Here is a 50399-nt window from a genome sequence, read left to right on the forward strand (position 1 = left end):
CATCTTGTCGAAGCGAGCTTTCTCTACGTTAAGGATCTTACCCTTCAACGGCAGGATGGCCTGGGTGCGACGGTTACGACCCTGCTTGGCGGAACCGCCAGCAGAGTCACCTTCCACCAGGTACAGTTCGGAGAGGGCAGGGTCTTTTTCCTGGCAGTCAGCCAGTTTGCCCGGCAAGCCGGCGATATCCAACGCGCCTTTACGACGGGTCATCTCGCGAGCCTTACGCGCGGCTTCCCGGGCACGCGCAGCATCGATCATCTTACCGACGACCAGCTTGGCTTCGTTCGGATTCTCCAGCAGGAAGTCCGAGAAGTATTTACCCATTTCCTGTTCAACGGCTGTCTTCACTTCGGAAGACACCAGCTTGTCTTTAGTCTGGGAACTAAACTTAGGATCCGGCACTTTCACCGAGATAATCGCGGTCAAACCTTCACGCGCATCGTCACCGGTGGTGGCAACTTTATGCTTCTTCGCCAGGCCTTCGGCTTCGATGTAGGTGTTCAGGTTACGCGTCAGCGCGGAACGGAAACCCACCAAGTGAGTGCCGCCATCGCGCTGGGGAATGTTGTTGGTGAAGCACAACAGGTTCTCGTTGAAGCTGTCGTTCCACTGCAGGGCGATTTCCACGCCGATGCCGTCATCGCGCTGAATGTTGAAGTGAAACACCTGGTTGACCGCAGTCTTGTTGGTGTTCAGGTATTCAACGAATGCACGCAGACCACCTTCGTACTTGAACAGCTCTTCCTTGCCGCTGCGCTCGTCCTTAAGGACGATACCCACACCGGAGTTGAGGAAGGAGAGTTCGCGAATACGCTTGGCCAGAATGTCCCAGCTGAAGTGGATATTCTTGAATGTTTCATCGGACGGCTTGAAATGAATCTGAGTACCGGTGGTTTCACTGTCGCCAACGATTTTCATCGGCTCCTGTGGAACACCGTGGACGTAGGTCTGTTCCCAGATCTTTCCGCTACGGCGAACGGTCAGGATCAGCTCTTCGGACAGAGCATTCACTACCGACACACCCACACCGTGCAAACCGCCGGATACTTTATAGGAGTTATCGTCGAACTTACCGCCGGCGTGGAGCACGGTCATGATGACCTCTGCTGCCGAAACACCTTCTTCTTTGTGCACATCTACCGGAATGCCACGACCGTTGTCACGCACGGTGATGGATTCGTCCGGGTGGATGATGATGCTGATGTCGTCGCAGTGACCGGCCAAAGCTTCGTCGATGGAGTTGTCGACCACCTCGAACACCATGTGGTGCAGACCGCTACCGTCATCAGTGTCGCCAATGTACATACCGGGACGTTTGCGTACGGCATCCAAACCTTTCAGCACTTTAATGCTGGTCGAGTCGTACGTGTTTTCTTCGCTCATGCCTTCACTCCCGATGGTCGTGGGTCTGGGTGATACGGCCTTGTTCCACGTGGAACAAAGCGACTGGCGTTTCCGTCTGCCAGCCTTCCCTCAATAATTCGTGGTCTACACAGGTGATAAAAACCTGGCAGCGTAATTCTTCCAACAAGCGGCATAACGCACGGCGATGTTGCTCGTCGAGTTCAGACGGCAAGTCATCCACCAGATAAATACACTGACCACGTCGGGCTTGGCTAACCAGATGACCCTGGGCGATACGCAGTGCACACACCACCAACTTCTGCTGGCCACGGGACAAGATGTCCGCAGCATTGTGTGCGCCTAATCTAAGACGCAAATCAGCCCGTTGGGGTCCGGCCTGGGTATGGCCAATTTGCTGATCCCGTTGCAGGGAAGTCGCGAGCACTGCACTCAGCTCACGCTCTTTATCCCAACCACGGTAGTAACTCAGCGTCAGCCCCTCGAGATCCAACAACTCACTCAAGGTCTGCTCAAAGACTGGTTTCAAGGCTTTGATATAGGCGCGGCGGTATTCATCTATTTCATCGCTGGCCAGGCACAATTCCCGGTCCCAGGCCGCTTGCGAAGCGGCGTCAAGTGTACCATGCCGCAGCCATGAGTTCCGCTGCCGCAGGGCCTTCTGCAGGCGCTGCCATGTGGCCATGAATCGTGGTTCCACGTGGAACACTCCCCAATCGAGGAACTGCCTGCGGATTTTCGGCGCACCTTCCAGTAATCGGAAGCTGTCAGGGTTGATCAGTTGCAACGGCAGGATCTCTGCCAGTTGCGCAGCACTGCGAGCGTTTTGCCCGTCGATGCGAATCTGGAACTCACCGCCGCGATCACGCGAAATCCCCAGGCTGCTGTGGCCCCCTTCTGCCAGTTCGACTTGGCCGAAGACCGTGCAGGCCAGTTGTTCGTACTGAATCACCGGCAACAAGCGGGCACTGCGAAAGGAACGGGCAAGCCCTAGTAGGTGGATGGCTTCCAGCACGCTGGTTTTGCCACTACCGTTGGCGCCGTGGAGGATGTTGATGCGGGGGGAGGGGGAGAAGGTCACCGGATGCAAATTGCGCACCGCGGTGACCGAGACGCGACTAAGGGACATCTAGCTTCTGCTGAGCATGATTACAGGCGCATCGGCATAACAACATAAGCCGAGTCGTCGTTGTCGGATTCCTGCACCAGAGCGCTGCTGTTGGAGTCAGACAGGATCAGGCGAACCTGTTCAGTGGTCATCACACCCAACACGTCCAACAAGTAGCTCACGTTGAAGCCGATTTCCAGGGAACCACCGTTGTAGTCAACGCCGACTTCTTCTTCCGCTTCTTCCTGCTCCGGGTTATTGGCCTGAATTTTTAACTGACCGTTGGCCAATTGCAGACGAATACCACGGTACTTTTCGTTGGACAGAATCGCGGTACGGCTGAACGCTTCACGCAGGGCCTGACGGTCACCGATTACCAACTTGTCCCCACCTTTAGGCAGCACACGCTCGTAATCCGGGAATTTGCCGTCGACCAGCTTGGACGTGAACGTGAATTCGCCGGTGGTCGCGCGGATATGGTGCTGACCCAGTACGATGCTGACATTGCCATCCGGCTCGGTGAGCAGGCGTGCCAGTTCGAGAATACCCTTACGCGGAACAATCACCTGGTGACGATCAGGTTGACCGATATCGGCCCGCATTGAGCACATTGCCAGACGGTGACCGTCGGTGGCCACGGCGCGGATGATGCCTTCCGACACTTCCAGCAGCATTCCGTTGAGGTAGTAACGCACGTCCTGCTGGGCCATGGCGAAGCTGGTGCGTTCGATAAGACGGCGCAGTTTACTTTGCTCAAGGCTGCAGGTCAGTGAGCCTGGGCCTTCTTCCACAGTCGGGAAATCATTGGCCGGCAAAGTGGACAGCGTGAAACGACTGCGACCCGCCTTGACCACCAACTTCTGCTCATCAACCTTAATGTCGATCAGCGCGTCGTTCGGCAGGCTCTTGCAGATGTCCATCAGCTTACGCGCTGGCACAGTAATCTCGCCAGGCTCTGCAGGCTCTTCCAGCTGCACGCGGCCAACCAATTCGACTTCCAGGTCGGTACCAGTCAGGGACAACTGCTGGCCCTCGACAACCAGCAATACGTTGGAGAGCACCGGCAAGGTCTGTCGGCGCTCGACGACGCCTGCGACCAGTTGCAGGGGTTTCAACAGGGCTTCGCGTTGAATGGTGAAATGCATGGTCTAGTCCCTTGCCTTAATAAGCTGCGCTGGTGTCATCAAGTGGTCAGTGTACGCAGCAGGTTCTTGTAGTCCTCGCGAATATCCGCGTCGGATTCCTTAAGTTCGTTGATCTTGCGGCATGCGTGCAAGACTGTGGTGTGGTCGCGACCACCAAACACATCGCCGATTTCCGGCAGGCTATGGTTGGTCAACTCCTTGGAGAGGGCCATGGCCACTTGTCGCGGACGAGCCACCGAGCGAGAACGGCGCTTGGACAGCAGGTCGGAAATCTTGATCTTGTAGTACTCGGCCACGGTGCGCTGGATGTTATCCACACTCACCAGTTTGTCCTGCAGTGCCAGCAAGTCTTTCAAGGATTCGCGAATCAGCTCGATGGTGATGTCGCGCCCCATGAAATGCGAGTGTGCGATGACTCGCTTGAGCGCGCCTTCGAGTTCACGCACGTTGGAACGAATGCGCTGTGCGATAAAGAAAGCAGCGTCGTGTGGCAGATCGACTTTTGCCTGATCGGCTTTTTTCATCAGGATCGCAACGCGGGTTTCCAGCTCCGGCGGCTCTACCGCAACGGTGAGGCCCCAGCCAAAGCGCGACTTCAAGCGTTCTTCCAGGCCTTCGATTTCCTTCGGATAACGGTCACTGGTCAAGATGACCTGTTGGCCGCCTTCGAGCAGGGCGTTGAAGGTATGGAAAAACTCTTCCTGTGAACGTTCCTTACGAGCAAAGAACTGAATGTCATCGATCAGCAAGGCGTCAACGGAACGGTAGAACCGCTTGAACTCGTTGATGGCATTGAGCTGCAAGGCCTTAACCATGTCCGCTACGAAGCGCTCCGAGTGCAGGTAAACGACCTTGGCATTCGGGTTCTTCTTTAATAGGTGGTTACCCACAGCGTGCATCAAGTGAGTTTTACCCAAGCCCACGCCACCATAAAGGAAGAGCGGGTTGTAACCATGCTTGGGGTTATCCGCCACTTGCCAGGCCGCGGCGCGAGCCAGCTGGTTAGATTTACCTTCGACGAAATTCTCGAAGGTAAAGGTGCGGTTCAAGTAGCTGGTGTGCTTGAGCGCGCCTTCGACCTGTACGGTGCGCTGTTCGGCGCGAATCGGTGCCTGCTGCGAGCTGGCACCAGCCATGGGGTCAAAGCTGTCGCGAGACGGCTCTTCATTAATAGGTGCGTTTTTCTGTGACGCCGATTTGGAAGGCGTCTGGGCAACGGGAGCAGGCGAGTTATTAACAGGTGCCGCTGCGGCCTGAGCTTGAGAAGCGCTCGCCGCCAATGGCGCATTCGGCGCAGCGCGAGGCGCCGAGCTGCGTTTGCTGCCTATTAATAAGGAGAGCACAGGCGCAAGGCCATTGCCGTGTTCGTCGAGCAATTCGAGAACGCGGCTCAGGTACTTCTCGTTGACCCAGTCGAGAACAAAACGATTAGGTGCGTAGACACGCAACTCGTCGCCTTCGGCTTCGACCTGTAGCGGACGGATCCAGGTGTTGAATTGCTGGGCAGGCAGCTCATCGCGCAAAAGCTCCACGCACTGCTGCCAAAGTTCCACTGACACGGATATCCCCTAAGTTGAAAGCCGGTGAGGCAAAAACAGCCGCCATTGTAGCGGCGAGCCGCCCACTTATCCACATGTAGGTTGCCCACAGGGCACCCAAAATCAATGTCTTATCCCGGAAAAAGCCGACCAGTGGTCTGTGCATAAGGTCTGTGGATAAGCGGCCCTGAGCTCGTTGTACAAGTGGGGGTGAAAGTCTGTGGGTAACTGGGCTGTGGATAACATGCCATTCCACACACAGCTTATCCGACAGCGCAGCACAGGCAGAGCACCGCTTCTCCCCCATGTTGTCATCCTCTGTACATCAAGTTGAATATGGCCTCAAGGCAGTTATCCACAGAGGATGGCCTGCCTAGCTTTTATAAGCTTTATAGAAAAGCTTTAAATAACTTCCTTCTTTATTTTTATATCTATGACATTGCTCATGGAAGCCAGGCGGATAGAAAAGGGGGTTTTACCCGATAGAGATCTAATTGAAGGAAAAGCTGGTTGGAAATTGACCTAGAGGCTTGCTTTCTCTAGAATCGCCGGTCTCTTAAAACGGGGGCCATTCCGGCCCGTTGTGGACGAACCAGGTAACAACGCCATGAAACGTACTTTCCAACCAAGCACCATCAAACGCGCCCGTACTCACGGCTTCCGTGCTCGCATGGCTACCAAGAACGGCCGTGCTGTCCTGTCGCGTCGCCGCGCCAAAGGTCGTGCGCGTCTGGCAGTTTGATAATCCGGTACTGGTGGTGAGTCAGGACTTCAGTCGGGAAAAGCGTCTGCTAACACCCCGGCACTTCAAGGCAGTCTTTGACTCCCCCACCGGCAAGGTTCCGGGGAAAAATCTCCTGCTCCTTGCGCGTAACAACGATCTTGATCACCCCCGTCTCGGGTTGGTGATTGGCAAGAAGAGCGTAAAGCTCTCCGTTGAGCGCAATCGCCTCAAGCGTCTGATGCGCGAATCGTTTCGCCTCCACCAGGACACTCTGGTTGGTTGGGATATTGTTATCGTCGCGCGCAAAGGCTTGGGGGATGTAGAAAACCCCGAATTGATTCAGCATTTCGGCAAGCTCTGGAAACGTCTGGCGCGTACCAACAAACCAGCACCAGCAGTCAGCACCGAAACTGTAGGGGTAGACAGTACCAATGCGTAAACTGGCACTCGTTCCGATCCAGTTTTATCGCTATGCCATTAGTCCTCTGATGGCCAGTCACTGTCGTTTCTACCCCAGTTGTTCCTGCTACGCGTTAGAAGCCATAGAAAATCATGGTCTTCTGCGCGGTGGCTGGCTGACCTTTCGTCGTTTAGGTCGCTGTCATCCGTGGAATCCCGGTGGTTATGACCCGGTTCCACCTATCCCTACCTCCCGTTCTTCTTCGATGGCCGAGTAATCATGGATATTAAACGCACGATCCTGATCGTCGCCCTGGCAATCGTGTCCTACGTCATGGTTCTTAAGTGGAACCAGGATTATGGCCAAGCTGCCCTGCCGACTCAGAATGTTGCTACCAATCAGGCTGCGCCGGCTATTCCGGACACCCCGCTGGGTACCAATGCGTCCGCGAGTGCAGATGTTCCCAGCGCGAATGGCGAGACAAGCGCCCCTTTAGAAACGCCAGTGGTCACCAATAAAGACCTCATCCTCGTGAAAACGGATGTGCTCGACTTGGCTATCGACCCACAAGGTGGTGATATCGCGCAGTTGAAACTGCCGCTGTATCCACGTCGCCAAGACCATCCGGATGTACCGTTCCAACTGTTCGATAACGGTGGTGAACGTACTTATCTGGCGCAAAGCGGTCTGACCGGCACTAATGGTCCGGATGCCCGCGCTACCGGTCGTCCGGTTTATTCGACCGAAAAGAAGGTTTATCAACTGGCGGATGGCCAAAACCAGTTGAACGTCGACCTGAAATTCAGCCTCGACGGCGTCAACTACATCAAGCGTTTCAGCTTCACTCGCGGTTTGTACGACCTGAAGGTCACTTACCTGATCGACAACACCAGCGAAAAACCTTGGAGCGGCAATTTGTTTGCCCAACTCAAGCGTGATGGCAGCTCCGATCCTTCTTCCAGCACCGCTACTGGTACCGCTACCTACTTGGGCGCAGCCCTGTGGACAAGTAACGAGCCGTACAAAAAAGTGTCGATGAAAGATATCGACAAAGGCGCGCTGAAAGAAACCGTCCAAGGCGGCTGGGTTGCCTGGTTGCAACACTATTTCGTGACCGCCTGGATCCCGAACAAGGGTGAAGCCAACCTGGTTCAAACCCGTAAAGACAGCCAAGGTAACTACATCATTGGCTTTACTGGCCCGGCGTTGACCGTCGCTCCAGGTGCCAAGGCTGAAACCAGCGCTACCCTGTACGCCGGCCCGAAAAGCCAGGCCGTGCTGAAAGAGTTGTCCCCAGGTCTGGAACTGACTGTGGATTACGGCATTCTGTGGTTCATTGCCCAGCCTATCTTCTGGCTGCTGCAACATATCCACAGCATTGTGGGTAACTGGGGCTTCTCGATCATATTCCTGACCATGCTGATCAAGGGGATCTTCTTCCCACTGTCGGCTGCCAGCTACAAGTCGATGGCTCGCATGCGTGCCGTAGCTCCGAAACTGGCCGCGTTGAAAGAGCAGCATGGTGATGATCGGCAGAAAATGTCGCAGGCCATGATGGAGCTGTACAAGAAAGAGAAGATCAACCCGTTGGGTGGATGCTTGCCTATTCTGGTGCAGATGCCGGTGTTCCTATCGCTGTACTGGGTACTCCTGGAAAGCGTGGAAATGCGCCAGGCACCGTTCATGCTGTGGATAACTGATCTGTCGATCAAGGACCCATTCTTTATCCTGCCGATCATCATGGGCGCGACCATGTTCATCCAGCAGCGTCTGAACCCAACACCGCCGGATCCGATGCAGGCTAAAGTGATGAAAATGATGCCAATCATCTTCACCTTCTTCTTCCTGTGGTTCCCAGCTGGTCTGGTTCTGTACTGGGTGGTCAACAACGTGTTGTCGATCTCTCAACAGTGGTACATCACACGTAAAATCGAAGCGGCTACCAAAAAAGCCGAGGCGTAATTTACTCTGTGGATAACCACTCAAGACGCCCCCTAGTGGGGCGTTTTGCTTTCCGTCACTTTTGTTCTGGAACCTGCTGATGAGCGCTCCTCGTGAAACCATCGCTGCTGTCGCAACCGCTCAAGGTCGCGGCGGTGTGGGTATCGTTCGAATTTCCGGGCCCCTCGCCGGCATGGCAGCCAAGGCCATCAGCGGCCGGGAATTGAAACCGCGGTATGCCCATTACGGCCCGTTTCTGGATGCAGACCACAGCGTATTGGATGAGGGTCTGGCCCTCTATTTCCCTGGACCTAACTCTTTCACCGGTGAGGATGTCCTGGAACTGCAAGGCCACGGTGGTCCTGTAGTCCTGGATATGCTGCTGCAGCGTTGCCTGCAATTAGGCTGCCGTCTCGCCCGGCCGGGTGAGTTCAGTGAACGCGCGTTTTTGAATGACAAGCTCGATCTGGCCCAGGCCGAAGCTATCGCGGACCTGATCGAAGCGAGTTCCGCACAGGCCGCACGCAATGCGTTGCGTTCGCTGCAGGGGGCATTTTCCCTGCGTGTGCATAACTTGACCGAGCAATTGATCAGCCTGCGCATCTACGTAGAGGCGGCGATTGATTTTCCTGAGGAAGAGATCGACTTCCTCGCCGATGGCCACGTATTGGCAATGTTGGATAAAGTCCGCGAGGAGTTATCCACAGTGCTGCGTGAAGCGGGGCAAGGCGCCTTGCTGCGCGATGGCATGACGGTGGTCATTGCCGGTCGCCCCAACGCGGGTAAGTCCAGCCTTCTAAATGCCTTGGCCGGACGTGAGGCTGCCATCGTCACCGAGATTGCCGGCACCACCCGGGACATCCTGCGCGAACATATCCACATCGACGGCATGCCGCTGCACGTGGTTGACACCGCAGGCTTGCGCGATACCGATGACCAGGTGGAAAAGATCGGCGTAGAGCGCGCCCTCAAAGCCATCAGTGAAGCAGACCGCGTATTACTGGTGGTTGATGCCACTGCGCCTGAGGCTGCGGATCCTTTTGCCCTTTGGCCGGAGTTTCTTGAACAACGACCTGACCCGGCTAACGTCACCTTGATCCGCAACAAGGCTGACCTGACAGGCGAAGCCATCGCCCTTGAAATGGGTGAGGATGGCCACGTCACGATCAGCCTGAGCGCCAAGTCGGCGGGTAATGGCCTGGAATTGCTGCGCGACCATCTCAAGGCCTGCATGGGTTACGAGCAGACCTCAGAAAGCAGCTTCAGTGCGCGTCGCAGGCACCTGGAGGCACTGCGTCATGCCAGTGCGGCCCTTGAGCACGGACGCGCGCAGCTGACCTTGGCGGGGGCAGGGGAGCTGCTGGCCGAGGATCTACGTCAGGCACAGCAGCTGCTGGGGGAAATCACCGGCGCCTTCAGCTCCGATGATTTGTTGGGACGGATCTTTTCCAGCTTCTGCATCGGTAAATAGCAACGTTATCCACAATGGTTTACCAGTTGTAGGACACCGTACCGAGCAAGGTACGGCTGTCACCCCAGTAACAACGCCCTGCATCGTTGCAACCGGATACATATTCCTTGTCGAACAGGTTCTTGGCATTCACATCAACCGACCAGTTTTTGTCGAACTGATAGCCAACGGATGCATCCACCAAGGTGACGCTTCCCGCGTCCAATTTTCCGTACAGCGTGGGCGCGGTGTAGGAAAAGGTACTGTCGAAATAACGCACGCCCGCCCCCAGGGACAACCCCTTGAGCTGACTGTCGAGGAATCGGTATTTGCCCCATACAGACGCCTGATTCCGCGGCACCCCGGTCAGTTGGTGCCCTTCGACCAGAGAAGTAGCGGAGTCCTTAGTGATTCGAGCGTCAGTGTAGGTGTAGGCCGCCGTTAAATTCAGGTTAGGCGTGACGTTGCTGTTGACCTCGACTTCAACGCCCTTGGACCGACTTTCGCCTACTTGGCGGTAGCTGTTAGTGGTGGCGTCGAGGTAGGTATCGTCTTCCTTGCGCAAGTCATACACCGACACAGTCATTGCCGTATCCCAGCCGATCGGTTCGTACTTCACGCCTACTTCGTATTGGCTGCTGGTAATCGGCTTCAAGGGTGAACCGGCGTTGGAAATCTGCTGCACCGGCACGAATGCAGTGGAATAGCTCACATACGGCGTCAGGCCGTTGTCGAACTGGTACATCACCCCGCCCTGATAGGTGAACTTGCGATCTTCAGAGCCGGTATCGCTGGCCTTGTTGACCTTGTCGCGGAAATCACTCTCGACCCAGTCCTGACGGCCACCCAACAGGAATAACCAGCGGTCATACTTGCTCTGCAGCTGTGCATAAACCCCTTTCATCTGCTGTTCGAGCAACGTGTTCTGTACTGCCAGAGGCGTGGTCGGGTCGCGCAAGTAAACAGGGTTATACACATCGATGGTGCCGGCGAACCCGGCATTCCAATCTTGATTGAAAGAAGTGCGGTCGTAGCTGGCGCCGAACAGCAGGGTATTTTCCAGCCCGCCGACCTGAAATTTGCCTTCCAGCTGGTTATCCAAGGAATAAACCATCGACTTGTTGTCGCGATCGTAGGCGTTCATGTTCAGCCGGGTCCCGAAACCGCCGTTGTTCAATTGGCCCGGCCAGGTTTCGTGACGGTTGATACGCGACTGCATGTAGCGCGAGTTCTGGCGGAACTGCCAGTCGTCATTGAAGCTATGAGCGAGCTCATACCCCGTGCTCCAGGCTTCACGTTCGAAGGTGTTCCAGTCTGGATTCCCGAGCATGGTGTGCTTGGACAACTTACCGTTGGGATTCGTCAGTAACGTGCCGGCAGCTGGTAGGCCGAGTTCCAGGTTGGTGTGATCCTTCTGGTAGCTGGCGAGCAGGGTGAGGGTGTTGTAGTCGTCGAAATTCAGGGTCAGGGAGGGAGCAACGTAGAGGCGATCATCCGGCACATGATCAGTCTGGGTATCAGACTTACGCCCCAGCATCACCACGCGTCCAAGGATGTCGCCGCTGTCGTTGAGCGGACCGGAGATATCTACACCCACCTGACGGCGGTTATTCGAACCATAGCCCAGTTGTACCTCGCCTTGCGGCGTGGCGGTTGGATGTTTACTGACCAGGTTTACCAAGCCACCGGGGGCATTTTCACCGTAGAGCAGCGACGAAGGCCCACGGAATATTTCGACCCGCTCCAGGCCATAAGGCTCGCTGGTGGTGTCGTACCGGTTGCCCTGAACACGTAGTCCATCACGCAGCAGGCCGTAGCCATAGTCTGTGGCGTTGAAACCGCGAATGAAGAACAGGTCACCGGCCAGACTATCGCCGGCAGCGAAGGGCGGGGCGAAAATACCCGGCACGTAGCCCAGTACTTCAGTAAGGGACTGGGACTTCTGGTCCTTGATGCGCTGACCGGTGACGACCGATACCGACCGCGGTGTTTCCGACAGTGGCGTGCTGGTTTTGGTCCCAATCCGGCTGTTTTGAGCTTTGTAGCCCACATCCCCGGCGATCTCCTGATTGAAACCGTCCAGTTGAACCGTGCTTACAGTCGTGGGCGCAAGGGTCAGTTCGCCTGTGGGCGCCGTTTGCAATATGTAGCTACCAGGCGCCTGAGCCACAGCCTCTAACGCCGAGTTTTGCAACAGCAGCGCAAAGCCCTGCTCCACCGAATAGTCCCCCTCAAGCCCAGGGGTATTCAAATGAGCGGTCTGCTGGGGCGAAAAGGACAGGATCACATTGGCCCTGGCCGCAAATTGGCTCAAGGCGCTGTCGAGCGGACCTGCGCCAATAGCGAAGTGCTGCACCACGCTGGCTGCAAGGGCGCCTGTTGATAACAACCCGCAGGCAGCGGCGGTAGAGGTAAGCAGCAAACCGTAGGTCAGGCCGTGGCAGGAGAGTCGCTGGCGAAGCTTAGGAGGAAGGCGCATAGGTGGATAAACCCTGAAGGTAGCGTCGTGATTACCTGTAGGGCCGCGTCAGGTAAAAAAAAGATAACCCTGTGGATTATTTTTTTGCTCAGCCGATTCGCTTCACCGAAACCCAGTAACGGGTGAAGTAATTGACCTGGATCGGCAGCGTCGCTTGCAGGTTGGCCAGCACCGCATCGGTGGAATCCAATCGGAATGTGCCGGAAACCCGCAGGCGCGCCGAAGCTGGATCGCATTGCAGGACCCCAGGTCGATAACGACCGAGCTCGTCGATCACATCGCCGAGCCGGGCATCGAGCACGATCAGTTGTCCGTCGACCCAAGCAGCTTCAGCCCCGCTGTAAGGTTGGCTTACCCCTACGCTTTGCCGATTGAATTGCGCACTCTCGCCTGCAATAAGCAGTCGGCTGAGGTCTGGTCGATCAGTGGGTGAAATGCTGACGCGGTCTTCCAGCACTCCGACCCGTGTGAAATCCGGCAGTTGGCGCACAGTAAAGTGTGTCCCCAAAGCCTGGATGCGACCCTGCTGAGTCTCAACATAGAAGGGCATCTGCGCGCCCGACTTGCCAGTGTGGATAAGAACTTCGCCTTCGCGCAGGCGTATCAAGCGCTGGCGTCCGTCGAACAGCACATCAATGGCGGTTTGGGTATTCAGGTCAATCCGGGTGCCGTCGGCCAGTTCGATGCGCCGGCGCTTGCCCAAAGGTGTACGGAAATCGGCCCAAACATTGCCCAGGGACTTATGTTGCTGAACATTCCACCCCAAGTAACCGGTGCTGCCGAGTACCAGCATCCACTTGAGCACCTGGCGACGTTGCTGTGTGGCCGACAAAGCGCGGCGAGTGAAATCCTGGGGCAAGGCACCCAGGCTGCGTTGCAATTGCTCCATCTGATTCCACGCCGCCTGATGGGACGGGTCGATGTTGAGCCATTGCTGCCAGGCATGGCGCTCGGCCGCTGTGGGCGTCTGGGATTGAAACTGCACGTACCAGCCGGCGGCAGCCTCGAAGGTCTTGCGATCAGGCGCTGCCATTACAAGGAGGCCATGATCATTGAACATTCGGTCAACGCGCGAACCATGTGCTTCTTCACGGTCGTCAGTGACACCTGCAGTTGATCGGCGATCTGTTGATAAGTCAGGCCGTCAATCTGCGACAGCATGAAGATCCGCCGCGAGCGTTCGCCCAAGCTGGCGAGAGCTTTATCCACAGCCACCAGGGTTTCGATGATGATCGCCTTATCTTCTTCACTGATGGCAGTGGCATCAGGACGCTCGGCCAGGCTTTGCTTATAAGCCTGTTCAATGGCGTGACGCCTGTAGCGGTCAATTACCAGCCCCCTGGCGATGGTCGCCAGATAATCACGTGGCTCAAGGATCTGCGCCGCATGGCGCCCACCAAGAATGCGCACGAACGTATCGTGTGCGACATCGGCCGCATCGCAGGCGTTATGCAACTTACCTCTGAGCCACCCGTGCAACCAAGAATGGTGCTGTTCGTAAATATGCTGGACGGCAACCGTGTGTGAAGGAGTAGGCATAGGGTGCGAGAGGGCAAGTTAATGATAATCGCTATTATTAACTGCACTGCAGATTTCTCACAATAGATCTCTTTTTACGCTGTTCACTTCCGAGTCGAAGGATTTCGGTGGCTTCACCGTGACCTCGGTATAGCGTGTTTGCTCGATTTCTGTGGATTAAGCCCTGTGAATAACCGCCCCTGTACCCAGTTGATAACAGGGCTTGAAACCTGAGTAAAAACCCCTCTGTGGATAAGTGACTGTTTAATCCACAGGCTTAGCGTACTTATCCAAGGGCCTCATTGGCACATGACCACAGACTTTTGAATCTCTGTACATACCGTAAATAAAGGCCTGCAGATATCTATCCACAGAAATGATGCTCAGTAGAAATAAACATAAAAACAAAGATTTAATAAATTTCTCTCTTTTAATTTCTATTGTCTGTGATTCATCCACAGCTGGTTAAATTTTGTGCAAAGGGTTCTTTAGGAAGGGCTAAGTCCCTATACTTGCCGCCAAAGCTCTAAAACCAGTTCAATCAATCAATTCCTAATTACCTACTTAAGCAGGCACGAGGTGCGTGGTGGATTTCCCTTCCCGTTTTGAAGTGATCGTCATCGGCGGCGGTCATGCCGGTACCGAGGCAGCACTGGCGTCAGCACGCATGGGCGTAAAAACCCTGTTGCTCACGCACAACGTGGAAACCCTCGGTGCAATGAGTTGCAACCCCGCCATTGGTGGTATCGGCAAAAGCCATCTGGTCAAGGAAATCGACGCCCTTGGCGGCGTAATGGCCATGGCAACCGATAAGGGTGGTATTCAATTTCGCGTTCTCAACAGCCGCAAAGGCCCGGCAGTGCGCGCCACTCGGGCACAAGCTGACCGCATTCTGTACAAGGCTGCTGTACGTGAAACCCTGGAAAACCAGCCGAACCTGTGGATATTTCAACAAGCAGCGGATGACCTGATCGTCGAACAAGACGTGGTGAAGGGCGTTGTCACCCAAATGGGTCTGCGCTTCTTCGCAGAATCTGTGGTTTTGACCACCGGAACCTTCCTTGGCGGACTTATCCACATCGGAATGCAGAATTATTCCGGTGGCCGTGCCGGTGATCCTCCGTCGATTGCCTTGGCAAAACGCCTGCGTGAATTGCCGCTGCGTGTCGGTCGCCTGAAAACCGGAACCCCGCCGCGTATCGACGGGCGTTCTGTGGATTTCTCGTTGATGACTGAGCAAGCGGGCGATACGCCGATCCCGGTGATGTCGTTCATGGGTTCCAAGGAGCAACACCCCAAACAGGTGAGTTGCTGGATTACCCACACCAATGCCCGAACTCACGAGATCATTGCCGCGAACCTCGACCGTTCGCCGATGTATTCCGGTGTGATCGAGGGGATTGGCCCGCGCTATTGCCCATCGATCGAAGACAAGATCCACCGCTTTGCCGACAAGGAGAGCCATCAGGTCTTCATCGAACCCGAAGGCCTGACTACTCACGAGCTGTACCCGAACGGGATATCTACTTCCCTGCCGTTCGACGTGCAAATCCAGATCGTGCAATCGATTCGCGGCATGGAAAACGCACATATCGTGCGACCTGGCTATGCCATCGAGTATGACTACTTCGATCCTCGTGATCTGAAGTACAGCCTGGAGACCAAAGTGATCGGCGGGCTGTTCTTCGCCGGCCAAATCAATGGCACAACCGGTTACGAAGAAGCTGGCGCCCAAGGTTTGCTGGCCGGGACCAACGCCGCATTGCGTGCACAAGGCAAAGACAGTTGGTGCCCGCGTCGCGATGAAGCGTACATCGGTGTGTTGGTGGACGACCTGATTACCCTGGGTACCCAGGAACCGTACCGGATGTTCACTTCTCGGGCGGAATACCGTCTGATCCTGCGCGAAGACAACGCCGACCTGCGGCTGACCGAAAAAGGCCGCGAACTGGGGCTGGTCGATGACGTGCGCTGGGAAGCCTTCTGCAAAAAACGTGAAAGCATTGCGTTGGAAGAGCAGCGCCTGAGAGGCACTTGGGTTCGCCCCGGTACCGAACAAGGTGATGCAATTGCCGAGAAATTCGGCACGCCGCTGACTCACGAGTACAACTTGCTGAACCTGCTGTCACGTCCGGAAATCGACTACGCTGGCTTGGTCGAAGTGACGGGCGGCGGCGCAGAAGATCCACAGGTTGCCGAGCAGGTCGAAATCAAGACGAAGTACGCCGGTTACATTGACCGGCAGCAGGACGAGATTGCTCGTCTGCGCGCCAGTGAAGACACCAAGCTGCCTGTGGATATCGACTACACCGGGATTTCCGGGCTTTCGAAAGAAATTCAGAGCAAGCTGGGGATAACTCGACCAGAAACCCTGGGTCAGGCTTCACGTATTCCCGGCGTCACCCCGGCAGCCATTTCGCTGTTGATGATTCATTTGAAAAAACGCGGCGCGGGCCGTCAGTTGGAGCAAAGCGCTTGAGTTCGTTGGTCACCCTGCAACACGCCGAAGAGTTATCCACAGGTGCACGCCAATTGGGCGTCGATCTGACGTCCGCCCAGCATGAGTTGCTGTTGGGCTACCTAGCCCTGTTGATCAAATGGAACAAGGCTTACAACCTCACGGCAGTGCGCAATCCCGATGAGATGGTGTCCCGGCATTTGCTCGACAGCTTGAGCGTGATGCCATTTATTCAAAACGGTCGCTGGTTGGATGTGGGCAGTGGCGGCGGCATGCCAGGTATCCCTTTGGCCATCCTGTTTCCCGAGTCCCAAGTGACCTGCCTGGACAGCAATGGCAAGAAAACCCGCTTCCTGACCCAGGTCAAACTCGAACTCAAGCTGGATAACCTTCACGTTATCCACAGCCGTGTCGAAGAATTCACGCCTGAATTGCCTTTCAACGGAATTGTTTCCCGGGCGTTCAGCAGCATGGAGAACTTCAGCAACTGGACACGCCACCTGGGTGACCGCGATACCCGCTGGCTGGCAATGAAGGGCGTCCATCCGAGTGATGAGCTGTTAGCATTGCCGGCAGACTTCCACCTCGATAGCGAACACGCCTTGGCCGTACCCGGTTGCCAAGGCCAACGCCATCTGCTGATACTGCGCCGCACGGCATGATTGGGAACACAAGCAAGAATGGCTAAGGTATTCGCGATAGCGAACCAGAAAGGTGGCGTGGGCAAAACCACCACCTGCATCAACCTCGCAGCATCCTTGGTCGCTACCAAGCGACGGGTGCTGTTGATCGATCTCGATCCACAGGGCAACGCCACCATGGGTAGCGGTGTGGATAAACACGGTCTGGAAAACTCGGTCTACGACTTGCTGATCGGCGAGTGTGACCTGGCCCAGGCCATGCACTATTCCGAGCATGGCGGTTATCAATTGCTGCCGGCCAACCGCGATCTGACTGCGGCGGAAGTGGTGTTGCTGGAAATGCAGATGAAAGAAAGCCGTCTGCGCAGCGCCTTGGCGCCGATCCGCGAGAACTATGATTACATTTTGATCGATTGCCCACCGTCGCTGTCGATGCTGACGCTCAATGCGTTGGTGGCTGCCGATGGGGTGATTATCCCCATGCAGTGTGAGTACTACGCACTGGAGGGTTTGAGCGACCTCGTGGATAACATCAAGCGTATCGCCGAATTGCTCAACCCAAACCTGCAGATCGAAGGCCTGCTGCGGACCATGTTCGATCCGCGCCTGAGCCTGATGAACGATGTGTCGGCACAGCTCAAGGAACACTTCGGCGAGCAGCTTTACGACACCGTGATTCCGCGCAATATCCGTTTGGCCGAAGCGCCAAGCTATGGCATGCCTGCGTTGGCGTATGACAAATCGTCCCGTGGCGCCATCGCCTACCTGGCTCTGGCTGGCGAGATGGTTCGCCGCCAACGCCGCAACTCCCGCACCGCTGCAGCCCAGCCAACTTAAGGAATCCCCATGGCCGTCAAGAAACGAGGTCTCGGACGTGGACTGGATGCACTGTTGAGTGGTCCGACCGTCACATCGCTTGAAGAACAAGCGGTGCAGGCCGACGAGCGCGAGCTGCAGCACCTGCCTCTGGACTTGATCCAGCGCGGCAAATACCAGCCACGCCGTGACATGGATCCCCAGGCGTTGGAGGAACTGGCCAATTCGATCAAAGCTCAAGGCGTGATGCAGCCGATCGTGGTGCGCCCGATTGGTGGCGGTCGTTTTGAAATCATCGCCGGTGAACGCCGCTGGCGCGCCAGTCAGCAGGCCGGCAAAGAGACCATTCCCGCGATGGTGCGTGATGTGCCTGATGAAACGGCGATCGCCATGGCGTTGATCGAGAATATTCAACGCGAAGACCTCAATCCGATCGAAGAAGCGATCGCCTTGCAGCGCCTGCAGCAAGAATTCCAGCTGACGCAGCAACAAGTGGCCGAAGCGGTGGGTAAGTCCCGCGTCACCGTGTCCAACTTGCTACGCCTGATCGCTTTGCCGGAAGTCATCAAGACCATGTTGTCCCATGGCGATCTGGAAATGGGCCACGCCCGTGCTTTGCTCGGTTTGCCGGAAAATCAACAGGTTGAAGGGGCGCGACACGTTGTCGCACGAGGGCTTACCGTTCGTCAGACTGAGGCCTTGGTTCGCCAGTGGCTCAGCGGCAAACCTGCACCGGTCGAAACGGCCAAACCCGATCCGGATATCGCGCGTCTCGAGCAGCGCCTGGCCGAGCGCCTGGGCTCTGCGGTACAAATTCGCCACGGCAAGAAAGGCAAAGGGCAATTGGTCATCGGATATAACTCCCTTGATGAGCTTCAGGGTGTCCTTGCCCACATCCGCTGAAACATTTGCTTATGTAGCGTGTGATCGGAAATCACTACCCGGCAGTTGAATAGGGGCAGAACCGCCCCTATACTCTGCGCGCATTTTGTCGGCACAAATTATGCCAAGTTATTGATTTCCGGCAGCCGACTATTGAGGAGCAAGAGTGATGGAAACCCGCACGCCAAACACGTTGCCCTTCCATCGCTTGGCTGTTTTTCCGGTTTTATTGGCTCAATTTGTCATTTTGCTAATCGCCGCATTGGCGCTTTGGTACTGGCATGGAGTCGTAGCCGGATATTCGGGACTTTGCGGAGGCCTGATAGCCTTGCTGCCCAATATGTATTTTGCTCACAGGGCCTTTCGGTTTTCCGGCGCCCGAGCAGCCCAGGCTATCGTCCGGTCTTTTTATGCCGGCGAGGCGGGGAAACTGATTTTGACGGCAGTGCTGTTTGCACTGACCTTTGCAGGTGTGAAGCCATTGGCGCCGCTGGCTGTATTCGGCGTCTTCGTGTTGACCCAACTGGTCAGCTGGTTCGCTCCCCTGCTAATGAAAACAAGACTTTCGAAACCTTAGGGCGTTTGAGGCAACCATGGCAGAAACAACCGCTTCGGGCTATATCCAGCACCACTTGCAGAACTTGACCTTCGGTCAGCTTCCCAACGGCGGCTGGGGCTTTGCCCACTCCGCAGCAGAAGCCAAAGAAATGGGCTTCTGGGCTTTCCACCTGGATACTCTGGGCTGGTCGGTCGCTTTGGGTCTGATCTTCGTCCTAATTTTCCGCATGGCGGCGAAGAAGGCGACTTCCGGTCATCCAGGTGCTTTGCAGAACTTCGTTGAAGTATTGGTCGAATTCGTCGATGGCAGCGTGAAAGACAGCTTCCATGGCCGTAGCCCGGTGATTGCACCGTTGGCACTGACCATCTTCGTCTGGGTGTTCCTGATGAACGCCGTCGACTTGATCCCGGTTGACTGGATTCCTCAGTTGGCCATGGCGATTTCCGGCGACCCGCATATTCCATTCCGTGCCGTATCGACCACTGACCCGAACGCTACCCTGGGCATGGCCCTGTCGGTATTCGCGCTGATCATTTTCTACAGCATCAAGATCAAGGGCATCGGCGGCTTCATCGGCGAATTGACCCTGCACCCGTTCGGCAGCAAGAACATCTTTGTTCAAGCCCTGCTGATCCCGGTGAACTTCCTGCTGGAATTCGTGACCCTGATCGCCAAGCCGATCTCCCTGGCCCTGCGACTGTTCGGCAACATGTATGCCGGCGAGCTGGTGTTCATTCTGATCGCTGTGATGTTCGGCAGCGGCCTGCTCTGGCTTAGCGGCCTGGGCATTGTTCTGCAGTGGGCGTGGGCTGTGTTCCACATCCTGATCATCACCCTGCAGGCCTTCATCTTCATGATGCTGACCATCGTCTACCTGTCGATGGCGCACGAAGAGAACCATTAAGACCAGTCTCGACTAGTCTGATGTCCTTCCCGGTGAAACGGGAAGGTGGCCCACCAGGGCTATGAAACGATTTGTTTTACCGCTTTAAAATCTAAAAAACCTAAACCATACGACGTAAAAGTCGGGAGGAAAGATGGAAACTGTAGTTGGTCTAACCGCTATCGCTGTTGCACTGTTGATCGGCCTGGGCGCCCTGGGTACTGCCATTGGTTTCGGCCTGCTGGGCGGCAAATTCCTGGAAGGCGCAGCGCGTCAGCCAGAAATGGTTCCAATGCTGCAAGTTAAAATGTTCATCGTCGCCGGCCTGCTCGACGCCGTGACCATGATCGGTGTTGGTATCGCTCTGTTCTTCACCTTCGCGAACCCTTTCGTTGGTCAACTCGCCGGTTAATCACTCGTCTTTTCGAGTGATTGGTGTGTTGTGCAACGAATGAGCGAGGTATTGGCGTGAACATTAATGCAACCATTATTGGTCAGTCCTTAGCGTTCTTGATTTTTGTCGTTTTCTGCATGAAGTTCGTATGGCCTCCGGTCATCGCAGCTCTGCACGAACGTCAGAAGAAGATCGCGGATGGACTGGACGCTGCAGCACGAGCAGCTCGCGACCTGGAGTTGGCCCAAGATAAAGCGGGTCAACAACTGCGCGAAGCGAAAGCTCAAGCAGCCGAAATCATTGAGCAAGCCAAGAAACGCGGTAACCAGATCGTTGAAGAGGCTGTTGAAAAAGCCCGTATCGACGCTGACCGTGTGAAGGTTCAGGCTCAGGCCGAGATCGAGCAGGAACTGAACGGTGTCAAAGACGCGTTGCGTGCCCAACTGGGTGCTCTGGCCGTCGGCGGTGCTGAGAAGATCCTGGGTGCCACAATCGATCAAAACGCGCACGCGGAGCTGGTTAACAAACTGGCTGCTGAAATTTAAGCGAGGGCGATCATGGCAGAATTGACCACGTTGGCCCGACCTTACGCTAAGGCAGCCTTCGAGCACGCCCAGGCCCACCAGCAGCTGGCCTCTTGGTCAGCCATGCTCGGCCTGGCTGCAGCAGTGTCGCAAGACGACACCATGCAGCGCGTGCTCAAGGCCCCGCGACTGACGAGCGCAGACAAGGCCGCCACTTTTATTGAAGTGTGCGGCGACAAGTTTGATGTGAAAGTGCAGAACTTCTTGCACGTCGTTGCCGAAAACGACCGTCTCCTGCTTCTGCCGGAGATTGCCGCTCTGTTCGACCTGTACAAGGCCGAGCAAGAGAAATCGGTAGACGTTGAAGTCACCAGTGCTTTTGCATTGAACCAAGAACAGCAAGACAAACTCGCCAAGGTTCTCAGTGCACGACTCGACCGGGAAGTGCGCCTGCAAGTTGCGGAGGATGCCACCCTTATTGGTGGTGTCATCATTCGCGCCGGCGACCTGGTTATCGATGGCTCGATTCGCGGCAAACTCGCGAATCTTGCCGAAGCATTGAAATCTTGAGTTTGAAGGGGCAGCAGAGCAATGCAGCAACTCAATCCTTCCGAAATAAGTGAAATTATCAAGGGCCGCATCGACAAGCTCGATGTGACCTCCCAAGCCCGTAACGAAGGCACTGTCGTCAGCGTATCTGACGGCATCGTGCGGATTCACGGTCTGGCCGACGTTATGTACGGCGAGATGATCGAGTTTCCGGGCGGCGTCTACGGTATGGCCCTCAACCTGGAGCAAGACTCCGTAGGTGCCGTTGTATTGGGCGCATACACCAGTCTTGCTGAAGGCATGAGCGCCAAGTGCACAGGCCGCATCCTGGAAGTTCCGGTTGGTAAGGAACTGCTGGGTCGCGTAGTCGACGCACTGGGTAACCCTGTTGACGGTAAAGGTCCACTGGGCAACACCGAGACCGACGCGGTCGAGAAAGTTGCTCCAGGCGTGATCTGGCGTAAGTCGGTAGACCAGCCTGTACAGACTGGCTACAAGGCTGTCGATGCCATGATCCCTGTCGGCCGTGGCCAGCGTGAGCTGATCATCGGTGACCGTCAGATCGGTAAAACCGCTCTGGCAATCGACGCGATCATCAACCAGAAGAACAGCGGCATTTTCTGCGTCTACGTAGCTATTGGTCAGAAGCAATCGACCATCGCCAACGTGGTTCGCAAGCTGGAAGAAAACGGCGCCCTGGCCAACACGATCATCGTGGCTGCCAGTGCTTCGGAATCTCCTGCGCTGCAATTCCTGGCACCGTACTCCGGTTGCACCATGGGTGAATTCTTCCGCGACCGCGGTGAAGACGCGCTGATCGTTTATGACGATCTGTCCAAGCAAGCAGTGGCTTACCGCCAGATTTCCCTGCTGCTGCGCCGTCCACCAGGCCGTGAAGCTTACCCAGGCGACGTGTTCTATCTCCACTCCCGTCTGCTGGAGCGTGCATCCCGCGTTTCCGAAGAGTACGTAGAGAAGTTCACCAACGGCGCAGTGACCGGCAAAACCGGCTCCCTGACCGCTCTGCCGATCATCGAAACCCAGGCTGGCGACGTTTCCGCGTTCGTTCCGACCAACGTGATTTCCATCACCGACGGTCAGATCTTCCTGGAATCGGCCATGTTCAACTCGGGCATCCGCCCTGCAGTGAACGCCGGTGTTTCGGTATCCCGTGTGGGTGGTGCCGCTCAGACCAAGATCATCAAGAAGCTCTCCGGTGGTATCCGTACCGCTCTGGCTCAGTACCGTGAATTGGCGGCATTCGCCCAGTTCGCTTCTGACCTGGACGAAGCGACCCGTAAGCAACTTGAGCATGGTCAGCGCGTTACCGAGCTGATGAAGCAGAAGCAATACGCCCCAATGTCGATCGCTGACATGGCGTTGTCGCTGTATGCCGCTGAGCGTGGGTTCCTGACCGACGTTGAAATCGCCAAGGTCGGCAGCTTTGAACAAGCGCTGATTGCTTACTTCAACCGCGATCACGCCGAATTGATGGCGAAGATCAACGTGAAGGGTGACTTCAATGACGATATCGACGCTGGCATGAAAGCCGGTATCGAGAAGTTCAAGGCCACCCAAACCTGGTAAGCCGCAGCGGGAGCCGCAAGGCTCCCGCTTGCTAACCTGATAGGTGTTACATGGCAGGCGCAAAAGAGATTCGCAGTAAGATTGCGAGCATCAAAAGCACGCAAAAAATTACCAGCGCCATGGAAAAAGTGGCGGTAAGCAAAATGCGCAAGGCACAAATGCGCATGGCTGCTAGCCGTCCTTATGCGGAGCGTATCCGCCAGGTAATTGGGCATCTGGCCAACGCCAACCCGGAATACCGCCACCCGTTCATGATCGACCGCGAAGTTAAGCGTGTGGGTTATGTGGTAGTGAGCAGTGACCGTGGTTTGTGCGGTGGTTTGAATACCAACCTGTTCAAGGCCCTGGTCAAGGACATGGCGGTAAACCGCGAAAACGGCGTCGAGATCGATCTGTGTGTTGTTGGTAGCAAGGGTGCGGCCTTTTTCCGTAACTTCGGCGGTAACGTCGTTGCAGCTATCAGCCACCTGGGTGAAGAGCCGTCGATCAATGATTTGATCGGCAGTGTGAAGGTGATGCTGGATGCGTACCTGGAAGGCCGGATTGACCGCCTCTCCGTGGTATCCAACAAGTTCATCAACACCATGACCCAGCAGCCAACCGTGGAGCAATTGATTCCACTGGTGGCGACTCCGGATCAGGAACTCAAGCACCACTGGGACTACCTCTACGAACCAGACGCCAAAGAGCTGCTTGACGGCTTGATGGTGCGCTACGTGGAGTCGCAGGTGTACCAGGCGGTGGTCGAGAACAACGCAGCTGAACAAGCGGCGCGGATGATCGCGATGAAAAACGCTACCGATAACGCCGGTGATCTGATCAGCGATTTGCAGCTGATCTACAACAAGGCGCGTCAGGCTGCGATCACCCAAGAGATCTCGGAAATCGTCGGCGGCGCTGCCGCGGTTTAACGGTTCAAATATTCAGAGGATCCAGCTATGAGTAGCGGACGTATCGTTCAAATCATCGGCGCCGTTATCGACGTGGAATTTCCACGCGACAGCGTACCGAGCATCTACAACGCGCTGAAAGTACAAGGCGCGGAAACTACTCTGGAAGTTCAGCAGCAGCTGGGCGACGGCGTAGTTCGTACCATTGCGATGGGTTCCACCGAAGGCTTGAAGCGCGGTCTGGACGTAATCGACTCTGGCGCAGCCATCTCCGTACCGGTCGGTAAAGCGACCCTGGGCCGGATCATGGACGTACTGGGCAACCCGATTGACGAAGCTGGTCCGATCGACACCGAAGAGCGCTGGGGCATTCACCGTCCAGCACCTTCGTTCGCGGAACAAGCTGGCGGCAACGACCTGCTGGAAACCGGCATCAAGGTTATCGACCTGGTTTGCCCGTTCGCCAAGGGCGGTAAAGTCGGTCTGTTCGGTGGTGCCGGTGTAGGCAAGACCGTAAACATGATGGAACTGATCCGTAACATCGCCATCGAGCACAGCGGTTATTCCGTGTTCGCCGGTGTGGGTGAGCGTACTCGTGAGGGTAACGACTTCTACCACGAGATGAAGGACTCCAACGTTCTGGACAAAGTGGCACTGGTTTACGGTCAGATGAACGAGCCGCCGGGAAACCGTCTGCGCGTAGCACTGACTGGCCTGACCATGGCCGAGAAGTTCCGTGACGAAGGTAACGACGTTCTGCTGTTCGTCGACAACATCTACCGTTACACCCTGGCCGGTACTGAAGTATCCGCACTGCTGGGCCGTATGCCTTCCGCAGTAGGTTACCAGCCGACCCTGGCTGAAGAGATGGGCGTTCTGCAAGAACGTATCACTTCGACCAAGGAAGGTTCGATCACTTCGATCCAAGCGGTATACGTACCTGCGGATGACTTGACCGACCCATCGCCTGCGACCACTTTCGCCCACTTGGACGCCACCGTCGTTCTGTCCCGTGACATCGCTTCCCTGGGTATCTACCCAGCGGTCGATCCACTCGACTCGACTTCGCGCCAGCTGGACCCGAACGTGATCGGCCAGGAGCACTACGACACCGCTCGCGGCGTTCAGTACGTGCTGCAGCGTTACAAAGAACTGAAGGACATCATTGCGATCCTGGGTATGGACGAGCTGTCGGAAGCCGACAAGCAGTTGGTAAACCGTGCTCGTAAGATCCAGCGCTTCTTGTCGCAGCCGTTCTTCGTGGCTGAAGTCTTCACCGGTGCTTCGGGTAAATACGTTTCCCTGAAAGACACCATTGCTGGCTTCAAAGGCATCCTCAACGGTGACTACGACCACCTGCCAGAACAAGCGTTCTACATGGTCGGCGGCATCGAAGAAGCGATCGAGAAAGCCAAGAAACTGTAATCCAGGCGCCCGGAAACGGGCGCTCATCAGGTTGAGGCAATCAGATGGCTATGACAGTCCATTGCGATATCGTCAGCGCGGAAGGGGAAATCTTCTCCGGTCTGGTAGAAATGGTGATTGCACACGGCGAACTCGGTGACCTGGGTATTGCCATGGGCCACGCGCCGTTGATCACCAGCTTGAAGCCAGGTCCGATCACTCTGACCAAGCAAGGCGGGGAACGTGAGGTGTTTTACATCTCCGGTGGTTTCCTTGAGGTTCAGCCGAACATGGTCAAGGTACTTGCCGACACCGTGCAACGTGCTGGCGATCTGGATGAAGCCTCCGCTCAGGAAGCCGTCAAGGCTGCTGAGAAGGCCCTGAACGAAAAGGGTGCGGACTTCGACTACAGCGCTGCTGCTGTACGTCTGGCCGAGGCTGCAGCTCAGCTGCGCACGCTCCAGCAGATCCGCAAGAAGTAAGCGGCTACGCCGTGATGCTTATGCGCGATTGATTAAAAAGGGTAGCCTCGGCTACCCTTTTTCTTTTTTAGCAAAACACATCTTTGGTCTGAAGCCGGACCGTCCAGGATTGGTAGCCATTCATGTCTCTTGAAATCGTCATTCTCGCCGCAGGCCAGGGCACCCGCATGCGCTCGGCCCTGCCCAAGGTGCTGCACCCGGTGGCCGGCAACTCCATGCTTGGCCATGTTATCCACAGCGCCCGGCAGTTGGACCCGCAACGCATCCACGTAGTGATCGGCCACGGTGCCGATGCAGTGCGTGAGCGCTTGGCTGCGGATGACCTGAATTTCGTATTGCAGGACAAACAACTGGGGACCGGCCACGCCACCGCGCAAGCTGTGCCGTTCATTACCGCTGACACCGTGCTGATCCTCTACGGCGACGTGCCGCTGATCGAAGTGGAAACCCTGCAACGCCTGCTTAAGCACGTAGTGCCTGGTCAGATGGGCCTGCTCACCGTGGAACTGGAAGACCCCACCGGCTACGGACGCATCGTGCGCAATGCCGATGGCAAGGTCGCGGCCATCGTTGAGCACAAGGACGCCAGCGAGGCCCAACGTGCCATCACTGAAGGCAATACCGGTATTCTCGCCGTGCCTGGCAACAAGCTCGCCGACTGGATGAGCCGTCTGTCCAACAACAACGCTCAGGGTGAGTACTACCTCACCGACGTGATTGAGATGGCCGTGAGTGATGGCCTGCTGGTAGCTACCGAGCAGCCCCACGACCCTATGGAAGTGCAGGGCGCCAACGACCGCAAACAGTTGGCCGAACTGGAGCGTCACTACCAACTGCGAGAAGGTCGCCGCCTGATGGCTGAGGGCGTGACCCTGCGTGACCCTGCGCGTTTTGACGTACGCGGTGAGGTCACCGTGGGGCGCGACGTGCTGATCGACATCAACGTGATCCTCGAAGGTCGCGTAATCATCGAAGACGACGTAGTCATCGGCCCGAACTGCGTGATCAAGGACAGCACCCTGCGCAAGGGCGTGGTGATCAAGGCCAACAGCCATATCGACGGCGCGGTGATGGGCGAGGGCAGCGATGCTGGCCCGTTTGCTCGGTTGCGTCCGGGCACTGTGATGGGGGCCAGAGCGCATGTCGGCAACTTCGTCGAACTGAAAAATGCACGAATGGGCGACGACGCAAAGGCCGGCCACCTTGCCTACCTCGGCGATGCGGTGATCGGTGCTCGCAGCAACATCGGCGCTGGCGCAATCACCTGCAACTACGACGGCGCCAACAAGTACCAGACCACTATTGGCGAGGACGTATTCATTGGCTCGAATAACTCGCTGATTGCGCCCGTGACGATCGGTGATGGTTCGAACACTGCCGCAGGCTCAACCATTAACCAGGATGTGGATAAATCCCAACTGGCCGTAGCTCGGGCCCGCCAACGCAATATCGACGGCTGGAAACGCCCGGTCAAAATCAAAAAGACCTGAGTTATCCACAGCCTCATCAGTAGTGCTATCCAAATGTGGGAGGGGGCTTGTCCCCGATGGCGGATTTTCAGTCAATGTTCTAGATCGACTGATCGACTGCAATCGGGGGCAAGCCCCCTTCCACATTTGGCCTGCGTTGTTTGAAGAATCTGTTCCAGACGCTTGACGATATAGTCCTAATAGGTTTTGATTGCCTTCGTTATCTTTCGAAACGAAACTTATAAATACCATGTCGAAACGAAATACACCCCAACGACGCCACAACATCCTGACCTTGCTCAACGAACAGGGCGAAGTCAGCGTGGACGAATTGGCCAAGCGTTTCGAAACCTCGGAAGTCACTATCCGCAAGGACTTGGCCGCCCTAGAAAGTAACGGCCTGTTGCTGCGCCGCTACGGTGGTGCGATCACCATGCCTCAGGAACTGGTAGGCGATCCTGCCCAACCGATCTCGGCCTATAAGCGTGCGATCGCCCGTGCTGCCGTGATGCGTTTGCGGGAACACGCCCGCATCATCATCGACAGCGGCAGCACCACCGCCGCCATGATCCCGGAACTGGGCCACCAGCCCGGACTCGTGGTCATGACCAACTCCCTGCACGTAGCCAGCGCCTTGAGCGAATTGGAACACGAGCCGGTGCTGTTGATGACCGGCGGCACCTGGGACCCGCATTCGGACTCGTTCCAGGGCCAGGTCGCCGAGCAGGTGTTGCGTTCCTACGACTTTGATCAATTGTTCATCGGCGCCGACGGCATCGATCTGCAGCGTGGCACTACCACCTTCAACGAATTACTGGGTCTGAGCCGTGTGATGGCCGAGGTCGCCCGTGAAGTGGTGGTGATGGTCGAATCCGACAAGATCGGCCGCAAGATTCCCAACCTGGAACTGCCCTGGAGCAGCGTCCATACCCTTATCACCGATGATCGCCTGCCGCTTGAGGCCCGCGACCAGATCCAAGCCCGCGGCATTACGCTGATATGCGCGGCAATCATCTAGGAGAAGCACCATGTGTGGAATTGTTGGCGCAGTCGCCGAACGTAACGTTACCGCCATTCTGATCGAAGGCCTCAAGCGCCTTGAATACCGTGGCTACGACAGCGCCGGCGTGGCCGTCTTCACCAACGCCGGCAAGCTTGAGCGCATGCGTCGCCCGGGCAAGGTCAGTGAGTTGGAGCAGGCCCTGGCCGGCGAACCGCTGGTAGGTCGTTTGGGGATTGCCCACACTCGCTGGGCCACTCACGGCGCACCGTGCGAACGTAACGCCCACCCGCACTTTTCCGGTGACCTGGCCGTGGTGCACAACGGCATCATCGAAAACCACGAAGTGCTGCGCGAACAGCTCAAGAGCCTGGGGTACGTGTTCACCTCAGACACCGACACTGAAGTCATCGCCCACCTGCTCAATCACAAGCTCAAGGACCACAGCGACCTGACCACCGCTCTCAAGGCCACGGTCAAGGAACTGCACGGCGCCTATGGCCTGGCCGTCGTCAGTGCCAGCCAACCGGACCGTGTGGTAGCCGCCCGCAGTGGCAGCCCGCTGGTGATCGGCCTGGGCCTGGGCGAGAACTTTCTCGCTTCCGACCAACTGGCCCTGCGTCAGGTCACCGACCGATTCATGTACTTGGAAGAAGGCGATATCGCCGACATACGCCGTGAAAGCGTGGCGATCTGGGACGTTAACGGTAATTCCGTCGAACGCGAAGCTGTGCAATACCGCGACGGCGCCGAAGCGGCCGATAAAGGTGAGTACCGCCATTTCATGCTCAAAGAGATCCACGAGCAACCTGCCGTGGTCCAGCGCACGTTGGAAGGTCGACTGAGTCAGAGCCAAGTGCTGGTCAACGCGTTCGGCCCCCAGGCCGCCGAGCTGTTCGCCAAAGTGCGCAATGTGCAGATCGTCGCTTGTGGCACCAGCTACCACGCCGGCATGGTTGCCCGTTATTGGCTGGAAGACCTGGCTGGCATCCCGTGCCAGGTCGAAGTCGCTAGTGAGTTCCGCTACCGCAAGGTGGTGGTGCAGCCCGATACCCTGTTCGTGACTATCTCCCAGTCCGGCGAAACCGCCGACACCCTGGCCGCGCTGCGCAACGCCAAAGAGTTGGGCTTCCTCGCCAGCCTGGCGATCTGCAACGTCAGTATCAGCTCCTTGGTACGTGAGTCCGACCTGACCCTCCTGACCCAGGCGGGTCGCGAAATCGGCGTAGCTTCCACCAAAGCCTTCACCACCCAACTGGTTGGTTTGTTGCTACTGACCCTGTCCCTGGGCCAAGTGCGAGGCACCCTGGCCGAAGGTGTTGAAGCTACCTTGGTGGAAGAATTGCGCCGCCTGCCGACTCGCCTGGGCGAAGCACTGGCCATGGACAGCGTCGTGGAAAAAGTCGCCGAGCTGTTCGCCGACAAGAACCACACCCTGTTCCTTGGCCGTGGCGCGCAGTACCCGGTGGCGATGGAAGGTGCCCTCAAGCTCAAGGAAATCTCGTACATCCACGCCGAAGCCTACCCGGCCGGCGAGCTGAAACACGGCCCGTTGGCCCTAGTGGATGACGACATGCCGGTGGTCACTGTGGCGCCGAACAACGAACTGCTGGAAAAGCTCAAATCCAACCTGCAGGAAGTACGCGCCCGTGGCGGCCAACTGGTGGTATTCGCCGACGAGAAGGCGAGCATGATCAATGGCGAAGGCACCCACGTCATCAACATGCCGCACATCAACGACACCTTGTCGCCGATCCTCTACACCATCCCGCTGCAGCTGCTGTCGTACTACGTGGCCGTGCTCAAGGGCACTGACGTAGACCAGCCGCGTAATTTGGCCAAGTCGGTGACAGTCGAGTAATACCTCGCTCACCTGGAGGCCCATCGGGTCTCCAGGTTTCAACGCAAGGACGCCACGTTGATGCCATCTTCCTTTCCCCACCTCGGCGAGCGTTTGCACAATCGCCGATTTGTGGTCGCGAATAACACCCATGGGCTTTCCGGTACCGGCACGGTGTTTCATTACCGTGTCGACGGTGATGCCCTATCCAGCACCTACCAAGGCGGCCGAATCCGCACGGGGACGCAAGTCGGTCGCGTGACCGGCGCCGATACCATTGAGCTGCTTTTTCAGTGCCTGACGCTGGACGGTGAGCTGCTGTCCGGTTGGTCGCGAGGCACAGTGACTGTGGATACGTCTGGGCGTACCAGCCTGAGCTTTGTATGGGGTTGGTTATCGGGTGCGACTGGAGGCGGGGAATCGAATTATGTTGAGCTTGCTGAGGGTGACAACTGCTCCTAAGGCACAAACTCCACCCGCAACCCCCGACTTGTGCTGCGTCCTTGATCATCACTCACCCGCAAACGATATTCCCCTGACTTGCCCGGCCTCCAGTTCAGCGTGGCTTGCGGCGTGCCTTGGCCGATCAAGGTTTGATCAGCGAACCAGTACAGCGTCGCCGCATCGCTGGCCGCATTCGCGTTCAGCGGGATGCTTTCCTGGGGTTGAGACAAGCGCAGTTGGTAGCTCACCTGAGTCAGTGGCGATCGAATCTGCGGCGCTTCGCTCTGGTCGGTGATGCGGTTGGGTTGGCAGTTTTTCATCACGTTGGGCGGGGTTCGGCGGGGCAGGCCGGCTGCTCGGTACAGGCGTTGAACGTCGCTGGGCCAGAACTCGAAGATGTCCTCTCGTGTGTATTGCGGATCGAACGGCGGGCACGCGGCTTTGCCGGTGCGGGTGTCGATCAGCACCGGGCGGTGCAGGTTGGAAACACGGATCGGCGAGACGCCGGGGATGTACCAGGTCTTGCGGGTTTGCGGGCACCAGCGGTTGGGCAGCTCACCGGAGGCAGCGCAGACATCAATGCGCACCAGCCCCGCGGGCGGCTTGTCGGCTTTGATCGCGACGTTGGGTAATGCCAGGGGCAAAGCGTCAGCAATGCGGAAGAATAGCGGCGCGGCGGTCTTGGCACCAATAAACGCTGGATTTGGCCGACCATCGAAGTTACCCACCCACACCACCAACACATACGGGCCGACCAGTCCGGCGCTCCACGCATCGTGAAAACCCCATGACGTACCGGTTTTCCAGGCGGTTCGCCAATGGCGGCCGGGCAGGCCATCTGGGCGTGGGTTGCGGCGCAGCATGTCGCGCACCATAAACGCAGCCTGCGGGCTAAGCAGTTGTGCGCCGGTGGTTTGCGGCTGTTGCTGCAAGTAGCGCAACGGCCGTAAATGCCCGTCTCCCGCCAACATCACATACAGCCGCGCCAGCTCCTCCGGGGTCATCTCGCCGCCACCCAGTGCCAGGGCCAGGCCGTAATGGCTTTCGTCGCGTAGGCCTTTGATGCCGGCGCGTTGCAGCAAGCCGTATAGAGAAGGCGACTTGACCTGGCTGGCCAGCCACACGGCGGGGATATTGCGACTACGGATCAACGCATCCCGGGCCGTCAGTGGGCCGACAAAACTGCCGTCGAAGTTTTCCGGTTGGAAGTAGCCGAAGTTACTCGGTAAGTCCTTGAGGATGCTCATGGGGTGGATCACCCCTTGGTCCAGCGCCAGCCCATAGAGAAACGGTTTGAGCGTAGACCCCGGCGAGCGCCGTGATAGCACACCATTGACCTGTCCATGGATGCCTGTGGATAAGTAGTCCGCTGAGCCCACCAGCGCCTTGACGCTCTGATCGCGGCTGTCGATCAGGATCGCGGTGGCGTTCTCCACCCCGGTGCTGCGCCGTTCGGCGATAAACCCGGTGATCAGACGTTCCAGCAATTGTTGCAAAGGCAGATTGAGCGTGCTGTTCAACTCATTACCAGCTTGAGATGCCAGCAATTGCTCGCTCAAGTGTGGCGCCAAAAAAGGAATTTGCTGGCGGTTGCGCGCTTCCAAGGGCAAGTCCAGCAAACTGTCATTACGCGGGTCTTGTGGATAAGTCTCGCGCCAGTCAGCCATCAAGCGCAGCCGGGCGTTTTGCAGCGAAGGCCCGAAGCGTGCTCGACGGCCGGGCTGTTGGGGGATTACCGCCAATGCCAACGCTTCGGACAGCGACAAGTGCGCCGCCGCCTTGCCAAAGTAGATGCGACTGGCCGCTTCGGCGCCTTCGATATTGCCGCCCATGGGCGCCAGGTTCAGGTACGCCTCAAGGATGTCGTGCTTGCTGTAGCGCGCTTCCAGCCACAGCGCCAACGCCATCTGCTGCAATTTTCCGGGCACTTGGCGGGTGTTGAGATCCCACAGGCGACGCGCCAGTTGCATGCTCAACGTCGAGCCGCCTTGGCGCTGGCCTCCGCTGTAGGTGGCCATGGCCGCCCGCAGCAACGCCGGGGGATTGATCCCCGGGTGCCAGTAGAAATTGCGGTCTTCCTTGAGCAGCAGTGCCTCAATCAATGAAGGTGAAATGCGCTCCAGTGGTAGCCATAGGCGATATTGACCGTCCTGGGCCAGCGTCATACGCAACAGCGAGCCGTCATCGGCCAATACGACCCTGGAGGAGGTAATGGCCTGTTCCAGCGGCGCATGGGGCCAAAGCCGCACGCCGGCCAGTAACGCCGCAGCTGCCAGCAGCGGCGTCAGGCGTTTAAGGCTTGGTAATTTCAAGCTGGCCTACTTTGCCGCGTCCCTGCAGGGTGGTTTCGTACATGCCTTCGGCGTAGGCCGGTGGCGTATTGAACGTCCCTGCGTTGGTGGCGCGTACGCGGTAAACGAAAGTGCCTACATCACGTAGCGCAGTGCCGTACAACACCACCCGATCATCCCGCACATCCACGTAGTCTGGCTGCCAGTTGCTCAGCTCGGTTTCGCCGATGGGGGCCTGCCAGGTGTCAGCTTCTTCTTCGCTGGCTTCAACGTACTCGGATTCTTCGCCTTCGCTTTCCTCGCTGCTCGCTGCTTCCGGCTCTGGAGGCAAGTTATACACAGGCTCGACACCGCCGGGCAGCAAGTCGACCACGGCCACTTGCTGCACTTGGTCACGGTCGGTAGCCCGTAGGCGCAAGCGCACCAGGAACTCATCACCCACGGCTACCTTACTCACCGGCTCGCCTTTGAGGTCGAGGTATTCGTGGATGATTTCCAGGCCGTTGTTGATGGCTTTGAGCTTGGCGCCTTTATCAAAACCGGCTTCGCTGAGCATGTAGAACGCTGCCGGGCCATCGGATTTTTCCATGACCAGCTTCTGCGTGGCGCGCGGTACGGCGGCGCGCGGTGGCTGGCCGGCCATTTCCAGCAATTGTTGCTGTTTATCGCCCAGCCAGGCTGTGGCCTTGAGGGTCATGTCGCTTTGCGCGCGCTGGCCATAGTTGTCCAGGGCGCGCAGCAACAATGCCGCCGACAGCGAGTTGTAGCGCTGCTCGTTGAGGCGTTTGCCGAGCTTATCCAGTAGCGCGGTGGGCACGTCATCCATCAGTTCAGGGAAATGGCGCGCCAGCAGGTGCAAGTGTTCGGCATCGTGCACCAGCGGGTCGTAGTACAGGCCGTCGCTGTCCCACTTATCCACAAGCGAACGCCACGGGATTTTGCGGAACAGCGTATCGGCCTGCCGATCCTGCTTGAGCAGTTTGTAGCTGGCAGCCAGGTAGGCGGCGCCCAGGTCGTTCTGCCAGCTGTCCTTGAAGTAACTCTCGTAGCGCTCGCGGATGTCGCTCAGCGCGCCGCTCACCAGAATCCCCTGACGGCTCAGCAGGTAACTGGCGTAGGCACGGTTGCGCAATTCCGACAGGCCTTCGCTCGGGCCGTTGGCCAGGTCTGTCAGATACGCGTTGGAACGCACCAGCAGGTCTTCCGGCACCGGCAGCCCGCGCTCCTTGGCTTCGATCAGGAAATCAGTGGCGTACAGGCTGGCGTACGGCGCCACGTCAGGGTTGGCTGCCCACAATCCAAAGCCACCGGCCTGGTTTTGACGCTGGCGCAACATGCGGACCGCGTTGCTGAAGGCTTGTTCAGCCTCGGGTGCGGTGCCGCCCCAGATCAATGCCGGCATGGCCTTGGACACCAATTGCTCGGTGCATGCATAGCCGTAGTCATCCAGGTAATGCTTGAGGCCGTTGGCCCATACCAGCGGCGAGGCGGCCACGCCCAACTGCACATCACGCAGCTGGCTGAACAGTTCACGTGTGGGCTTGAGTTCTTTGCTGGCGCTGTCGAAACGGCCCAGGCTCAGAGCGACGCGGTGTTCGCTCAAGGGGCGGATTGACGTGGTTTCCGCCACCTGGATCCGCTTGCCATCCGGCAGCACCGCGACAAAGCGCAGGTCTGCCGAACCGAGGGTGTCGCCGACTTTGATCTTGAATTCGGCAGTGCCTTCTTTGCGCGGTTGCAGTGACAAGGTGCTGCCCTTGTCGCCCTGCACCACGAGGCCGGCGCTGGTCTGCACTTCAAATTTCACATCCGCTGCCGCGTCGAGGTTGCTGAACACCCCGGCGCTGACGTTGAACACATCCCCCGGCGCCACGAAGGCCGGCACATTGGGCGTGATCACGATCGGGCCGCGCACGTCGGTAGTGGTCTCGCTGACGCCCACGCTGTCGGTATCCACCGCGACGGCAAACAGGTGCAACTTGCCGTTGAAGCTGTCGGGTACCTGGTAATGCAGCACGGTTTCACCGACCGGCAAATCCACAAGCCCGGACCACCACGCCACTGGCGGCTGATGTTTGCGTTTGAACGGGTTGAGGTGATTAGCCAGGGCGCCTTCCGTATCGCCTCCAGGCGCCGCCCCACTGAGCAGGCGGCTGAACTCCGGCAGGATCAGGTCAAGAATCTGACTGGTGCCGACTTCCAGCGCACGCTTCTGGAAGAAGAAACCCAGCGGATCAGGCGTTTGATAGCGCGCTACTTGCAGGATGCCTTCGTCCACCGCGTAGATCACGGCGCGACCCGGGCGGTCGGTGTTGACCTTAATGTCGAGGGTCTGCCCCGGCTCGATCTTCGCCGGGCCGTCGACCTTCAGTGCCATGCGCCGCGCGTCCAGGTTGATGCTGAAGGGCACCACACCGTAGGAAAGCGGGCTCATATAAACCTCGGACGAACCGATGTCCCGCACGAACTGCACGTTGACGTAGGCATTGCCCTCAAGGCCCGCAGGCACGCGGATATGTTGCACGCTGTTGGTGCTGTCTGCCTTGAACCACTGCTGGGTGTAGACCTTGTCGCGCTCGATGGTGATCAAGCCCGCGCCGGTGTACGGCGCGCGAATGCTGATGGCGATCTCATCACCGGTGGCGTAGCTGCGTTTATCCAGGCGCAGTTGCAGCTCGGCGTTACGCTCCAGGGAGCGCGAGGTGTTGCCGCGCCCGGCCACGCTGTAGTCGATCTGGTTGAGCAGGTTGCCGTTGGCGTCCTTGAGTTGCAGGGTGAAATCCCCTGGCGTACCGGTATTCAGGGTCTGCTTGGCGCCGTCTTTGGTCATCACCAGCGGTGAGGCCGGTTGGCTGATGTTCTTGATACGTGACTCGTACTTGTAGGTGCCGTTGGATTGCTTCACCAGCACCGACACATAACGGTGCTCGACCACTTCGCTGGTCAAGCCATCCACCGCAAGCGGTGTGAGGTCTGGCGCGACGGCCAGCCATTGCACCTGGCGCGGGGCGTCCTTAGCGACGTATGACAGCGAATCCTGACTTTTCACACCCACCAGGTACGGTGCGGACGACACCAGCAGTGCACTTTGCGCCGCCACGTTGCGGCCACCTTCAGCCTCGAACACCTGGGTCATCACTTGCAAACGATAGGTGCTGTTGGCGAAACGTTGCAGGTTGAGGTCGAGCACGGCCTGGCCGTTATCGTCGACGGTGGTTTCGGCCAGGTCTTCGGTGCTGGCGTCTTCCAGGGAATCATTGAGGCGGAAGCGGTAGTCGGGGTAACGGTCGAATGCCGCGAGCGTCGGGCTCAGTGACATTTTTGCAGTAACGCGACGGCCCGAGGCCGGGGCGCCGAACAGGTGCATGGCGGTGACTTTAGCCACCACTTGGTCCGGGGGAATCCAGCCCTGCACCGGCGTGTCGTGCAGGCTCAAACTGACCTTCATGCGGTCCGGCTCGAAATCGCGGACTTTGAAGCTGACACTGCCCAGGTCTGTGCGCGTTTGCTTCTGGCCAATCAACTGCAAGGTCGCGGTGTATTCCCCGGCTGGGGCTACTTCGCTGCTGGGGAAATCAAAGGTTTCAAACCCGCTGGCGGAGAGCTTCAGTGGCTGGCGAATCACTTCCAGACCGCGCGGGTCGGTGATTTGCAGCTCCACCGGCAGACCTTGCAAGGCGCCTTTCCAGTTGCCGCTGCGCACGATCATGCCCAGGTGGGCGGTTTCGCCGGGTCGGTACAGGCCGCGGTCGGTAAACAGGTAGGCGCTGAGGCGATCAATCGCACCGTCTTCTTCCAAACCGCCTACATCAAAGCGCGACAAATCCAGCTGCTGGGACTGACGGGCAATTGGCAGGAACGATTGGTCATTGCCGCGACTGACCACATACATAAGCGGCGTTTTCTCACGGCGCAGTTCATCCAGCTTGGCGAAATGCACATGGCCTTCGCTGTCCGTGTGACCGCTGCTCACCGGCAAGCCATTGCGACCGATGATGTCGACTTGCGCGTCGGCCACCGGCGAACCATTACCGATGGACTGCACATACACGTCGTGACTGCCGTCGCTGGAGCGTTTGGCGATGATGCCGAGGTCGGTCACTACGATAAACCGCAGGTCGCTGGTACTGCTGCGTTCATATTCGAACGTACGCTCGGCCGGTTCATCCTGTGGGCTCAGCTTGAGCACGAAAATGCCGCGACGGCCGCCGTTGGCGGTGATGTAGTGGCTCAAATCTACGTTGTCGTAGACGGTTTTGGCCGGGTCATTGGATGACAGAGGAATGTCCAGAGACTGACGCTCGACCATACGATCGAAGTACTCATTGCCAAAGTTCGGCCGCGCAAAACTGCCGCTGCTCTGGCCCACCAAGTGTTGCAACTGGTTGGGCAACAGGCGGGCGATTTCCACGTGGGCGCCGGGCACTCCCCTGGCCATGAAGCCCAGGCGTTTCTCGCCAGTGAGGCTGAGCAGGGCGCCGTCAGACAGGAACTGCAAGGTGCGCGGATACGCCGGCATGCTGACCAGCGACGCCGTAGGATCCTTCGCCAGATAGCCGCCGATGGCCTCCAGGTTAGCGGGCACGCGTACATACAGCGCACGTCCGGCAGGGGCCTTGAACTTGAAGGCGTGCAGGGTGTTCAGCGGTTCGACGCTCGGCACGTGGGTCAGGTTGACCTTGGTGCTGCGGGCGAGCAGGGCGTCGTCGATCTCATTGGTGTTATAGGGGCGGGTGTCGTCCTGGGCTTTTTCCGGCAACAGCCAGGCTTGGACTTTACCGGCGATGGTGTCATCGGCTACAGCGCTGGAACTGCTGAACATCAGCACAGGCTCTGGCTCTGCGCGTTCGTTATCCACAAAGCTGATTTCGGCGCCCGTAAATGTCAGGCGATAGCGACCGGGTACGGTGACTTTGGCCACCAACGATGCGGCGCTGGCGTTGCCGCCATCGCGAGCCTTGATGCCTTCGTCGAGTTTGGCGCTGACCGGGGTGCTTTCCAGCGGGGTGGCCAAGGCTGCGGAGCGTACGTAGGCGTTGAGTTTTTTCTCGTCGAAGGTGATCTCCGGGCGATTTGGTAATTGGGCGTCGCGGTAGGTCAGGCCTTTGTCGAGGGTCACCGTTACGTGCTTGCGCAGGCTGTCTTCATCCACAGGGTGGGAAAAATGGAAGGTCGCCACCAGCTGCTTTAGCGTCGGGTTGGATGGATCCTGGTACAACTCGTTGGCGGCCAGGGTGGCGCGGAACGGTTGGGTGGAGAACTGGGTGCTGTACTGATCCAGCAATACGCCATCTGCCAACAGGTTTTTCTTGGCCAGATCAAGGGTGTAATGGGCGTCGATAGGCCAGTCTTTCTCCGGCACGAACAACAGGCTACGGTCATCCGCCCAGCGCCAGGTGCCTGCGACCTCGGGCTTTAGGGTAATGCCCTCGGTGACGGGTTTGCCGATGGCCGCAAGGGGCGCCACGGACTCGGCGAAGCGCACTTGCAAGTTATCCACAACTGGCGTTGGCTGGGCGTAGTCAGTCAGGTTGGGCTTGTGCAGCGAGTAGCTCGCGGTATGCGGCTGCGGCAGATTGGAATACCAGTGCCAGCCGTAGAAGCCAGCGGCCACGAGCAGTGCTAGCCCGAGCACTCCGGCACCCGTTTGACGCGGGTAAGCACGGGCTTTACTCCCAAGTTTTTCCACGCCACGGCCGATAGCACGCAGCCACAGCGGAGGATGCCATTGGCCGAAAACGGCCCCCACCACGGTCAGAAACACGCCGACAACACGACGGCTGATGGCTTTGAGCGAATCGAACATGGTGAGCATCCCTGGCTAAGTGCGGCGTATCTTACAGCGTCTTTGATACAAAAGATGACGCCGATACGCCGTATGGCGGGATGTTTATAGGGTTAGTGAGCGCCCATGCATGCCAGCGAGCGGTTGACCATGAGGTTGGCCATGTCCTTCAGGTGTCCGGCGGCTTTTGTGGGAGTGGGCGAGCTCCCGATGACGGTGGATCAGTCAACATCTTCAGCGAGTGACACACCGCCATCGGGAGCAAGCCCCTCCCACATTTAGCGCTCCATTGAGCTGAGAATGCTGGTGGTCAGGTCCACCAGTAGCGTACGAGGTGGAAGAAAATCGGCGCGGCGAAGCACACCGAATCCAGCCTATCCAGCATACCGCCGTGGCCTTCGATCATATGCCCCCAATCCTTAACGCCCCGATCCCGCTTGATGGCTGACATGACGATCCCACCGGCAAAACCGAGCAGGTTGATCAGCAAGGCGATCAGGAACGACTGCCATGGGTTGAACGGCGTGGTCCACCACAGCGCGGCGCCGATCAGGGAGGACAGCAGAATCCCGCCGACAAAACCTTCCACGGTTTTGGACGGTGACAGGTTGGGCGCGATCTTGTGTTTGCCGAACAGCTTGCCGCACACGTACTGCAACACGTCCGAGAGTTGCACGACGATCACTAGATAGGCGATCAGCAGCAGGTTGCGGCCTTCGTAGCCGGGGATGTCCAACGTCAGCAGGGCCGGGACGAAAGACACGCAGAACACCGCGATCATCAAGCCCCATTGCACTTTCGAGGCACGTTCGAGGAAGTGTGTGGTGTCGCCGCCCAATGAGGCGAGGATCGGCAGCAGCAAAAACACGTACACAGGGATGAAGATCGAGAACAGCCCGTACCAGTCCGAATAAATCAGCAGGTATTGCAGCGGCAGGGCGAGGTAGAACGCGGCCACCAGCGCCGGGTAGTCGCTGCGTCGGGTCGGGGTGAGGGTGAGGAACTCGCGCAGGGCGTAGAAGGACACCGCGTAGAACAACAGAATCACCGCACCGGTGCCGAGCCAGAAGGCGATACCGATCACCACCACCATCACCCACCAGGCATTGATACGGGCGTTGAGGTTGTCGATCACCGCGTTCGGCGTGCCACGGGTGCGCAGTTTGAGGATCAGGCCGATCAGTGAGGCGAGCACCAGGATCGCGCCGATTCCGCCGAACAGCATCAGGGTTTGGCTATCCATGTCAGACATGCTCCGGGGCGAGGGCGAGCAGGGCGTCGCGTGTGCGGGCTAGAAATAGCGCCTTGTCTTCACCGTCTTCCAGTTGCAGCGGTGCACCGAAGCTGGTTGTGCATAACAACGGCAGCGGCAAAACGCGCCCCTTGGGCATGACCCGGTTGAGGTTGGCGATCCACACGGGGATCAATTCGGCCTGTGGGTAACTTTTTGCCAGGTGGTACAGGCCGCTTTTGAACGGCAGTAAGCCGTCCTCCGGATTGCGCGTGCCTTCAGGGAAGATGATCAGCGAATCGCCACCCTCCAGGGCAGCGAGCATAGGCTGTAGAGGGTTATCCACAGGGTCCTTGCGTTCGCGGTCGATCAGCACACCATTAAACACGCGGTTGATGATGTAACGACGCAGCGCGCTTTTATTCCAGTAATCACTGCCGGCCACCGGGCGCGTGAATTTGCGCAGGTTTTGCGGTAACGAGGCCCACAGCAGCACAAAGTCGCCGTGGCTGCTGTGGTTGGCGAAGTAGATGCGTTGCACCGGCACGGGCGCGCAACCCAGCCACAGGCTGCGGGCGCCGGTGACGGTGCGGGCCATGGAGGTAATCAGCGTGGCGACCACAGGTTCGAACATGGGGATTCCTTATCCGGCGAAAGGCAGCCAAGGGCTGGCGAGGATCACGCCCAGGGTCAGCAGCGCTTGCGCGCCCAGCAGCCAGGCTTGTTTGCGCAACAATTTGAGGGCGCCGCGACGGCGCTCGGCCCAAGGTCGGCCGGCCCGATTGGGCGATTGCAGGCCGAGGGTCTGCAGGGCTTGGTCGAGGTCGGTGGTGCGCTCAGTATCGCGGGCCAGCAGGGCGAACAGGTCGGCGTCGAAGGCCACGCGCAGCGCCCAGTACTTTTGCAGCAGGCCGAGGATAATCATCCACAGGCTGAGCAGCAGGCAGATGATCGAAATACTCGCCATCAGCAATTGGGCCAGGCCGAATAGCACACCGGCCACCGTCAGTCCTGTGGATAACTGATCCAGCGAACGGCCACGGCGCAGCAGGCTGGCCACCACCTGGAGTTCCATATCAGCGGGCATGGGGCAAACCCTCCAATGCTTCACGGTGAGCGGGGTGCAGGACCACATCGGTCCGTGCTGCACGAATAATAGTCAGCGCTTCGTCCACCGTCGTGGCGCGCCCGCTGTGCAACAGCCAGGCGGCGACGGCGGTAGCGCTGCGTGAGTAGCCGAGGGCGCAGCACACCAACAGCGGGCCGCGTGCGCGGAGGCGTTCGATGGCTTCAGCAGCTTGCCGGCATTCGGTGGGTGTCGGCGCTATCAGATCGAGCACCGGGATGCATTGATACGCGCGGCCCTGTGGATTAATCGGCAGTTCGGCGCATAGATCCACAATGGCGCTGAATGAACTCTGCTCCTTTGAGGTAGGAATCCGCCCCAGCCAAACGTTATCCACAATCACGTTGGGCTGTGGATGGTTGCGTGTCCACAGCCGGGAATTGATCCAGGCAGCCACTAGATAGGGCGCATATAACCAGCGCGCGGCGGGTGTGAGCTGACCATCAGCGCGCTTCTGGAAACCCGCCGCGCCCAGCACGAAGTAATTCGCCTTGATCAGCCCAAGGGAAACCGCTGGCCACAGCAGCCACAGCCACCAACCGCCCAGGCTTAACGCCACGATGATCAGCGCCAGGGCGCCCAGGCCGTAGCGCACGCCCAGCTGCCAGCGCTTGCGGTCTTGGGTAAGCCGCGTATTCAGCAGCGGGCTCGGATGTTCGAGCGGCCACAACCACACGCAAATCCAACCCGCGAGGGCGCCTGTGGGTAAGTCGATAAAGTGATGTTGATAAGTGGTCAGCACCGAAATTCCGATCAACGCGAACCAGCCATGCACCAGCCAGCGCCAGAAACCTTGGGTATGACGTTGGAACATGACCCACAGGATCACCAGCAGCGCGATGTGCAGCGACGGTGCCTGGTTGAATGGCTTGTCGAAGCCCGCCAACACCGCAAACAACCAGCCAAACACGCCATCCAGCTCGGGCCGCTCGAAGGTGAAACGCAGTGGCCAGATCAGGAAGCAGCTCACCGCGATCACCTGGGCACTCAGCAGGCGCAGTGCGTGTTGCTTGAGTTCATGACGGGTGCTGGGCAGCAGCAGGGAGAAACCGTAGAGCAGGTCGATGGACCAGTAAGGCACGATGGTCCAGGCCCAGAACGGCATATGGGTTTCCCAGCCGAACACCAGCGTGCCCACGTCGCTGCGCTGGCTGGTGACCCAGGTGGCAAAGCCGTAGGTGCTGAAGAACAACGGCGCTAATAGCAGCAGCCACAGGACGGCTGGTTTCAACAAACCGGGTTCGCGCATGCTCAGATCTTCTGTGCCAGTGACACGGTAAAGATGCCCCACTCATCCACACGCTGGGTGATTTTGCGGAAACCGGCGGCTTCCACCAGTTGGTCCATTTCCGCCTGGCTGCGACGGCGCATCACCCAGGCCTGGCCTTGGCGATGGCTGGTCAATGCGCGGGCAATCAGCTCCAGTTGCGGGTGCCATGGCTGGCCGGTGTACACCAAGTAGCCACCGGGTTCGACCGCTTCGGCGAGGCCGGCCAGCGAACCGCCGACCATGCTGTTATCGGCAAACAATTCATACAGCCCAGACACCACCGCCAACGTCGGCTTGGGTTCCAGCGCCGCCAGGTCCGCGCGATCAAACGCATCGCCTTTGACGAACTGCGCGATATCCCCCAGGCCTTTCTCGCGGATCAGCGCGCCACCGTCGCGCACGTTGATGTCGCTGTAGTCGCGCAACAGGATCGATTCCGGCAGCGGCGACACGCCCTGCAAGGCTTCCAGAATGTAACGCCCGTGGCCGGCGGCGATGTCGACGATACGTACTTCACGCTGTTCATCCCGCAACTTGGCCATGGCCAGGCGCAGCAGTTCTTCGACGTTCAGCTTGCGCTGACGGATGCCGCGCCAGCCGATGGAGTTGAGGTAGTTGGTGTCGATCATCCGCCCCAGCCCGCCCTTGCCGGTGGGTTTGTTGCGGTAGACGTAGTCCAGGGTACTGCCGGAGTCGAAACCGGTGTCGAAGCCCAGTTTCACCCCATCTGACAGGTTCTTGCCCAAGCCCATGCTGGCGCGGGTCATGCGCCAGTACAGGTCACGCAGGGAGTTGCGCGGCAGCGGCGCGGCGAGGGATTCGGACTCGGCGCAGGTGGCGCCCAGTTTGTCGGCGTCGAGCAGGGAGGCGCGGTCCAGCGGGTGAGCAAAGTTTTGCAGGATAAAGCGCCTGGCACTGCTCACCGCCACGGCGCGGTCACGTTCGCCGAGGGTGTCGTGGAAAAAACCGGGCAGGATATGCAGCTCTTTTTTCAGGCTGCCTAGGCGGTCGAAAAATTGCTGCTGGGGTTTGCGATGCACCACGAAGTCGGAGCCGGAGATGAGCAACTGAGTCGGCACTTGGATGGCCTGGGCATCCGCTACAACCCGGTCGGCTGCTTCGTACAGACCCAGCAGCACATTCACTGAAATCGCCTTGGTGATCAGCGGATCGCTGTCGTAGGACGCCACCCGCTCCGGGTCATGGCTGAGGAACTTGGCCTTGACGTAGCTGTTGACGAAAAAGTTGCCGCGAAACTTGCGCATCAGCGCCAGGCCTGGACGAGCGAACGGCACGTACAGCTTGACCTTGAACGCTGGCGAGGCGAGCACCAACGCGCGGATTTTCGGCGCGTAATCGTGCACCCATGTGGCCGCGATTACCGCACCGACGCTTTGGGCGATGACAGCGAAGTTTTCCTCTTCGATGCCGTAGGTGGCGCCGATATGGTCACAAAAGGTTTGCACGTCGCGGGCGCTGGTGGCGAAGCTGGGGCTGTCACCGCGCTCGCCGGGGGATTGGCCGTGGCCGCGGGCGTCCCAGGCGAAGAAGTCGAACTGGGGCAGGTTCAGCTCATCGACCAGATGGGCGATGCGGCCCGAATGCTCGTGGCCGCGATGGAACAGCACGATCGCCTGGCGTGGCTCGCCATCCGCAGGGGAAGTGGCCGGCCAGTGTCGGTAAAAAAGCTCGACGCCATCATGGGTACTGAAGGTGTGTGCTTGCTGTTCGCGCATCGCAAAATCCTTATGCAGAAGGGGAAGGGGTTTCTTTCAGGCCTTGGCGTACGCGGTTGACCAGGGTGTAGGCGAGCAGGGCGGCGACCAGCCACATCACCGTGTCGACCCAACCTGCGCCGAGCCAGCCCAGCGCTACACCGGTGGCCAGCACGCCGAGTACAAACGCCCGATCACTCTTGCCCATCGGCCCGTCGTAGCGCCGTGAAGCGCCGACCATGGGCCCGAGCACACCGGCGTATTCGCTGAATACCGCCAGCAATGCCACCAAGAGCACCGGCGCCAGGCTCACGCCCGGGATCAGTGCAAAGGGCAGGATCAGCGCGCTGTCCGCGATCACGTCACACAATTCATTGAGGTAGGCGCCCAAGCGCGACTGCTGGCCGAATTCACGGGCGAGCATGCCGTCGATGGCATTAAGGGCCATGCGCGCAATCATCCACAGCGGGATCAACGCAAACAGCCACAGGTGTTGGGCGAAGCTGGCAATCAGCAGGCCCACCAGCAGAGAAATCACTCCGGCCAGAACGGTGATTTGATTGGCGGTGGTGCCGTTGTCGTAGAGGCGCTGCACGAGAGGACGCAGCAGGTTTTGAAAACGCGGTTTGAGCTGATAGATCGAAATCATGGGGGGTGACGCTTCCTTGTCCGTGAGCCCGCGAAAAACTGGCTTGGAGTGTGCCGATTAATCATGAGATCTACCAGTGATGGCTCGTGTTTATGGGGGTTTAGTCACGCTCTGGAGAGCACTGAGAAACAAATGTAGGAGGGGGCTTGCTCCCGATGGCGATGGATCAGCCAGCACAGGCACCAACTGACAGGTCGTTAACGGGAGCAAGCCCCCTGTCACAGGGGATGTGTGTCGTGTTCAAAAGCGCTTTTTGACGAACAAAAATTTCACGTCGCGTGTTATATCGTAACGAATTGTGTACAGACGGGCGTGTTGGGATGCAAGTTGATCTAGAAGCTGACGGCGCTTCTGTAGAAGGCCTCGCGCGCTTTCAACAGGGGCAGTTCCATGCCCGTCGATTGCGTCAGGCCGGTATCAGCCTGACAGTGCTGGCCGTCGCCGGTTGGGTGCTGGCGCTGTTTGTCGCCTTGTTTGCGCCGCTGTCGATCTGGCCGGTGGTATTGATCAACAGCGCCTGCGCGTTGCTGGTGCTGGTGGCGGGTTTACAGTCGGCGTGGTGGGTGGCCGATTGGCGCGCCCAGGCGCTGGAGGAACCCGCGGTTGAAGTACCGGTTGAGCAAACGGGCGGGTACGCGCGGCTGGTTGGGCGCTTTGGCAAGCAGATTGGCGCGCCGGTGTTGTGGCTTGGCGGCTGGTCGCTGCTCGCGCTGGTTAGCGTTATCGAATTCTGGAACCTGGCGTTGCCGGCTTCGGCTGTAGGTCAGTCCGCCAGTATTGGCGCCGCGTTGGCCTTGGCCCTGGCGTTTGGCTTGCTGGTGTTCGAACGTCGCCTGGCCCAGGAAACCGCCGCGCAATGGCCGGAAGCTTCGCAACTGGCGCAGTTGAGCCGAGTGGCGATCAGTTGCCTGGTGGTCAGCGCGATTTGCCTGCTGTTTGCCGGTGCCGAGTCCGTGTGGCCGTTGCGTCTGGCGGTGTTGATTGGCCTGCTGCCGGCACTGGTGGCGGCGGAGTTTCTGCTCAGGGGCGCGTTGTCATTGTTCAGCCCGCGCCAACCGCATCTTGAACCCCGCCTGACGGCGCAAAGTTTTATCGCTGGTTTGCTGCGCTGGCCGCCACAACCGTTGCTGGCGTTGCAGCACGAGTTGCACAACCGCTTCGGCATTGACCTGCGTCAGATCTGGGCCTTTACCTACATGCGCCGCGCATTTTTTCCGGTGCTGCTGGTGGTGCTGGCGATCGGTTGGGCGCTGACCGGTGTGCATGAAGTGCCCCTGCAAGGCCGTGGGATCTATGAACGCTTCGGCAAACCGGTGCAAGTCTTCGGCCCCGGCCTGCATGCCGGGTTGCCTTGGCCATTGGGTCGCGTCATTAAAGTGGAAAACGGCGTGGTGCATGAATTGGCCACCAGCGTCAGCGAAACTGCTTCGCCCGAGCTGACACCTGCGGAAGGTCCGGCGCCGTTGATTGCCAATCGACTGTGGGACGCCAGCCATGTGAATGACAAATCCCAAGTCATCGCCAGCAGCAGCGGCGATAAGCAGGGCTTCCAGATCGTCAATATGGATGTGCGCTTCGTCTACCGCATTGGCCTTACCGACGAGGCCGCGCTGGCGGCGACGTATAACAGCGCGGATGTACCGACCCTGATCCGCAGCACCGCCAGCCGCATCCTCGTGCACGACTTTGCTTCGCGCACCCTCGACGAATTGCTCGGCGAACAACGCACCAGCCTGGCTGACGAAGTGGGGCGCGCGGTGCAGGCGGATCTGCAGAAACTCCACAGCGGTGTGGAAATCCTCGCCACCGTTGTGGAAGCCATCCACCCACCGGCCGGTGCCGCCAATGCCTATCACGGCGTGCAAGCTGCGCAGATCGGTGCTCAGGCCCTGATCTCCCGCGAGCGCGGAGCCGCCAGTGAGCAGACCAACCAGGCCCTGTTGCAAGCCAGCATTGCCCGCGATCAAGCCACGGCCACGGCCCATGAAGTGAATACTGGCGCACAGGCGGCCGACCTGCGTTTCGCCGCCGAACAAAAGGCCTATGCCAGTGCAGGCCAGGCCTTCGTGTTGGAGCAGTACCTTGGCCAACTCAGCCAGGGTCTGGCCCACGCCAAACTGCTGATTCTGGATCATCGCCTGGGCGCCGATGGCGCACCGACGATCGATCTGCGTTCTTTTACCTTGCCGGCCGATCCCTCGGTGCCGCGTAAAGCCGTTCAATAAGGAGTCTGTCTGTTGAGCGCTCATTCTCACGATCACGGTCATCACCATCATCACGGCCACCACCATCACGGTGATGAGCACGCTGCTGGTCCATTCCCTTGGCGGCGTATGGGCTGGGCCGTGTTGCTCGTATTGTTTGCGGTCGCTGCGGCAAGCCTGGTGCAAGTGCGGTCCGGCGAAGCCACGGTGATTACGCGGTTCGGCAACCCGTCGCGGGTGTTGCTGGAGCCGGGCCTTGGTTGGCGCTGGCCGGCGCCGTTCGAAGCGGCGATCCCGGTGGACCTGCGCCTGCGCACCACCTCCAGCGGCTTGCAGGACGTGGGCACCCGCGATGGCTTGCGCATCATCGTGCAGGCCTATGTGGCGTGGCAGGTGCAGGGCGATGCCGACAATGTGCAGCGCTTTATGCGTGCGGTGCAGAACCAGCCGGATGAGGCGGCGCGGCAGATTCGCACCTTCGTCGGCTCGGCACTGGAAACCACGGCGGCCAGTTTTGACCTGTCCAGCCTGATCAACACCGACGCCAGTCAGGTACGTATCGCCGATTTCGAGGCGCAGTTGCGCCAGCAAATTGATCAACAATTGCTCACTACCTACGGCGTACGCGTGGCCCAAGTCGGTATCGAGCGGCTGACGTTGCCCTCGGTGACGCTGACCGCCACCGTCGACCGCATGCGTGCCGAGCGCGAAACCATCGCCACCGAACGCACTGCCGTGGGTAAGCGCGAAGCGGCCCAAATCCGTTCCGCCGCCGAGCGCGACGCGCGCATCGTGCAGGCCGACGCCACGGTGAAAGCCGCCGATATCGAAGCGCAATCGCGTGTCGAGGCCGCGCAGATTTACGGGCGGGCCTACGCGGGTAATCCCCAGCTGTACAACTTGCTGCGCTCGCTGGATACCTTGGGCACGGTGGTGACGCCGGGCACCAAGATCATCCTGCGCACCGACGCCGCACCATTCCGTGCGCTGGTGGACGGACCGAAGGACGTCCAGCCATGACCGAGCGTGACAGCCCGGACAGCCCATGGATTCAGGCCGGGCGCCTGACGTTCATGGCGCTGTACGCGGTGACTGTGTTGGCGGCGTTGGCCTGGGCATTTTCCAATGTGCGCCAGATCGACCCGCAGAACCGCGCCGTGGTGCTGCACTTCGGCGCCCTCGACCGTATCCAGAATGCTGGCTTGCTATTGGCCTGGCCGCAGCCATTTGAGCAGGTGGTGTTGCTGCCGGCCGCCGATCGGGTGATCGAGCGGCGGGTGGAAAACCTGCTGCGTTCGGAGGCGGCGGTGCAGGCTGACCGCGTGGCCAGTTTCGCCACGCCCTTGAGCGATGCCATGGCCGGCTCCGGCTACCTGCTGACCGGGGATGCCGGAGTGGTGCAGCTGGATGTGCGGGTGTTCTACAAGGTCACCGAACCGTATTTCTTTGTATTGCAGGGCGAGCATGTGTTGCCGGCCTTGGATCGCCTGGTCACGCGCAGCGCCGTGGCCCTGACGGCGGCGCGGGACCTGGACACGATTCTGGTGGCGCGCCCGGAACTGATCGGCGCCGACAATAGCGCCGCCGAGCGTCGTGAACGGTTGCGCGGTGACCTGGTGCAAGGCATCAATAAGCGGCTGGCGGAGTTGACCTCAAGCGGCTTGGGCTTGGGGATCGAAGTCACCCGTGTCGATGTGCAGTCGAGCCTGCCGGGCCCGGCGGTGAATGCGTTCAATGCGGTGCTGACGGCCAGTCAGCAAGCCGATAAAGCGGTGGCCAATGCGCGCACCGAAGCGGAAAAGCTCACCCAAACCGCCAATCAGCAAGCTGACCGTGTGGTGCAGGTTGCCCACGCCCAGGCCAGCGAACGCTTGGCCAACGCCCAGGCGCAAACCGCCACCGTCGCCAGCCTCGCCCAGGTCAAAGACCCGGGTTTGCTTCTGCGTCTATACCGCGAGCGCTTGCCGAAGATTCTCGGCCAGGCGGGCTCCGTGACCACGGTCGACCCTAAAGACGACTCCCGCTTGATCATCCAGGGAGCCGAGCAATGAGCGCACCTATGTTGACGTCCGCCGAGCAGCGCAGCGCTGCCCGGCAATTGACCCTGGCCATGCTGGCCTTGGGATTACTCGTGCTGGGTCTGGTGTGGCGCTGGCTGGCGCCGGACCAGACTGGCGTCAGTCAGCTATTACTGGGTGTGGCATCACTGCTGGTGGCCGTGCCGGTGATGCGTTCGGCGTGGTACAGCCTGCGGTTTCCCAGCCTGCATGGCATTACCGATCAACTTATCGCCTTGGCCATGCTTGGCGCCTGGGCTACGGGGGATCTGCTGACGGCGGCGTTGCTGCCGATCATCATGATCTTTGGGCATGTGCTGGAAGAGCGCAGCGTGATCGGTTCCCAGGAAGCGATCCATGCTCTGGGCAAACTGACCCGCAGCCATGCGCGGTTGGTGCAGGCCGACGGCAGCATTGTTGAAGTGGACAACGGCACGCTGAACACCGGCGATATCGTGGAAGTGCGCGCCGGTGACCGTGTGCCCGCCGATGGTGTGGTGTTGTCGGGCCAGGCGAGTCTGGACACGGCGCCGATCACCGGTGAGTCGGTGCCGTTGGAAGCCAGCGTCGGCGTGCAGGTGTTTGGCGGGGCGATCAACCTCGACGGTCTGCTGCGTCTTGAAGTGACGCGCACCGGCAACGAGTCGACCTTGGGCAAGGTCATCGCGCTGATGCAGAACGCCGAGCGGTCCAAGCCGCCGATCACGCGACTGCTGGAGCGCTATGCGGGCAGTTATATGGTGTTGGTGCTGCTGCTGGCGGCGGTCACCTGGTTTGTGACCAATGACGCCCAGGCGATGCTCGCCGTGCTGGTGGCGGCGTGCCCCTGTGCGTTGGTGTTGTCGGCACCTGCCACGGCGATTGCCGGGATCGCCGTGGCGGCGCGCCATGGGATTCTGATTCGCAGCTCGGCGTTCCTGGAAGAGCTGGCGGACTTGACCTCGCTGGTGGTCGACAAGACCGGCACCCTGACCTTTGGCACGCTGCGATTACAGTCCATCGAAACCCTTGAGCCGGACCGGCAGGCGTTGCTGAATCTGGCGGCCAGCCTGGGCTCGGCGAGCAGTCACCCAGTCAGCCGCGCGCTGGCGGGGTTGGTTACCCAGCAACAACTGTTGATGCTGACCGACATCCGCGAACGCCAGGGCCTCGGCGTGGTGGCGCAGACCGAGCAGGGCGAAGCGGCCCTTGGGCGTCCGGAGTTGTTCGAGCAGTTGGGCATTGCCACCACGGGCGTGCCCAACCATGACGGCCCGATTGCCGGGCTGGCCCTGAACGGGCGATTTCTCGCCTGGCTGTTGCTGGCTGACAGCGTCAAGCCGGAAGCCCGCCAGGCGCTGCAAGAATTGCGTGAGCTGGGCCTGGGCCGCCAATTGCTGCTGACCGGCGACCGTCAAAGCGTGGCCGACAGCTTGGCCTTGGACGTGGGCATCAGCGATGTCGAAGCCCAGGCGTTGCCTGAGGACAAGCTCAACCGCGTGCTGGGCGAAATCGGCAGCGGCTTTCGGCCAATGGTGGTGGGCGACGGGATCAATGACTCCCTGGCGCTCAAGGCCGGCGTGGTGGGCGTGGCAATGGGGG

The 50399-nt window shown here is 58.8% G+C and carries 41 protein-coding genes (1 of these 41 running past the window's edge); 26 read left to right on the forward strand and 15 right to left on the reverse strand.

Features of this window, described 5'->3' with window-relative positions; genetic code table 11:
• The 4 genes in view from gyrB to dnaA are tightly spaced (at most 38 nt apart) and all read right to left on the reverse strand, a layout consistent with a single transcriptional unit that may run on beyond the window.
• Positions 1 to 1386, reverse strand: partial view of a DNA topoisomerase (ATP-hydrolyzing) subunit B gene (gene gyrB / locus BW43_RS21585; RefSeq protein WP_032885149.1) — the 5' portion only. The gene continues 1032 nt to the left of window position 1, outside the view; 1386 of the gene's 2418 nt are visible here — the first part of the coding sequence; its start codon is at positions 1384 to 1386; the stop codon falls past the left edge of the window.
• 4 nt (positions 1387 to 1390) lie between these two features.
• A complete protein-coding gene (recF, locus tag BW43_RS21580) occupies positions 1391 to 2494 on the reverse strand; it encodes a DNA replication/repair protein RecF (RefSeq protein ID WP_012721452.1) in 1104 nt (367 codons plus the stop codon).
• A 20-nt stretch (positions 2495 to 2514) separates the two neighbouring features.
• The gene (gene dnaN / locus BW43_RS21575) at positions 2515 to 3618 is read right to left on the reverse strand and encodes a DNA polymerase III subunit beta (RefSeq protein WP_005783345.1); all 1104 of its coding nucleotides are present in this window, start codon (positions 3616 to 3618) and stop codon (positions 2515 to 2517) included.
• A 38-nt stretch (positions 3619 to 3656) separates the two neighbouring features.
• Positions 3657 to 5177, reverse strand: coding sequence for a chromosomal replication initiator protein DnaA (dnaA, locus tag BW43_RS21570; RefSeq protein WP_032885151.1), 1521 nt, complete (start codon positions 5175 to 5177; stop codon positions 3657 to 3659).
• Between the two features lie 586 nt (positions 5178 to 5763).
• Between dnaA and rpmH the strand changes: the two genes are divergently transcribed.
• The 5 genes from rpmH (at position 5764) to mnmE (ending at position 9692) form a co-directional block, all read left to right on the forward strand.
• Entirely contained in the window at positions 5764 to 5898 is a 135-nt protein-coding gene (rpmH, locus tag BW43_RS28160; RefSeq protein WP_003213577.1) for a 50S ribosomal protein L34, read from the forward strand.
• 16 nt (positions 5899 to 5914) lie between these two features.
• Positions 5915 to 6319, forward strand: coding sequence for a ribonuclease P protein component (rnpA, locus tag BW43_RS0127265; protein WP_026013533.1), 405 nt, complete (start codon positions 5915 to 5917; stop codon positions 6317 to 6319).
• Positions 6312 to 6557: a membrane protein insertion efficiency factor YidD gene (gene yidD / locus BW43_RS28165; RefSeq protein ID WP_010207715.1), complete on the forward strand. Its 246-nt coding sequence runs from the start codon at positions 6312 to 6314 to the stop codon at positions 6555 to 6557. The genes rnpA and yidD overlap by 8 nt, the downstream gene beginning before the upstream one ends.
• 2 nt (positions 6558 to 6559) lie before the next feature.
• Complete coding sequence (gene yidC, locus BW43_RS21565) at positions 6560 to 8242, forward strand: membrane protein insertase YidC (RefSeq protein WP_032885153.1); 1683 nt, start codon at positions 6560 to 6562, stop codon at positions 8240 to 8242.
• A gap of 79 nt (positions 8243 to 8321) precedes the next feature.
• The gene (mnmE, locus tag BW43_RS21560) at positions 8322 to 9692 is read left to right on the forward strand and encodes a tRNA uridine-5-carboxymethylaminomethyl(34) synthesis GTPase MnmE (protein ID WP_032885154.1); all 1371 of its coding nucleotides are present in this window, start codon (positions 8322 to 8324) and stop codon (positions 9690 to 9692) included.
• 19 nt (positions 9693 to 9711) lie between these two features.
• Here mnmE and BW43_RS21555 read toward each other — a convergent pair whose 3' ends face one another.
• From BW43_RS21555 to BW43_RS21545, 3 genes are all read right to left on the reverse strand, one after another.
• Positions 9712 to 12150 (reverse strand): TonB-dependent siderophore receptor, encoded by a 2439-nt coding sequence (locus BW43_RS21555; RefSeq protein ID WP_032885155.1) that lies wholly within the window; start codon positions 12148 to 12150, stop codon positions 9712 to 9714.
• 88 nt (positions 12151 to 12238) lie between these two features.
• Positions 12239 to 13183, reverse strand: a complete 945-nt coding sequence (locus BW43_RS21550) for a FecR domain-containing protein (RefSeq protein ID WP_032885156.1) — start codon at positions 13181 to 13183, stop codon at positions 12239 to 12241.
• Positions 13183 to 13689: a sigma-70 family RNA polymerase sigma factor gene (locus BW43_RS21545; protein WP_032885157.1), complete on the reverse strand. Its 507-nt coding sequence runs from the start codon at positions 13687 to 13689 to the stop codon at positions 13183 to 13185. Before BW43_RS21545 ends, BW43_RS21550 begins: the two co-directional genes overlap by 1 nt.
• A gap of 565 nt (positions 13690 to 14254) precedes the next feature.
• Between BW43_RS21545 and mnmG the strand changes: the two genes are divergently transcribed.
• The 17 genes from mnmG (at position 14255) to BW43_RS21460 (ending at position 30508) form a co-directional block, all read left to right on the forward strand.
• The gene (gene mnmG, locus BW43_RS21540) at positions 14255 to 16147 is read left to right on the forward strand and encodes a tRNA uridine-5-carboxymethylaminomethyl(34) synthesis enzyme MnmG (RefSeq protein WP_032885197.1); all 1893 of its coding nucleotides are present in this window, start codon (positions 14255 to 14257) and stop codon (positions 16145 to 16147) included.
• Positions 16144 to 16788, forward strand: a complete 645-nt coding sequence (gene rsmG / locus BW43_RS21535; RefSeq protein WP_032885159.1) for a 16S rRNA (guanine(527)-N(7))-methyltransferase RsmG — start codon at positions 16144 to 16146, stop codon at positions 16786 to 16788. The genes mnmG and rsmG overlap by 4 nt, the downstream gene beginning before the upstream one ends.
• An 18-nt stretch (positions 16789 to 16806) precedes the next feature.
• Positions 16807 to 17604: a ParA family protein gene (locus BW43_RS21530; RefSeq protein WP_032885161.1), complete on the forward strand. Its 798-nt coding sequence runs from the start codon at positions 16807 to 16809 to the stop codon at positions 17602 to 17604.
• 9 nt (positions 17605 to 17613) lie between these two features.
• Positions 17614 to 18486 (forward strand): ParB/RepB/Spo0J family partition protein, encoded by an 873-nt coding sequence (locus BW43_RS21525; protein ID WP_016970690.1) that lies wholly within the window; start codon positions 17614 to 17616, stop codon positions 18484 to 18486.
• A gap of 148 nt (positions 18487 to 18634) precedes the next feature.
• A complete protein-coding gene (locus tag BW43_RS21520) occupies positions 18635 to 19042 on the forward strand; it encodes a F0F1 ATP synthase subunit I (RefSeq protein ID WP_010565865.1) in 408 nt (135 codons plus the stop codon).
• A 16-nt stretch (positions 19043 to 19058) separates the two neighbouring features.
• Complete coding sequence (gene atpB, locus BW43_RS21515) at positions 19059 to 19928, forward strand: F0F1 ATP synthase subunit A (protein ID WP_032885163.1); 870 nt, start codon at positions 19059 to 19061, stop codon at positions 19926 to 19928.
• A gap of 133 nt (positions 19929 to 20061) precedes the next feature.
• Positions 20062 to 20319, forward strand: a complete 258-nt coding sequence (atpE, locus tag BW43_RS21510) for a F0F1 ATP synthase subunit C (RefSeq protein ID WP_002555987.1) — start codon at positions 20062 to 20064, stop codon at positions 20317 to 20319.
• Positions 20320 to 20375: 56 nt separating this feature from the next.
• Complete coding sequence (locus BW43_RS21505) at positions 20376 to 20846, forward strand: F0F1 ATP synthase subunit B (protein ID WP_008439543.1); 471 nt, start codon at positions 20376 to 20378, stop codon at positions 20844 to 20846.
• Between the two features lie 12 nt (positions 20847 to 20858).
• Positions 20859 to 21395, forward strand: a complete 537-nt coding sequence (locus BW43_RS21500) for a F0F1 ATP synthase subunit delta (RefSeq protein ID WP_032885165.1) — start codon at positions 20859 to 20861, stop codon at positions 21393 to 21395.
• Positions 21396 to 21416: 21 nt separating this feature from the next.
• Positions 21417 to 22961, forward strand: a complete 1545-nt coding sequence (atpA, locus tag BW43_RS21495; RefSeq protein WP_003177064.1) for a F0F1 ATP synthase subunit alpha — start codon at positions 21417 to 21419, stop codon at positions 22959 to 22961.
• Between the two features lie 50 nt (positions 22962 to 23011).
• Complete coding sequence (atpG, locus tag BW43_RS21490; protein WP_010565870.1) at positions 23012 to 23872, forward strand: F0F1 ATP synthase subunit gamma; 861 nt, start codon at positions 23012 to 23014, stop codon at positions 23870 to 23872.
• A 27-nt stretch (positions 23873 to 23899) separates the two neighbouring features.
• Entirely contained in the window at positions 23900 to 25276 is a 1377-nt protein-coding gene (gene atpD / locus BW43_RS21485; protein ID WP_003177062.1) for a F0F1 ATP synthase subunit beta, read from the forward strand.
• Between the two features lie 44 nt (positions 25277 to 25320).
• Complete coding sequence (locus BW43_RS21480) at positions 25321 to 25737, forward strand: F0F1 ATP synthase subunit epsilon (RefSeq protein ID WP_032885166.1); 417 nt, start codon at positions 25321 to 25323, stop codon at positions 25735 to 25737.
• A gap of 122 nt (positions 25738 to 25859) precedes the next feature.
• Positions 25860 to 27227, forward strand: a complete 1368-nt coding sequence (glmU, locus tag BW43_RS21475) for a bifunctional UDP-N-acetylglucosamine diphosphorylase/glucosamine-1-phosphate N-acetyltransferase GlmU (protein ID WP_032885167.1) — start codon at positions 25860 to 25862, stop codon at positions 27225 to 27227.
• Positions 27228 to 27456: 229 nt separating this feature from the next.
• Positions 27457 to 28224: a DeoR/GlpR family DNA-binding transcription regulator gene (locus tag BW43_RS21470; protein WP_024078249.1), complete on the forward strand. Its 768-nt coding sequence runs from the start codon at positions 27457 to 27459 to the stop codon at positions 28222 to 28224.
• A gap of 10 nt (positions 28225 to 28234) precedes the next feature.
• Positions 28235 to 30067 (forward strand): glutamine--fructose-6-phosphate transaminase (isomerizing), encoded by a 1833-nt coding sequence (gene glmS, locus BW43_RS21465; protein WP_032885169.1) that lies wholly within the window; start codon positions 28235 to 28237, stop codon positions 30065 to 30067.
• Between the two features lie 60 nt (positions 30068 to 30127).
• Positions 30128 to 30508 (forward strand): hypothetical protein, encoded by a 381-nt coding sequence (locus BW43_RS21460; RefSeq protein WP_032885171.1) that lies wholly within the window; start codon positions 30128 to 30130, stop codon positions 30506 to 30508.
• Here BW43_RS21460 and pbpC read toward each other — a convergent pair.
• The 8 genes from pbpC to BW43_RS21420 all read right to left on the reverse strand — a co-directional run bounded on the left by pbpC (position 30505) and on the right by BW43_RS21420 (position 44557).
• Positions 30505 to 32802: a penicillin-binding protein 1C gene (gene pbpC / locus BW43_RS21455; protein WP_032885173.1), complete on the reverse strand. Its 2298-nt coding sequence runs from the start codon at positions 32800 to 32802 to the stop codon at positions 30505 to 30507. The genes BW43_RS21460 and pbpC overlap by 4 nt on opposite strands.
• A complete protein-coding gene (locus tag BW43_RS21450) occupies positions 32783 to 38587 on the reverse strand; it encodes an alpha-2-macroglobulin (protein WP_032885175.1) in 5805 nt (1934 codons plus the stop codon). Before BW43_RS21450 ends, pbpC begins: the two co-directional genes overlap by 20 nt.
• A gap of 289 nt (positions 38588 to 38876) precedes the next feature.
• Positions 38877 to 39809 carry a phosphatidate cytidylyltransferase gene (locus tag BW43_RS21445; protein WP_032885177.1) on the reverse strand — a complete coding sequence of 311 codons (933 nt, stop codon included), beginning with the start codon at positions 39807 to 39809 and terminating at the stop codon, positions 38877 to 38879.
• A gap of 1 nt (position 39810) precedes the next feature.
• Complete coding sequence (locus tag BW43_RS21440; protein WP_032885179.1) at positions 39811 to 40431, reverse strand: 1-acyl-sn-glycerol-3-phosphate acyltransferase; 621 nt, start codon at positions 40429 to 40431, stop codon at positions 39811 to 39813.
• A 9-nt stretch (positions 40432 to 40440) separates the two neighbouring features.
• Complete coding sequence (locus BW43_RS21435) at positions 40441 to 40884, reverse strand: hypothetical protein (protein ID WP_032885180.1); 444 nt, start codon at positions 40882 to 40884, stop codon at positions 40441 to 40443.
• Positions 40874 to 42172, reverse strand: coding sequence for a phosphatase PAP2/dual specificity phosphatase family protein (locus BW43_RS21430; RefSeq protein WP_032885181.1), 1299 nt, complete (start codon positions 42170 to 42172; stop codon positions 40874 to 40876). Before BW43_RS21430 ends, BW43_RS21435 begins: the two co-directional genes overlap by 11 nt.
• A 2-nt stretch (positions 42173 to 42174) precedes the next feature.
• On the reverse strand, positions 42175 to 43929 hold the full coding sequence (locus tag BW43_RS21425; RefSeq protein WP_032885182.1) for a bifunctional alpha/beta hydrolase/class I SAM-dependent methyltransferase: 1755 nt from the start codon (positions 43927 to 43929) through the stop codon (positions 42175 to 42177).
• A 10-nt stretch (positions 43930 to 43939) separates the two neighbouring features.
• Positions 43940 to 44557 carry a CDP-alcohol phosphatidyltransferase family protein gene (locus tag BW43_RS21420; RefSeq protein ID WP_032885184.1) on the reverse strand — a complete coding sequence of 206 codons (618 nt, stop codon included), beginning with the start codon at positions 44555 to 44557 and terminating at the stop codon, positions 43940 to 43942.
• A 320-nt stretch (positions 44558 to 44877) separates the two neighbouring features.
• On the opposite strand from BW43_RS21420, the gene hflK (BW43_RS21415) reads away from it, so the two are divergent.
• From hflK (BW43_RS21415) to BW43_RS0127270, 4 genes are all read left to right on the forward strand, one after another.
• On the forward strand, positions 44878 to 46782 hold the full coding sequence (hflK, locus tag BW43_RS21415; RefSeq protein WP_032885186.1) for a protease modulator HflK: 1905 nt from the start codon (positions 44878 to 44880) through the stop codon (positions 46780 to 46782).
• A 9-nt stretch (positions 46783 to 46791) separates the two neighbouring features.
• Positions 46792 to 47781: a protease modulator HflC gene (gene hflC / locus BW43_RS21410; RefSeq protein WP_371260679.1), complete on the forward strand. Its 990-nt coding sequence runs from the start codon at positions 46792 to 46794 to the stop codon at positions 47779 to 47781.
• Positions 47778 to 48812 (forward strand): protease modulator HflK, encoded by a 1035-nt coding sequence (gene hflK, locus BW43_RS21405; RefSeq protein WP_032885188.1) that lies wholly within the window; start codon positions 47778 to 47780, stop codon positions 48810 to 48812. The genes hflC and hflK (BW43_RS21405) overlap by 4 nt, the downstream gene beginning before the upstream one ends.
• Positions 48809 to 50399: cation-translocating P-type ATPase (locus tag BW43_RS0127270; RefSeq protein WP_032885199.1), on the forward strand; the 1591-nt coding region annotated here is incomplete at its 3' end. The genes hflK (BW43_RS21405) and BW43_RS0127270, both read left to right, overlap by 4 nt.

This window comes from Pseudomonas sp. RIT357 (assembly GCF_000632245.1).
Lineage (GTDB): Bacteria > Pseudomonadota > Gammaproteobacteria > Pseudomonadales > Pseudomonadaceae > Aquipseudomonas > Aquipseudomonas sivasensis.

Bases quoted from the DNA above. Each gene is read 5' to 3' on its own strand.
- recF (WP_012721452.1), bottom strand. From the start codon at position 2,494: ATGTCCCTTAGTCGCGTCTCGGTCACCGCGGTGCGCAATTTGCATCCG.
- dnaN (WP_005783345.1), bottom strand. From the start codon at position 3,618: ATGCATTTCACCATTCAACGCGAAGCCCTGTTGAAACCCCTGCAACTG.
- rpmH (WP_003213577.1), top strand. From the start codon at position 5,764: ATGAAACGTACTTTCCAACCAAGCACCATCAAACGCGCCCGTACTCAC.
- yidD (WP_010207715.1), top strand. From the start codon at position 6,312: ATGCGTAAACTGGCACTCGTTCCGATCCAGTTTTATCGCTATGCCATT.
- yidC (WP_032885153.1), top strand. From the start codon at position 6,560: ATGGATATTAAACGCACGATCCTGATCGTCGCCCTGGCAATCGTGTCC.
- mnmE (WP_032885154.1), top strand. From the start codon at position 8,322: ATGAGCGCTCCTCGTGAAACCATCGCTGCTGTCGCAACCGCTCAAGGT.
- BW43_RS21555 (WP_032885155.1), bottom strand. From the start codon at position 12,150: ATGCGCCTTCCTCCTAAGCTTCGCCAGCGACTCTCCTGCCACGGCCTG.
- BW43_RS21550 (WP_032885156.1), bottom strand. From the start codon at position 13,183: ATGGCAGCGCCTGATCGCAAGACCTTCGAGGCTGCCGCCGGCTGGTAC.
- BW43_RS21545 (WP_032885157.1), bottom strand. From the start codon at position 13,689: ATGCCTACTCCTTCACACACGGTTGCCGTCCAGCATATTTACGAACAG.
- BW43_RS21530 (WP_032885161.1), top strand. From the start codon at position 16,807: ATGGCTAAGGTATTCGCGATAGCGAACCAGAAAGGTGGCGTGGGCAAA.
- BW43_RS21525 (WP_016970690.1), top strand. From the start codon at position 17,614: ATGGCCGTCAAGAAACGAGGTCTCGGACGTGGACTGGATGCACTGTTG.
- BW43_RS21520 (WP_010565865.1), top strand. From the start codon at position 18,635: ATGGAAACCCGCACGCCAAACACGTTGCCCTTCCATCGCTTGGCTGTT.
- atpB (WP_032885163.1), top strand. From the start codon at position 19,059: ATGGCAGAAACAACCGCTTCGGGCTATATCCAGCACCACTTGCAGAAC.
- atpE (WP_002555987.1), top strand. From the start codon at position 20,062: ATGGAAACTGTAGTTGGTCTAACCGCTATCGCTGTTGCACTGTTGATC.
- BW43_RS21500 (WP_032885165.1), top strand. From the start codon at position 20,859: ATGGCAGAATTGACCACGTTGGCCCGACCTTACGCTAAGGCAGCCTTC.
- atpA (WP_003177064.1), top strand. From the start codon at position 21,417: ATGCAGCAACTCAATCCTTCCGAAATAAGTGAAATTATCAAGGGCCGC.
- atpG (WP_010565870.1), top strand. From the start codon at position 23,012: ATGGCAGGCGCAAAAGAGATTCGCAGTAAGATTGCGAGCATCAAAAGC.
- atpD (WP_003177062.1), top strand. From the start codon at position 23,900: ATGAGTAGCGGACGTATCGTTCAAATCATCGGCGCCGTTATCGACGTG.
- BW43_RS21480 (WP_032885166.1), top strand. From the start codon at position 25,321: ATGGCTATGACAGTCCATTGCGATATCGTCAGCGCGGAAGGGGAAATC.
- glmU (WP_032885167.1), top strand. From the start codon at position 25,860: ATGTCTCTTGAAATCGTCATTCTCGCCGCAGGCCAGGGCACCCGCATG.
- BW43_RS21470 (WP_024078249.1), top strand. From the start codon at position 27,457: ATGTCGAAACGAAATACACCCCAACGACGCCACAACATCCTGACCTTG.
- glmS (WP_032885169.1), top strand. From the start codon at position 28,235: ATGTGTGGAATTGTTGGCGCAGTCGCCGAACGTAACGTTACCGCCATT.
- BW43_RS21460 (WP_032885171.1), top strand. From the start codon at position 30,128: ATGCCATCTTCCTTTCCCCACCTCGGCGAGCGTTTGCACAATCGCCGA.
- BW43_RS21450 (WP_032885175.1), bottom strand. From the start codon at position 38,587: ATGTTCGATTCGCTCAAAGCCATCAGCCGTCGTGTTGTCGGCGTGTTT.
- BW43_RS21445 (WP_032885177.1), bottom strand. From the start codon at position 39,809: ATGGATAGCCAAACCCTGATGCTGTTCGGCGGAATCGGCGCGATCCTG.
- BW43_RS21440 (WP_032885179.1), bottom strand. From the start codon at position 40,431: ATGTTCGAACCTGTGGTCGCCACGCTGATTACCTCCATGGCCCGCACC.
- BW43_RS21435 (WP_032885180.1), bottom strand. From the start codon at position 40,884: ATGCCCGCTGATATGGAACTCCAGGTGGTGGCCAGCCTGCTGCGCCGT.
- BW43_RS21430 (WP_032885181.1), bottom strand. From the start codon at position 42,172: ATGCGCGAACCCGGTTTGTTGAAACCAGCCGTCCTGTGGCTGCTGCTA.
- BW43_RS21425 (WP_032885182.1), bottom strand. From the start codon at position 43,929: ATGCGCGAACAGCAAGCACACACCTTCAGTACCCATGATGGCGTCGAG.
- BW43_RS21420 (WP_032885184.1), bottom strand. From the start codon at position 44,557: ATGATTTCGATCTATCAGCTCAAACCGCGTTTTCAAAACCTGCTGCGT.
- hflK (WP_032885186.1), top strand. From the start codon at position 44,878: ATGCAAGTTGATCTAGAAGCTGACGGCGCTTCTGTAGAAGGCCTCGCG.
- hflK (WP_032885188.1), top strand. From the start codon at position 47,778: ATGACCGAGCGTGACAGCCCGGACAGCCCATGGATTCAGGCCGGGCGC.